At 40.0% G+C, this 57,671-nt stretch carries 53 protein-coding genes (2 of these 53 running past the window's edge); 10 read left to right on the forward strand and 43 right to left on the reverse strand.

What is annotated here, in order from left to right; translation table 11 throughout:
* Together E2L03_RS20880 and E2L03_RS17030 are read right to left on the reverse strand one after the other, a co-directional pair.
* Positions 1-1,488 carry the 5' portion of a collagen-like domain-containing protein gene (locus tag E2L03_RS20880; protein WP_134259786.1) on the reverse strand. 1,209 nt of this gene lie to the left of the window's left edge, so the window shows 1,488 of its 2,697 coding nt (coding positions 1-1,488); its start codon is at positions 1,486-1,488; its stop codon lies beyond the left edge, outside the window.
* Between the two features lie 177 nt (positions 1,489-1,665).
* Complete coding sequence (locus E2L03_RS17030) at positions 1,666-2,778, reverse strand: NADH:flavin oxidoreductase (protein ID WP_038483626.1); 1,113 nt, start codon at positions 2,776-2,778, stop codon at positions 1,666-1,668.
* A 253-nt stretch (positions 2,779-3,031) separates the two neighbouring features.
* Here E2L03_RS17030 and E2L03_RS17035 point away from each other — a divergent pair, with 253 nt between their 5' ends.
* Positions 3,032-4,030 carry a YcjF family protein gene (locus tag E2L03_RS17035; protein ID WP_134259788.1) on the forward strand — a complete coding sequence of 333 codons (999 nt, stop codon included), beginning with the start codon at positions 3,032-3,034 and terminating at the stop codon, positions 4,028-4,030.
* Positions 4,031-4,040: 10 nt separating this feature from the next.
* On the opposite strand, the gene E2L03_RS17040 is transcribed toward E2L03_RS17035, so the two are convergent.
* From E2L03_RS17040 to E2L03_RS17075, 8 genes are all read right to left on the reverse strand, one after another.
* Positions 4,041-5,021, reverse strand: coding sequence for a tRNA dihydrouridine synthase (locus E2L03_RS17040; protein WP_038483630.1), 981 nt, complete (start codon positions 5,019-5,021; stop codon positions 4,041-4,043).
* Positions 5,022-5,531: 510 nt separating this feature from the next.
* Complete coding sequence (locus E2L03_RS17045; RefSeq protein WP_038483632.1) at positions 5,532-7,085, reverse strand: BCCT family transporter; 1,554 nt, start codon at positions 7,083-7,085, stop codon at positions 5,532-5,534.
* Between the two features lie 615 nt (positions 7,086-7,700).
* The gene (locus tag E2L03_RS17050; protein WP_134259790.1) at positions 7,701-8,585 is read right to left on the reverse strand and encodes a GNAT family N-acetyltransferase; all 885 of its coding nucleotides are present in this window, start codon (positions 8,583-8,585) and stop codon (positions 7,701-7,703) included.
* Between the two features lie 35 nt (positions 8,586-8,620).
* Positions 8,621-10,306, reverse strand: a complete 1,686-nt coding sequence (locus E2L03_RS17055; protein WP_134259792.1) for an ABC transporter ATP-binding protein — start codon at positions 10,304-10,306, stop codon at positions 8,621-8,623.
* Positions 10,307-10,351: 45 nt separating this feature from the next.
* Positions 10,352-11,734 (reverse strand): PLP-dependent aminotransferase family protein, encoded by a 1,383-nt coding sequence (locus tag E2L03_RS17060; RefSeq protein WP_134259794.1) that lies wholly within the window; start codon positions 11,732-11,734, stop codon positions 10,352-10,354.
* Positions 11,731-12,891, reverse strand: a complete 1,161-nt coding sequence (locus E2L03_RS17065; protein WP_124742694.1) for a hypothetical protein — start codon at positions 12,889-12,891, stop codon at positions 11,731-11,733. The genes E2L03_RS17060 and E2L03_RS17065 overlap by 4 nt, the downstream gene beginning before the upstream one ends.
* Positions 12,888-14,090 (reverse strand): arginase family protein, encoded by a 1,203-nt coding sequence (locus E2L03_RS17070; RefSeq protein ID WP_134259796.1) that lies wholly within the window; start codon positions 14,088-14,090, stop codon positions 12,888-12,890. The genes E2L03_RS17065 and E2L03_RS17070 overlap by 4 nt, the downstream gene beginning before the upstream one ends.
* A complete protein-coding gene (locus tag E2L03_RS17075) occupies positions 14,068-15,264 on the reverse strand; it encodes a diaminopimelate decarboxylase family protein (protein ID WP_166740350.1) in 1,197 nt (398 codons plus the stop codon). Before E2L03_RS17075 ends, E2L03_RS17070 begins: the two co-directional genes overlap by 23 nt.
* An 873-nt stretch (positions 15,265-16,137) precedes the next feature.
* On the opposite strand from E2L03_RS17075, the gene E2L03_RS17080 reads away from it, so the two are divergent.
* From E2L03_RS17080 to E2L03_RS17085, 3 genes are all read left to right on the forward strand, one after another.
* Entirely contained in the window at positions 16,138-16,284 is a 147-nt protein-coding gene (locus tag E2L03_RS17080) for a lmo0937 family membrane protein (RefSeq protein WP_124742697.1), read from the forward strand.
* Positions 16,285-16,388: 104 nt separating this feature from the next.
* Positions 16,389-16,556: a hypothetical protein gene (locus E2L03_RS20570; protein ID WP_158318553.1), complete on the forward strand. Its 168-nt coding sequence runs from the start codon at positions 16,389-16,391 to the stop codon at positions 16,554-16,556.
* A complete protein-coding gene (locus tag E2L03_RS17085) occupies positions 16,553-16,750 on the forward strand; it encodes a hypothetical protein (protein WP_038483645.1) in 198 nt (65 codons plus the stop codon). Before E2L03_RS20570 ends, E2L03_RS17085 begins: the two co-directional genes overlap by 4 nt.
* A 165-nt stretch (positions 16,751-16,915) precedes the next feature.
* On the opposite strand, the gene E2L03_RS17090 is transcribed toward E2L03_RS17085, so the two are convergent.
* From E2L03_RS17090 to E2L03_RS20885, 13 genes are all read right to left on the reverse strand, one after another.
* A complete protein-coding gene (locus E2L03_RS17090; RefSeq protein WP_166740351.1) occupies positions 16,916-17,356 on the reverse strand; it encodes a type VII secretion EssA family protein in 441 nt (146 codons plus the stop codon).
* Between the two features lie 4 nt (positions 17,357-17,360).
* Complete coding sequence (gene esaA, locus E2L03_RS17095) at positions 17,361-20,504, reverse strand: type VII secretion protein EsaA (protein WP_166740352.1); 3,144 nt, start codon at positions 20,502-20,504, stop codon at positions 17,361-17,363.
* 28 nt (positions 20,505-20,532) lie between these two features.
* On the reverse strand, positions 20,533-24,957 hold the full coding sequence (gene essC, locus E2L03_RS17100) for a type VII secretion protein EssC (protein WP_134259804.1): 4,425 nt from the start codon (positions 24,955-24,957) through the stop codon (positions 20,533-20,535).
* Positions 24,958-24,980: 23 nt separating this feature from the next.
* Positions 24,981-26,285 carry a type VII secretion protein EssB gene (essB, locus tag E2L03_RS17105; RefSeq protein WP_134259806.1) on the reverse strand — a complete coding sequence of 435 codons (1,305 nt, stop codon included), beginning with the start codon at positions 26,283-26,285 and terminating at the stop codon, positions 24,981-24,983.
* A 26-nt stretch (positions 26,286-26,311) separates the two neighbouring features.
* Positions 26,312-26,551 (reverse strand): ESX secretion system protein YukD, encoded by a 240-nt coding sequence (yukD, locus tag E2L03_RS17110; protein ID WP_134259808.1) that lies wholly within the window; start codon positions 26,549-26,551, stop codon positions 26,312-26,314.
* A gap of 75 nt (positions 26,552-26,626) precedes the next feature.
* The gene (locus E2L03_RS17115; protein WP_035397432.1) at positions 26,627-26,920 is read right to left on the reverse strand and encodes a WXG100 family type VII secretion target; all 294 of its coding nucleotides are present in this window, start codon (positions 26,918-26,920) and stop codon (positions 26,627-26,629) included.
* A 360-nt stretch (positions 26,921-27,280) separates the two neighbouring features.
* Positions 27,281-27,610: a hypothetical protein gene (locus E2L03_RS17120; RefSeq protein ID WP_038483656.1), complete on the reverse strand. Its 330-nt coding sequence runs from the start codon at positions 27,608-27,610 to the stop codon at positions 27,281-27,283.
* A gap of 14 nt (positions 27,611-27,624) precedes the next feature.
* Positions 27,625-29,346 carry a DUF6792 domain-containing protein gene (locus E2L03_RS17125; RefSeq protein WP_134259809.1) on the reverse strand — a complete coding sequence of 574 codons (1,722 nt, stop codon included), beginning with the start codon at positions 29,344-29,346 and terminating at the stop codon, positions 27,625-27,627.
* 15 nt (positions 29,347-29,361) lie between these two features.
* A complete protein-coding gene (locus E2L03_RS17130; protein WP_134259810.1) occupies positions 29,362-30,099 on the reverse strand; it encodes a YvcA-related protein in 738 nt (245 codons plus the stop codon).
* A 125-nt stretch (positions 30,100-30,224) separates the two neighbouring features.
* On the reverse strand, positions 30,225-30,962 hold the full coding sequence (locus E2L03_RS17135) for a YvcA-related protein (RefSeq protein WP_134259812.1): 738 nt from the start codon (positions 30,960-30,962) through the stop codon (positions 30,225-30,227).
* Positions 30,963-31,047: 85 nt separating this feature from the next.
* The gene (locus tag E2L03_RS17140; RefSeq protein ID WP_134259814.1) at positions 31,048-31,785 is read right to left on the reverse strand and encodes a YvcA-related protein; all 738 of its coding nucleotides are present in this window, start codon (positions 31,783-31,785) and stop codon (positions 31,048-31,050) included.
* A gap of 223 nt (positions 31,786-32,008) precedes the next feature.
* Positions 32,009-33,025 (reverse strand): helveticin J family class III bacteriocin, encoded by a 1,017-nt coding sequence (locus E2L03_RS17145; RefSeq protein WP_055736729.1) that lies wholly within the window; start codon positions 33,023-33,025, stop codon positions 32,009-32,011.
* A gap of 181 nt (positions 33,026-33,206) precedes the next feature.
* Positions 33,207-33,341 (reverse strand): hypothetical protein, encoded by a 135-nt coding sequence (locus E2L03_RS20885; RefSeq protein WP_269083173.1) that lies wholly within the window; start codon positions 33,339-33,341, stop codon positions 33,207-33,209.
* Positions 33,342-33,550: 209 nt separating this feature from the next.
* Between E2L03_RS20885 and E2L03_RS17150 the strand changes: the two genes are divergently transcribed.
* On the forward strand, positions 33,551-34,267 hold the full coding sequence (locus E2L03_RS17150) for a hypothetical protein (RefSeq protein ID WP_055736728.1): 717 nt from the start codon (positions 33,551-33,553) through the stop codon (positions 34,265-34,267).
* Positions 34,268-34,430: 163 nt separating this feature from the next.
* Here E2L03_RS17150 and E2L03_RS17155 read toward each other — a convergent pair whose 3' ends face one another.
* The 6 genes from E2L03_RS17155 to E2L03_RS17180 form a co-directional block, all read right to left on the reverse strand.
* Positions 34,431-35,321, reverse strand: coding sequence for a carbohydrate ABC transporter permease (locus tag E2L03_RS17155; protein ID WP_051667656.1), 891 nt, complete (start codon positions 35,319-35,321; stop codon positions 34,431-34,433).
* 13 nt (positions 35,322-35,334) lie between these two features.
* Positions 35,335-36,219, reverse strand: coding sequence for a carbohydrate ABC transporter permease (locus tag E2L03_RS17160; protein ID WP_197196511.1), 885 nt, complete (start codon positions 36,217-36,219; stop codon positions 35,335-35,337).
* 87 nt (positions 36,220-36,306) lie between these two features.
* Entirely contained in the window at positions 36,307-37,884 is a 1,578-nt protein-coding gene (locus E2L03_RS17165) for a response regulator transcription factor (RefSeq protein ID WP_134259816.1), read from the reverse strand.
* Positions 37,856-39,694 carry a sensor histidine kinase gene (locus tag E2L03_RS17170; RefSeq protein WP_134259818.1) on the reverse strand — a complete coding sequence of 613 codons (1,839 nt, stop codon included), beginning with the start codon at positions 39,692-39,694 and terminating at the stop codon, positions 37,856-37,858. The genes E2L03_RS17165 and E2L03_RS17170 overlap by 29 nt, the downstream gene beginning before the upstream one ends.
* 90 nt (positions 39,695-39,784) lie before the next feature.
* Positions 39,785-41,086 carry an extracellular solute-binding protein gene (locus tag E2L03_RS17175; RefSeq protein ID WP_134259820.1) on the reverse strand — a complete coding sequence of 434 codons (1,302 nt, stop codon included), beginning with the start codon at positions 41,084-41,086 and terminating at the stop codon, positions 39,785-39,787.
* Between the two features lie 226 nt (positions 41,087-41,312).
* The gene (locus tag E2L03_RS17180) at positions 41,313-41,945 is read right to left on the reverse strand and encodes an NAD(P)-dependent oxidoreductase (RefSeq protein WP_134259822.1); all 633 of its coding nucleotides are present in this window, start codon (positions 41,943-41,945) and stop codon (positions 41,313-41,315) included.
* Positions 41,946-42,081: 136 nt separating this feature from the next.
* On the opposite strand from E2L03_RS17180, the gene E2L03_RS17185 reads away from it, so the two are divergent.
* Positions 42,082-42,504 (forward strand): Rrf2 family transcriptional regulator, encoded by a 423-nt coding sequence (locus E2L03_RS17185; RefSeq protein ID WP_038483675.1) that lies wholly within the window; start codon positions 42,082-42,084, stop codon positions 42,502-42,504.
* A 55-nt stretch (positions 42,505-42,559) separates the two neighbouring features.
* Here E2L03_RS17185 and E2L03_RS17190 read toward each other — a convergent pair whose 3' ends face one another.
* The gene (locus E2L03_RS17190) at positions 42,560-43,912 is read right to left on the reverse strand and encodes a GntP family permease (RefSeq protein WP_095150877.1); all 1,353 of its coding nucleotides are present in this window, start codon (positions 43,910-43,912) and stop codon (positions 42,560-42,562) included.
* 46 nt (positions 43,913-43,958) lie between these two features.
* Positions 43,959-45,095, reverse strand: a complete 1,137-nt coding sequence (locus E2L03_RS17195; RefSeq protein ID WP_134259824.1) for a glycerate kinase — start codon at positions 45,093-45,095, stop codon at positions 43,959-43,961.
* A 280-nt stretch (positions 45,096-45,375) separates the two neighbouring features.
* Here E2L03_RS17195 and E2L03_RS17200 point away from each other — a divergent pair, with 280 nt between their 5' ends.
* The 3 genes from E2L03_RS17200 to E2L03_RS17210 are packed head-to-tail and all read left to right on the forward strand — an operon-like array spanning position 45,376 to position 47,504.
* On the forward strand, positions 45,376-46,092 hold the full coding sequence (locus E2L03_RS17200) for an SDR family NAD(P)-dependent oxidoreductase (protein WP_134259826.1): 717 nt from the start codon (positions 45,376-45,378) through the stop codon (positions 46,090-46,092).
* A complete protein-coding gene (locus tag E2L03_RS17205) occupies positions 46,089-47,105 on the forward strand; it encodes an S-adenosylmethionine:tRNA ribosyltransferase-isomerase (RefSeq protein ID WP_134259828.1) in 1,017 nt (338 codons plus the stop codon). The genes E2L03_RS17200 and E2L03_RS17205 overlap by 4 nt, the downstream gene beginning before the upstream one ends.
* Positions 47,106-47,120: 15 nt before the next feature.
* Complete coding sequence (locus tag E2L03_RS17210) at positions 47,121-47,504, forward strand: VOC family protein (RefSeq protein WP_038483686.1); 384 nt, start codon at positions 47,121-47,123, stop codon at positions 47,502-47,504.
* Here E2L03_RS17210 and E2L03_RS17215 read toward each other — a convergent pair.
* From E2L03_RS17215 to E2L03_RS20575, 3 genes are all read right to left on the reverse strand, one after another.
* Positions 47,485-48,117 (reverse strand): response regulator, encoded by a 633-nt coding sequence (locus E2L03_RS17215; RefSeq protein WP_095150883.1) that lies wholly within the window; start codon positions 48,115-48,117, stop codon positions 47,485-47,487. The genes E2L03_RS17210 and E2L03_RS17215 overlap by 20 nt on opposite strands.
* Complete coding sequence (locus E2L03_RS17220) at positions 48,114-49,556, reverse strand: GAF domain-containing sensor histidine kinase (protein WP_166740353.1); 1,443 nt, start codon at positions 49,554-49,556, stop codon at positions 48,114-48,116. The genes E2L03_RS17215 and E2L03_RS17220 overlap by 4 nt, the downstream gene beginning before the upstream one ends.
* A 287-nt stretch (positions 49,557-49,843) precedes the next feature.
* Positions 49,844-50,017 carry a hypothetical protein gene (locus E2L03_RS20575; RefSeq protein WP_166740354.1) on the reverse strand — a complete coding sequence of 58 codons (174 nt, stop codon included), beginning with the start codon at positions 50,015-50,017 and terminating at the stop codon, positions 49,844-49,846.
* A 109-nt stretch (positions 50,018-50,126) separates the two neighbouring features.
* Here E2L03_RS20575 and E2L03_RS17225 point away from each other — a divergent pair, with 109 nt between their 5' ends.
* Positions 50,127-50,345: a helix-turn-helix domain-containing protein gene (locus tag E2L03_RS17225; protein ID WP_134259832.1), complete on the forward strand. Its 219-nt coding sequence runs from the start codon at positions 50,127-50,129 to the stop codon at positions 50,343-50,345.
* A 95-nt stretch (positions 50,346-50,440) separates the two neighbouring features.
* Here the strand turns inward: E2L03_RS17225 and rfbD are convergent, their stop codons facing one another.
* The 9 genes in view from rfbD to E2L03_RS17270 are tightly spaced (at most 27 nt apart) and all read right to left on the reverse strand, a layout consistent with a single transcriptional unit that may run on beyond the window.
* Entirely contained in the window at positions 50,441-51,286 is an 846-nt protein-coding gene (gene rfbD, locus E2L03_RS17230) for a dTDP-4-dehydrorhamnose reductase (RefSeq protein ID WP_134259834.1), read from the reverse strand.
* Complete coding sequence (rfbB, locus tag E2L03_RS17235; RefSeq protein WP_134259836.1) at positions 51,279-52,298, reverse strand: dTDP-glucose 4,6-dehydratase; 1,020 nt, start codon at positions 52,296-52,298, stop codon at positions 51,279-51,281. Before rfbB ends, rfbD begins: the two co-directional genes overlap by 8 nt.
* The gene (gene rfbC, locus E2L03_RS17240; RefSeq protein WP_134259838.1) at positions 52,298-52,861 is read right to left on the reverse strand and encodes a dTDP-4-dehydrorhamnose 3,5-epimerase; all 564 of its coding nucleotides are present in this window, start codon (positions 52,859-52,861) and stop codon (positions 52,298-52,300) included. The genes rfbB and rfbC overlap by 1 nt, the downstream gene beginning before the upstream one ends.
* Entirely contained in the window at positions 52,858-53,760 is a 903-nt protein-coding gene (gene rfbA / locus E2L03_RS17245) for a glucose-1-phosphate thymidylyltransferase RfbA (protein WP_134259840.1), read from the reverse strand. Before rfbA ends, rfbC begins: the two co-directional genes overlap by 4 nt.
* 27 nt (positions 53,761-53,787) lie before the next feature.
* Positions 53,788-54,699, reverse strand: coding sequence for a glycosyltransferase family 2 protein (locus tag E2L03_RS17250; protein WP_134259842.1), 912 nt, complete (start codon positions 54,697-54,699; stop codon positions 53,788-53,790).
* Positions 54,700-54,702: 3 nt separating this feature from the next.
* Positions 54,703-55,821: a glycosyltransferase gene (locus E2L03_RS17255; RefSeq protein ID WP_134259843.1), complete on the reverse strand. Its 1,119-nt coding sequence runs from the start codon at positions 55,819-55,821 to the stop codon at positions 54,703-54,705.
* Positions 55,784-57,163 (reverse strand): O-antigen polymerase, encoded by a 1,380-nt coding sequence (locus E2L03_RS17260; RefSeq protein ID WP_134259845.1) that lies wholly within the window; start codon positions 57,161-57,163, stop codon positions 55,784-55,786. The genes E2L03_RS17255 and E2L03_RS17260 overlap by 38 nt, the downstream gene beginning before the upstream one ends.
* Positions 57,164-57,178: 15 nt before the next feature.
* Entirely contained in the window at positions 57,179-57,610 is a 432-nt protein-coding gene (locus E2L03_RS17265) for an FAD synthase family protein (RefSeq protein ID WP_134259847.1), read from the reverse strand.
* Positions 57,611-57,671 carry the end of a LicD family protein gene (locus E2L03_RS17270; protein WP_134259849.1) on the reverse strand. It continues 791 nt past the right edge of the window, so only the last 61 of its 852 coding nucleotides appear in the window; its start codon lies off the right edge, out of view — the gene reads right to left on this strand; its stop codon occupies positions 57,611-57,613.

Below are 57,671 nucleotides of genomic sequence, written 5' to 3' on the forward strand. Positions count from 1 at the left end.
TCCAGTTACTCCGGTTACTCCTTGGATTCCTTGTAATCCTGTAGCTCCTGTCGCTCCGGTTGGGCCTGCTGGACCTGGTCCTTCTGGTCCAGTTGGGCCAGTAGCTCCTGTTGGAGGGCCCGGTGGACCTGTCACTCCGGTTATTCCCGTACTTCCAGTCGCCCCTGTTTCTCCTTGAACTCCCTGAATACCGGTGACTCCTGTTTCTCCTCTTTCCCCTTGGATACCGGTCGCTCCTATTTCTCCTTGAACTCCTTGGATACCGGTCGCTCCTGTTTCTCCTTGAACTCCCTGAATACCAGTCGCCCCTGTTTCTCCTGTTTCTCCTTGAACTCCTTGGATACCGGTGACTCCTGTTTCTCCTCTTTCTCCTTGGATACCAGTCGCTCCTGTTTCTCCTTGAACTCCTTGGATACCAGTCGCTCCTGTTTCTCCTTGAACTCCTTGGATACCGGTGGCTCCTGTTTCTCCTTGAACTCCTTGGATACCAGTCGCTCCTGTTTCTCCTCTTTCTCCTTGAATACCAGTCGCCCCTGTTTCTCCTCTTTCTCCTTGGATACCGGTGGCTCCTGTTTCTCCTTGAACTCCTTGGATACCGGTGACTCCTGTTTCTCCTCTTTCTCCTTGAATACCAGTCGCTCCTGTTTCTCCTTGAACTCCCTGAATACCAGTCGCCCCTGTTTCTCCTTGAACTCCCTGAATACCGGTAGCCCCTGTTTCTCCTTGAACTCCTTGGATACCGGTGGCTCCTGTTTCTCCTTGAACTCCTTGGATACCGGTGACTCCTGTTTCTCCTCTTTCTCCTTGGATACCGGTGGCCCCTGTTTCTCCGCTTTCTCCTTGAATACCGGTGGCCCCTGTTTCTCCTTGGGTACCGGTCGCTCCTATTTCTCCTTGAACTCCTCGGGTACCAGTCGCCCCTGTTTCTCCTCTTTCCCCTTGAATACCTGTCGCTCCTGTTTCTCCTTGAACTCCTTGGATACCAGTCGCTCCTGTTTCTCCTTGAACTCCTTGGATACCGGTGACTCCTGTTTCTCCTTGAACTCCCTGAATACCGGTGACTCCTGTTTCTCCTCTTTCCCCTTGGATACCTGTCGCTCCTATTTCTCCTTGAACTCCTTGGATACCGGTGGCCCCTGTTTCTCCTCTTTCTCCTTGGGTACCGGTCGCCCCCTTTTCAGCGAGCAGTGTATAGTCTGGAGAACGACCTGGAACACCTGTTGGAGAATTTGTATTTACTAAATAGGTGTTTCCATCGAGCGTGACAATCTGACCTACCATGTAACCTGGAGTATTATCAGGGTTAAACGCTTCTACTCCTTCAAATCCGACGCCAGTAGAACCAGTGGGTCCAGTAGGGCCTGGCAAACCTGTAGCCCCTGTCCACCCTCCTAATAATTGGTCATAACACCATTTATTTCCCCCGCCATTGGTACAAGTTCGTTTAAAAATTTGCACACCATTCACGAAAATATATTGATCGGACACGCATTATCCCCTCTTATCTATAAAACATAAATAACGAATATATCCACAACTAATGGACTGTTATCATCCTATGATAAAGGAGGCCAATTGCAACAACTTCATCCATTCCATCTTTCAATATAAAATAAAAAAGAACCCCTGTTCATTCTTATTACAGAACAGGGATTCAAACGATTATTAGTATAGGGTTTTTTCTGCTTCTTTTGTATATAAAATGGCGTCTTCTTGTTTTCCGTCTCGAATTTTTTCTGCCCATTCAGGATCCGCTAGTAATGCGCGCCCTACCGCAACAAAATCAAACTCTTTCGCCTGTAATTTTTCATCAACTAGGCGCAGATTTTCATCAATGGAGTGCTCGTCGTTCCCTTTTTTACTTAAAAATGCATAATCCACCCCTAGTGAACCAACAGAGATGACAGGTTTTCCTGTTACCTGCTTCGTCCATGCAGCAAGATTTAATGGTTCGACTCCTTCAAACTCCGCTTCCCAAATTCGGCGAGTTGAGCAATGGAAAATATCAACCCCGGCTTCCGCAAGCGGCATTAACAGCTGTTTTAACTCTTCAGGTGTTCGTGCTAGCTTCGCGTCATAGACACCGCCTTTCCATTGAGAAAAACGAAACACAATAGGAAAATCTCGACTTACCACTTCTCTGCATGCTTTCACAACTTCTACGGCAAATCGAGTTCGTCCTTCGAGATCACCACCATATTCGTCTGTGCGTTGATTGGTTCGTTCCCAAAGAAATTGATCAATTAAATAACCATGTGCGCCATGAAGTTCTATTCCATCAAAACCAATGCGTTCTGCATCAGCAGCCGCTTGAGCAAACGAATGAATGATCGATTTCAGTTCGTCTTTCGTTAATGCTATACCATTTTCACTACCATCAACAGCTAAACCAGATGGGCTTACTGGAGGAGCATCTTCATTTGGTGTATTTCCTTGCTTTCTGGCTGAGCCGATATGCCATAGCTGAGGAATAATTTTCCCACCTACGCTATGTACTTCATCAACCACATGCTTCCATCCAGCTAACGCATTCTCTCCGTAGAAACGAGGTATATCCTTATGCATAACAGCTGCCGGGTGATCAATTGCCGTGCCTTCCGTTACAATTAAACCGACACCATGTTCTGCCCTTCTTTTGTAATAAGCCGCTACTTCTTCCGTCGGTACACCATCAGGAGAAAACACCCTCGTCATCGGTGCCATGACAACTTTGCTCTGAAGTTCTCCTTTACCAAAAGGCGTCTTTTCAAATAATGTTGGTGCAAGTGATTGTGTCATTGATTTCTCTCCTTTAAATAGTTTACATTCATTGTAATTGTTTTGTGTCACGAAATAAAAAGAAAGGTCTTATAAAAAATTGGGAAAATAGCAGAACGAGAATTGCTCTCAGTTCAGATTTAGGAAGGTTAGCTATTTCGTTTGTACTAGCCCCCACCCAATAACAAACCTTTCTCTCCTTTGTGACGAATAAAGTCACCCGTAGTATAATAAGAACAGACACACAATTGAATTACGACGGAGGATGATGCCAATGGCTTCGAAATTTGATGCAGCATTTAATCAAACGTTTAACGAACAAATGGAAAGCATCAACCGATCACTAGAAGAAGATGTGTTGTTCGCCTTAATTGGTGATATTAATACTGGAAAATCAACAACAATTAACGCTCTATTTGGCGCAGACGTTGCGCCAACATCTGGCTTACCAGGGAAAACCGTTGAAATAAAAAAATATGCTTATAAAGAGCATATTCAATTCGTCGATACACCGGGCTTGAACGATGTGGTGCAAACACATTCGCAAGAGACTATTACATTCTATAAGGACGCTGATGTTGTCCTTTTCTTCTTAAATGCAGCGGGTACAGTACTCTCAAAAACAGAAGCTAAAGAACTCGAAAAGCTTGCAACCATTAATAAAGACATTCTAATTGTCCTCAACAAAGTCGACATTGCTGACGATGTGCCTAGCTTACTTCATTATATTCAAGAAAAAACGAGCTATCGCTTTAAAGTCATTCCGCTTTCTTCAAAAACAGGCTTTAATCTTGGCGAGCTAGAAGACCAAATTGGTGATATTCTTCAAAAAAAAAATAAAGAATTGCAGTTCGCCAAAGCGTTAAAAGATAAATCACGCATTGCGAATAAATGGATTAACCGCTCTTCCCTTGCAGCAGCTTCAGCAGGCGCCATTCCAGTACCAGGATCTGATATTGTGCCTATTACAGCTGTACAAGTCGGGTTAATGATTAAGTTAGCAAAGCTTTATGAAAAAACCATTACGAAAGACAGAGCAAAGGAACTTATTGTGACCAACCTTGTTAGCAACATTGGTCGAACAGCCTTTCGTCAGCTTTCAAAGTTCGTTCCTGGCTGGGGCTCAGCGATTAGTGCAGGAGTCGCTGGAACGCTGACGTGGTCACTTGGAAAAGGAATTAAGAAGATTTACGAGCAAGGGTTAGATTTGAACGTGGAAACCCTTGTCCATTATACAAAGAAGTTTAAAGCAGAGCGCGAGAACGCAAAATAACAGCCCCCCTTTAATGGGGAGCTGTTTCTGTTTGTTCTGCTTGAAACGCATCAAGCAATTGGCGAACTTCATCCGTTGATTTTGAATTCATTAATTGATTTCGCAATTCGCTAGCACCGCGAAAATCCCGAACATAGATTTTAAAGAAACGATGAAGCGGCTTAAACGCTCGGGATTCAATTTCGTGATACTTATCATGAAGGTCCAGCTGGAGACGTAAAAGTTCAAGAAGCTCTTCACTCGTATGCTCCCGCGGCTCTTTTTCAAACGCAAAAGGGTTTGTGAAAATGCCGCGGCCAATCATGACTCCATCAACACCATATTTTTCAACAAGCTCTAAGCCAACTTGACGGTTTGGAATATCGCCGTTAATCGTTAACAGGGTATGTGGTGCAATCTCATCACGCAGTTTTTTAATTTCAGGAATGAGCTCCCAATGGGCATCTACTTTACTCATTTCCTTTTTCGTCCGCAAGTGAATGGACAGGTTTGCGATATCTTGTTTTAATACATGCGTCAGCCATTCAAACCACTCTTCCACGTACGTATAGCCTAAGCGCGTTTTCACACTTACAGGTAAACCGCCAGCCTTTGCCGCTTGAATCAGCTCTGCTGCAATCTCTGGACGACGGATCAAGCCACTACCTTTTCCGTTTCCAGCAACATTCTGCACCGGGCATCCCATATTTAAATCAATTCCCTTAAAGCCCTCTTCTGCCATGCCGATACTCATTTTCCGAAACAATTCTGGCTTGTCTCCCCATATATGGGCAACCATCGGCTGTTCATCTTCAGTAAACGTTAAGCGACCGCGTACACTCTGCTTACCATCCGGATGACAATAGCTTTCAGAATTCGTAAACTCTGTAAAAAACACATCAGGACGCGCCGCATGGCTCACCACATGACGAAACACGACATCCGTCACATCTTCCATCGGTGCAAGTATAAAAAATGGCCGTGGCAATTCACGCCAAAAATTTGCTGTCATAGTGATGTTTCGTTCCTTTCTTCTGTTACTTTCTCTATTTATGCTTGCATTACTCGTTTTTAAGTGGTTCCTAAAACAAAAAGGCCCTGCATTCGATTTTACCGAAACTTGAGCCATAGTAGCAAGTATATTTTCATTGGAAATGCTATTCTACATCTGTAAACCGCTTTCAACATAAAGGTAACTGGTTGTTATGAATCGTGTCACCATAGAAGGCAAAGGTAAAGAGGCTGGGACATAACGAAAAGTAGTATTTGAAAAGACGAATAGTCTAAACTATGCTGAGTAGCACCGCTACAGGAGAATCCTTCGCTTTCCCGGGACACGGCCTCAGCCTCCTCCGTGGAAAACCGCCACTCCAGAGTCTTCAGACACGTGCTGATCCCCCAGGAATCTTCGGGTTCTCCTTCCGTTATTTTCATATAAAACAAACGACGAACGTTCCTATTTTCAGGAATGTTCGTCATTTTGGTCTGTCTATCTACTTTTGTCCCAACCTCTATCATTCGCTTATTTATTGTTTTTTTCTTCGCTAGAAATAATCCCTTGTTCTTTAGCCAGAAGGAGTGCTATTTTTGGCGCCCCCCACAAGAGTGGTAATAAAATAAGTGATACAGGCACTGCTGCTATTACGACAAATGATTGAAGCGCATTGACTCCACCATTTCCTACATTAATTAAAATCATGGCTATAATAGACATAATGGAAGCCCAGAAAAATCGAATGCTTTTTGCTGGATTCCCTTTACCTGTGACACTCATGGCAAGTGAATACGACATTGTATCCACTGTTGTTACAACGAACAAGATCGTTAGTAAAAGGAACAGGAACGGCATCATACTTCCGAGAGGCATTTGGCTCGCAATTGCTATAATGGCAGCCGGTAATCCATTTTCTTCTAGTGGTGTTGCAATCGAACCAGGTTTCTGAATCTCATAGAAAATACCTGAGCCACCTAATATCGTAAACCAAATATTCGTTAGGATTGGCGTAATAATTGCCACAACGAGAAATAATTCTCGAATCGTTCTTCCACGGGAAATTCGAGCAACCATGAGTGCTACAATTGGACCAAAACCAATAAACCAGCCAAAAAAGAAGAGCATCCATGCGCCAGACCATTCATTATCGCCTCTAAACGTGCTCATTTCTATAAAATGAGACAGGTAGGTGCCTGTTGCTGAAAGATAAGAATCAATTAAAAAAATTCCAGGACCGAACAAAACTAAAAAGACACCAATAAACAAAGCCGTATTCACATTTACTTTACTTAGCCATTGAATTCCTTTTTCAATTCCTGTCAATGTTGAAAGTAACACTATGCTCGTAAGGATTAAAATAATGGTGACTTGGGTTACATACGTATCTGGCCAACCAAATAATGCATTCACCCCATAGCTCACTTGCAGCCCTAAGAAACCAATTGGACCAATTGTACCAGCAGCGGCTCCAATAATACAGAACACGTCAACTGCTGTTCCCCACTTACTGTCTTGTATGCGATCCCCTAAAATAGGATAAAGAATTGTACGTGGTTTCAACGGCATACCTTTATGGTTATGCGCGTATACCATTACAATGGAACAAATCGCACCATACACTGCCCAAGCAGAAAACCCCCAAGAAATAAAGCTTTGTGCAAGTGCCACTTGAATGGCATCGTTCGTCGTTTCGATTACGCCACTATACGTAGGTGGTGCTTCCAGAAAATAATACAACGGTTCTGCCGCAGCCCAGAAGACCCCTCCAGCTCCAAGCCCTGTTGTGACAACGATAGCCAGGTATTTAAAAAAGCCCATTTCCGGTTTATCTAATTTTCCAATGCGAACGGACCCAAGCTTTGAAAACGCAAGAACCGCTCCAACTAAAAACGTCGCTAGTAATAATACTTGCCAATACCCACCAAAATACGTTATGGCGAGTTGAAATCCTTTATCGACTATAAAGGATGTTAATTCCATATTTGTAAAAGCCATCACGACAAAGAGAAGTAAGAATCCTCCACTCATGATAAAAACTGGCCAATTTACGGTCTGTAACACTTTCTGTTGACCTTTTGCCATCTTTTTCCCCTTTCACTGCTCAAAACCACAAGTCTATACTTTAGCAAAAAAGAAAGCACATATGTGATAAATCGATCCATACTTTTATGAATCAACGCGTAAAATGCTTAGTCTTATGCTAAAAGAGTTCTTTTATTACATTTTGATTACATTTAAGAAAGCGAAGCAAAAATGCGGGATATTAACGAAAAAGAGGCTGGGACATAACGAAAAGTAGTATTTGAAAAGACGAATAGTCTAAAATATGCTGAGTAGCACCACTACAGGAGAATCCTTCGCTTTCCGGGGACACGGCCTCAGCCTCCTCCTTGGAAAACCGCCACTCCAGAGTCTTCAGACACGTGCTGATGCCCCAGGAGTCTTCAGATTCTCCTTCCGCTCATTTTCATATAAAACAAACGACGAACGTTCCTATTTTCAGGAATGTTCGTCATTTTGGTCTGTCTATCTACTTTTGTCCCAGCCTCCGTCTTATTCATACGTTCTTCTTTTAACTAAATCCCTTCATTCTTCCGCTGACTTATCAATCATGACATTCCCTTGTTCATCTTTTATATGTACAAATGAAAAAAAGAGACCTTCCCATCACAACTTGTAGAAGGTCCACCATCATTGTTAATTAAGATTCTTTTCATAAGAGATAAGTTCATGTTCTGTATGAAATCCAAGCTTTTGATAAATATGAATCGCTTTTTCATTAGCTGAATTGACACATAATGTAATTTCATCGATCGTTTCAAAAGAAAACAACCATTCTAACCCTTTTGAGAGAAGAGCTGTCCCAATTCCTTTTTCACGTGAATGGGCGTCTACACCTAAGAATTCAATACTACCTTCTCCAAAATCTGGGCTGGCTTCAACATACACATAGCCTATGACTCGTCCTTCCTCATCGTTAGCAATAAAAACCTGGGACGCTTCTCCAAGTTGATCGATCATTTCTTTTCCAGACAAATAGGTTTTAGGAAATAAACGATCATGGAGGTGTATAAATGGGTTGTACTCGTTAGACTGGATGCTGGTGATCGTTTCGGTTTCTACTTTTTTGTCTTTAAACGTATGTTTTAAACAGGTCAGAATTGTTTGATCGCTTCCATGTGAAAAGTCGAATTCTTTAGCAAAAGTAAGAACGTCTGTATTCTTTTTTTCAGGAAATAATTCTACCGTTTTTATGGACTGTGGCAATTCCGAGAGCAGGGAAGTCCACAGTAACGCTGTAACCTTAGCTCCTTGTTTACTTTTTACAAATGGACCCCATACTTCTGCACTTCCTCCTTCCATATCCGCATCAAAACCACACACACCAACCGTTTTTTCGTCCTCTATTGCTAAGACAAAGGCATCCATTGCCGGTACATCTCCAAAATCTTCTTTTAATGTATGTAAAATTTCTTCCTCTTTCTTTCCACAAAACCCCACATGATGCTCTGGTAACGAGTTTAAGTCAGAAATGAAAGCCGCTACTTCCGTTAACTGTGGCTTTTTTAAAATATGGATCATGTAAAGCCCTCCTATTCTATTTACTATAAAAATTCTTATTGTAATACCTGAAAATCAACATAGCTTCGATACTTTTGGTGTGTATTGTAAAGGGTGTGATGGGTGCCTTCACCTGTCACCTGTCCATTGTCTAAAAAGATAATTCGATCGGCGTTAATAATTGTTGATAACCTATGAGCAATAATGACGACTATTTTGTTCTCCACATTACGGTGCAAATACTTTTGAAGAATGGCTTCGCTTTCACTATCTAAGTTTGAAGTAGGCTCATCTAAATAAATGATCTCTCTTTCTTTAGAAAGGGCTCTTAAAATATTGACTCGCTGTTTTTGTCCCCCTGATAAATTAGGAGCAAACTCATCTTTCAATGACTCATAGTCAAAATTCATAAAGTTTTGATGAAGTAACGTTAGAAACGCATCGCTTGACTTCGTTTCATTACCATAAAACACATTTGTTTCAACACTTGCATCAAACAATAAGCTATCTTGAGGAATATAGCCAATCTTACTTTTATAGAATGCAGAGTGAGAAACACGTTCGCCATTGTACAGAATAGATCCACTATCTGGCGAATAGAGACCTAAAAGAAGCTTCAATAATGTACTTTTCCCGCTGCCAGAAGGACCAACAACTGCCACTACTTCTCCATGCTTCAATTCTATATTCACCTTTTTTAAAACAGGAGTTTCTTTATAGGAGAACGTAAGATTTCTTATCTCAACAGCATCTTGTTTAGGACCTTGGGCTAATTCTTCTGTTACTTCCGATTTGAACGAAAAAATAGAATGGATAAAAACAGAGGCACCTGCGGCTGTCCTGTACGATACCCATATACTTGAAAAAGCTCTTAATGGACTAAATAATTGGAACAAAATTAAAAATGCTGCTAAAAATCCTCCGAACGTTAAGGTTCCTTGAGAAATTAAATAGCTCCCATATCCCATTACTGCTGTTAGCAGGATGATGGAAAGAATCATCACAAGAGGTTCTAAAAACGCATAGACCTTTGCTTCTTTCATGCCCAAGTTAAAAATAGAGTGTAAGGTTTTTTTCCCATTGTCTACTTCTTTTTCTTCGGTTTTGTATACTTTTACCACTTCAATGTTTTCAATAATTCTTAAAAAATAAGCAGACAATCTGGCAACGTTTAATCGAAAATCATAAGAAATGGTTTGCATCTTCTTGCTAAACGGAACAATAACGCACAAGAATAGCGCTAACGCAATAACGATGAAGAGTACCATATGAAAGGAAATGAGCGAAAGAGCAATTAATGAACCGATAATTAACACAACATTCGTCAATAATTTCGGAACTTGTTCAGTTAGGAACATATTAATTTCCTCTATATCACCTATTAATCTACTTACTAGTTCACCGGGCCGATTATCGTTAAAAAACCGAAGTGGTAACGTTAAAATCTTACTCCATAACTGCAGTCTCAGTCGATAAATCATGGTTTCACAAAGCAAACTTAAGATATACGTGGATAGCCCATTTAGTAAACCTTGAATTAAAAAGAGCCCAATCAGCGCATAAAGCAGTTGACTATTCACCTCATTGTTATAGGTAACATCATCAATGAAGTTTTTAATAATTAACGGTGTAATGACTGCTGATACAGCAAATGCGATGGATAACATTAACCCCACAGTAAGAATGCGTTTAGGGATTTTGATCTTTCTAACAATTTGCAACAAATCGTTATTCATTTTCATTCACAATCGTTCTTATATAGACATTCATCTCCAAACCACCTTCAATTAATCTAAATGATCGAAGCTTACAGGCGTTATAGCAGGAAATCTCGTTCTCAGCTCTCTCATGTTATTTAGTACTGAAAGCTCCCTCATAAAACGTAGGATAAATTCAAAGGATGGTCCTTTTCGAAATCCCATAGCAATTTTAAATAAGCCTTTACGTACTTTGTTGTCAGGGATAATGGTCTCATATCGATGATGTCTAAAACCAAAACTTGACCCTCTATAAAACAGTGCTCCTGCTTGTTTAGACTGATCATCTAACACACCCATTAAGTAGCCATAATCATCTAAATCATTGTTCTCAATCTGAAATACTACGAACGGAGACCCTTTTTCAGCAGTAGATATCTCTTTAAATAATCCACCAACGCGCGTATTCTTTTTTAACTTTAGGTTGTTTTCAAACACTCGATCAATATAATGGTTTGTCTTGATCTCATTGAAAATAAAAGGAGCATCAAGCACACTGGCAGATTCGAAGGATAAGGCGCTTCCGTTCAGAGTACGAACCTTTTTTATGTATTGTTTTAGCTTAATACTATCGATAATGTCCGCGTCATCCTTTCGACAATAAATATTTACATAGCCAAAATTGCAAAGTTCTAATCCAAATTGATGAAGCTTTAAACCAGATGAACATTCCATAACAACAGTAAATGGCTGATGTTTGCATTTAGCCAGAATAGCGTCTCTTGTAGTATTGTCTTGAGATAAAGTACTATCAATAATAATGAATGTAAACTTTTTCTTATCTTCAATTGTGTTTTCAAAACTTTGATCCGTATCAAAGTAATTCATTTTCCAGTCATATCTCGTTGGTTCAATGTAGATAATATCGAACCCATTAAAATCAATTTCTCCAGTGTCTGCATACGTAATCGATAAATGCTCTCTAGCGATTACTTCTAACAACCCTTTGCTTTCAAAGTAGTCTGCAAAACAAACCATCGATAATGGATTGTTTTGACTTGGGGAATAGAATGACAATAAGCTATTGAAAAGCGTACTCAATGTAGCCATCCCGCTTGAAAAAGCTAAGGCCGTATTATTCCAACATACTTGTTCATTACTCGTTTGGATCTTATCTTCTAAGGAAGTTGTCTCTATATTTCGTTCGTACGAAAAGTCATGGACCGTTCCTCCATAAGTAGTTGGGGTTTGAAGTGGCGATCTCATAAACGTAGACGTATGTTGGATATTCTTACAAATCCATTTCATTCTAATTGTTTGAGACAGTTCCTCTAGCTTCTGTTCAATTAAGAATGCATTGTCATTTGCTTTGATTTGGTTCTCAATAGCATCCGCTTCTATCGATAGATCTAGTTGTAGATCTTCAGACATACAGTTTAAAAGATCCAGTTCACTAAGTAGATGGTTTTTCATGCGTGCACCTGACCTTCACCAACAGATAATTCTGTAAATTCATCGTTTATATACAAGTATTCTTTTGGGCTCGGAAGACCGTGAAGGGATTTACTCATGGAAACGGTGTAGGCTCCAAACGGAAACAACACGATATAATCGTTTAAAGACAGTTTATTAGAAGCCGTGTTCTCGAAATAGATATCTTTTTCATAGCATGTGTTACCAGCAATGGTTTGTTGTTCCACCTCTCCATTCGAACTAGTGTAAACAATCTTTACATTCCCTTTTGTCCATTCTATTAAATTCCAAGCAGAAGAATCCATGTTGACTACCCCATTGTTCACAGATAAAACACTCGTCTTTAAATAACCAGCCATGACATAAACAAGCATACCAGGTTCGAATATGACTTCTTTCAGTTTCGGTAAATACTGTTCCGTATAGGATTGTATGAGTTCGAATGTTTTATCTAGGTCTTCTTCATTTGAGAATAACCGCGTGAGACCACCGCCAAGGTTTAATGTCTGGACATCTGGAAAAAGAGAAAGAATATCAACTAAATAGTTAAGGGTGTCCTTAACCGTATTAAAATTGTTTAACTCGCCAATGTGGATATGGATGCTAGTCACTTTATAGTGGAACTCTTTTAAAATCTCCTTAAGCGCCTGTTGATTGTCTGATTGACTTACGTTAATGCCAAATCGACTTTTTGATAGATAAGTTGTGGCACCGTTTGATTCAATCGGGATATTTAATCGTAAGCCAATATCCTTGGGTTGCCTGCTTTCATTGTACTGACATGAATAGGCATATAGTTGCTCCACGTTATCAAAATCAAACTGCACATGGTTTTCGATCATTTCATGGATATGCTCGATTTTTATTCCTGGAGATGTTGCACTAATGCGCGAATAACCAGCTACTGTAGCAACTTGATATTCTTCGTACGAAGAGACATCAACCCCGTCAACAACCTTCGACATATATGCATTTAAACCCACATTTCGATTCGCTTTCATTGAAACGTAGAGTTTCATTTTTTTCACACTACCTAAACGACGTCTTAGGTGATTCACAACATGTGTTAATGATTCTGCATCATACACAACTGCCGGGCTCTTAATCTCGTTAGACCTATGAAGCATGTTTTGAGGGAGTTCAGGAAATAGACTCATGATAAATCCACCTTCGTCATCATACTGATTAACGTTAGCAACAGCTCATTTACAAGTAAGGCTTCATGAACTTTATGCTCGGATGGAAGAAATTCAACCACGTCGCCACCTATAATGTCATGTTCTCTTATACTAGTTAAGATAGCCATCAATTCTTTAGGGTGCATACCGAGTGGGACTGGGGTACCTGTAGAAGACATAAAACTAGGATCTAATACATCGACATCAAGTGTTATGTAGTAGGGCAATCCCTCTCTTAAATAGCGACTGATATCCAGTTCATCAGAAGGAACGACATCAATCTTCTCGGCTTGTACATGCTCTTGATCCACTCTTTGCCTTTGACCAATTTGAAGGATATGTTCAAGATTCCTTTCATTTAAAAAACCATCCATGAAGTTTCCATGGTGGATATCTTTGAATGATACTTGTTCGGTTCCCCCACCATCGTAATGGGCATCAATATGGATCAAACCAATTTTTTTATGCGAGAGAATCCCTTGTAATGACGAATACGTAATCGAGTGATCTCCACCGACGATCACTGGCTTAATCTTCGCTAATGTTAGTTTCCTCACAATTTCCTCTAACTGTCTTTGCTGCCTACCGTTTCGATCAAATACGTGTCCAGAAATATCTCCACAATCAAACACTTTACTCGCTAAATGGATCCCTTCTGTATGTTGATCTTTCACTTCTACTTGAGGGAAACCATAGGGAACAATCGATCGACTATGGCGTCTTAAATATTCTGGGCCCAATCGACTGCCTGGTAAATTAGTTACATTGTGGTCAAACGGCATACCAATAATAGCGACAGCATCAGGTATATGAGCACCAACATTAATGACCTCTTCCATTCTCATTCCATTAAAATTAAAGAATCGATTTGTTGACTGGGCAACACTATTTGCCAATTGAACATCTACATTAGCTAGCACAATGAGATCATTCTTTTCAAGCTCTTCTATGGATTCTAGTAATTCCGCTTCTTCAAGTGCTTGTTGATTGGAGTTCCTATAAATCGATATAGCCTGCTCTACGTTTACAGGGAGATTGAACGAAGAAAGAAGAGAAAACATATCTAGTGGTATGTGGTATTCTCTCCCCTTCTCCATGTTGGTGAGGATGATGTCTTGAGCACTAGTACGTATCACAGACACATTTGGATTTACTTTATATCGAGTGGAACGGTTCACCTCGTATTTCCTCCTCTAAAGAATGGATTTCTCCATCAATTAACACATATTGGTTTGGTAGATTAAGCCTATTAAATCTTCTAGCATTCGTTAGAGCGTAAGCCCCAAATGCTGGAAAGAGTACCTTGTCGCCTTTTTTTACCTTGGGTACTTCATATTCTTTAAAATCCGATAAAGAATCTCCTTCAAATAACGTATTTCCAACAAAAACAACGCGCTCCACTTCATCAGAACGATTTAGAAAGATCGGATTGCTGCGTATCCAAGGGGATAAATTCCAAAATGATGTATTGCACTGCAACATCGTAACATTTCTTTTCTTATGTACTTTCTTCGAGACAATTTCTGAAATCAAATAACCATTACCAGCTAACAAAGCACCACCAGGTTCAAAAATAAACTCTAACTTTCTGCCATGAACGTTTTCCCAGTTACGTATAAGCAGATTCATTTCTTTAAACAGTTTTCGCGTTTCTTCACGATTATGAAATAAATAAAAAAGACCACCGCCAAGATTAATCGTTTTAATTGTATCTATTTGACTTGCAATCTCTAATAAATACTTTAGTTTAAACTGAAAAGAAGCACCGGTAGATTGCCCTGTATGAATATGAAGATTGCTAATTGCTAAATCGTATGTTTCTTTCAACCGTATTAGTTCATCTTTGCTTTCATAAAAATCAATCCCAAATCTGCTATCCAAGCCAAAGGTAGCAATTGTATCCATTTCTTCTGGAATAGGGATTGCAATCCTCAAGCCTACTTCTTTCGAATAACCCATTTCAACAAAATCATTTAGTTGATCAATAGAATCTAGATCCATAACGATATCGTTCTCGACAAACGTTCTCATGCTATCGCGGCTATAATATGGACTTGTCGTCGTTATCTTTCTAAAGCCACTATCTTGAACAAGACGATATTCTCCAACACTCGCAACATCGCATCCGAGACCTAGATGAGCAAAATGATTCAACATTTCCTTGTTATGTATTGCTTTTACCGCTAGATGAAGAAAGGCATTGTCAATTAACTCAATATCCTCTTTCAATACTCTCACTGTATGTTTTATTCCGTCTAAATCATAAATCATCGTCGGTTCCTTCAGTTGATCGACAAGCTCGAATAGCCTTCCATCAGGCTGTTTATATAAATGATCCAACAGTGTAATCACCCTCCATAAAGCATACTGTTACACATCCCATTCGTTCTTTTTCAAGAGAGAAACCTTAATAGCCATCTATTAAGGTTTCTTTAATTGCTTTGTTATCTTGGACGTGATCCACCTAATAATTCTAAGTCTAGATTAACGATAGGCGTTTCTTTTGATTCAATTTTAGCCATTCATTACACCACCTTTATTATTAGTTGATTAAGTATGATTAAACGGATGTTAGTGAACTCTTGGACGCGATCCACCTAGTAATTCTAAATCCAAATTAACAACAGGTGTTTCTTTTGATTCGATTTTAGCCATTCTTCTCACTACCTTTCCAAATAAAATCCATAAGTATAAAAAAGATGACGGTTATCGCCTAGGACGTGATCCACCTAGCAGTTCTAAATCCAAATTAACAACAGGTGTTTCTTTTGATTCAATTTTAGCCAATATGTTCACCTCCTTTCTAATTAAAAAGGATCATTCTATCTTTTGTTTTGATTGCTATAATGGTGAGCACTGAACCTATCACTCACTTTTCCAACTACTCAGAATATTTTTCTAGAATTATGACGGTTAGTAATCATTCTTCCTATTAATACAACTGACAAAGATATAAAATGAAGATTATCAAAAAAATATAAGATTAGCTTAATTCAATAAATTATAATTGTCAATCAATTCTATAATCGATTTATCTACTACTGACTCAATTCATAGACTAATTTATGGTTGTTAGTAAGAAACTACTTAACAATAGTCTTGTTATATATGTTACAGTACCCGTTTCTTTTACAATTAAAAGGAAGTTAATAAGGAAGTTCTTCTCAGTTTCACCTTTTAAATAGAGGGAAAAGAGTAAGACGTTAAAAAAAGGAGGAAGCTACAATGTTGTGGACAATTTTAGTCGTTTTAGTTGTATTATGGTTACTTGGATTTATCGGAGAAATCGGTGGAAACCTTGTACATATTTTATTAGTTATTGCACTCGTCGTTCTTATTTTTCAACTTATCTCTGGCCGCCGGAAACTCTAAAGAAACAGCAAGGCTAAGCGCCTTGCTGTTTTTTTACACTCGTTTATAACCCTTTTATCAGGGTATATACAGAAAACAAATAAAATCGAAATGAGGAACAACTAATGAAAGGAACCTATACATTATGCATCGCAATCGCTGTCGTTGTTTGGCTACTTGTCATTCTTGCTACTGGTTATCAAACCGTTAACATTATTAGCGCAACCGTTCTTTCAGGATTGACTTATACAATCTTTCACTTCATGGCGTCGGAAATGAAGGCACCCTCGTGAATACCCGGTTAAAGGACGGTCTCTTGTTCAGTTTTGTTTATGCAACAATGATGCTCATTATGAGCCTTGTTTTACGTGAAGGCAATCCAGATTGGCTTTCCACCCTCGGCTTTGCTATAGGAGGTTTTTTATATGGCTTTTTCATACGGCCTTATATGATCAAATGGGAAGAAAAAAAGAAGCTAAAAGAGTAATGGACGTCTCCCAAGAATACATCGCCCTATGCGCTTCTTTTATTCACTTTCCGCTTCATACCTTCCACTATAATCACGCAACCTACTGCAATGAGTATGATCACCTTCGCATGTGTGCCTTAATCCTCAGGGTTCGCCTTAATTTCTATTTCCACAGAAATATAGCTACTCGTTCCATTGCGCTGTTTTTGGGATAATATAAATCAATAAAATCGAAACAAGCACCGTCGCTACAGCTGCCAATATCCATGGTAGCACATTTCCATTTTCTTCTACCGGGACCACATGACGCGCCAACACTTTCTCCTCTGTGAACAACCCGGCGCTAGCAGCTACATTTTCCTGGTGGTCTGCTTCAGCACTACTTGCAAACAAGGTATCTTGAAGTTCCGTGTATGTTTCTTCTAGTGGCTGAGTAAATGTGAGTATTTTTTGTTCTTCAGGCACTCTAATTTCCCGCTGTTCCGCTTCTGGTTTGTATTGACGGAGCTCTAACAACACTTCTCGCTCTTTATAAACACCAGGTTCCACTCGTTCTTCTTGGGCAAAGCTTGGCATTGCCGAAGACAAGAGTAGCACTGAACATACTCCTATCCCCGTAACCATGGCTTTACATTTCATAAACGTCATCCTCTTCTTTTTTGCGGTTTACGACCGCATGACGAACGATTGGAACAGCAATCGTTAGCGCTGCAATAAGCGCCAATGGAAGCATGCCTGTAAGAAATGCATTTTGCGAGCTTGCTTGAATGGAAATATAGAGTTCCGCAATTAGATTATTCGTACTGAAATTTGGCATGGCCATATCAAGGAGCGGGCTTGTAAAGAATAGGACGCACGCAACACTAAGTAGCCATCCAACCCACGGACCAGCCATAAAGGCAACACGGATTAGGCCAGCTGTTGCCAAGATCAAGAGAACCGTAATAATGGTCCATTGTATCGATTGACTTCCACTCATCGTGTAAATTGATAAGCCATAAATGCTTATGACTAAACCAACAATGATTGATAACATGCTAAACAACGACAGATTAACCAAGATTGGCACCGAACTATAGTGGTGTGTTAAAAACCCAATCAGCAAACTTGATAGTAATACAATGACAAGCACAACGATTGGTGGTGTTAGGCTTTCAGCTGGTCCCGTTCCTTGCTCTCCACTTACACCAACAGGACTGGAAAGATGGTTATAGACATAGTCATTGTGATGTCCATCAGTCAAAGCATTGGCTAAAATCGTGTGAATGTCTTCGTAAACCAGTTCCGTTGTTTGAACGTTGTCTGACCATCTTGAGTTCAAATCATCTGATTTGGCTTGAACTTCAGTCACATTGCTATGAAGATCTTCTGTTTGAGCAATAATATCATCTTGGCGGTTGCTAAGAGATTCAACGGATGCTCCTAATTGTTGAACTTCATCTAATGACATTTGTTGATTGGAAACGACCATTTGCCCATTTAAGCCATCCACCGGTGCTGGTTCTATAGTAATCGCTTCATAGCTTTCAGATAGATTCCCGCCAATAGCGTTACTCGCTTCCGCCATTGCCGCCACTTCTTCGAGAATGGCTTGTTGTTCTTGAGCAATTGATTGCTCTAACTCGTTCAGCACATTATTTGCATCCGCAACAAATTGAGTAAACTCTACTTCTGCTTCCTCCACGGATTGTTGGGCTTCCTCTAGCTGCGCTTGGTTGCCCATAAACGAACTGACGGATTGTCGTGCCCTATCAATGGTAGCCTGAACCTCACGGACACGATTGTCTTCATCGACAAGTTGCTTCACTCGGTCTTGATTTAAATTACCTAGCTGACTATATGCCCAATCTAATTTGGCTAATTCTCCATAATAGGTAAGTAGTTCTTGTACATTTGTTGACAGGATTGGACTGTCAATTAAGGAAGGCGATGCACCTATTCGGTTGAAAACGGCTTGTTCTTGCTTGCGAACTTCCTCAATAACTGGGTCAATCACTTGCGCTTCAAGCTGTTCAACATATTGTTCCAAACGTGATGCATAGTCTTCAAGGTTTTCTACATAATCAAGAAATGCCTCGGTCACTTCTCTATGATCCTCTATTCTCCACTGTGCTACTTTTAATGTTGGTTCCATGTTGTTAAGTAGTTCCATTGCCTTTGTCCATACCCGTTGCAGTTCATCCTGAGAAAAAGTAACAAATTCTGCACGGTACGGTGTAAAGGAAAGAGCTGTATTTACATCTTCTTGGTCCTCCTCTTCTTCTAATGGAGGTTCTTGTTCAGACTCTTCGCCTCTTTCCTCATCTTCATTCCCGCCTTCGTTATTCTCTTCCTCATTTGGAGGCTCTGTTGGCTGTGAAGGAGGATCTTCATCACCGCTTCCATTATCATCACGATCTCCTGGCGCTGGTTGCTCATTTTCATCGCTGTCTCCATTATCCGGATCAGGTTCTGACGGTGATTCTGGTTCTGTTGGATCAGGTTCTGGAATGTCTATTTCTCCAGGATTTAATCTACCGACTAATTTTTCGATTTCAGCAATCGTTTCTTCTATGTCGTTTAGAAGATCTTCATCAATCGGCTCTAGCACTTCTTCCGGCTGTTCAGGTCGAGAAGGGCTTTCCTGTGGATCCTCGTCCCGTGATAAATGGTAGCGTACATATAACGTTTGGCGGAACTGCGCTTCTGCCCGTTCTTCTTGCGTTGCATTTGCATATTGTCCGATTAGTTCAGCCTGTGCATTTGGTATGCGATCAACTGCTTCGTCTTGAGCAGCATATACTTGGTTAATGTCGCGATTAAACCGATTCATGTCGTCAGTAAATTTATACGAACCGATTGCCCAGTTACCGAGCAAAGAAACGACTCTGTCACCATCATTGGCGAATTGGGGCGCAAAAACACTCTGATTTTCTTGTACATTTCCGCTTCCTACTTTTAAAGCTTGTTGAAACTCATTCACTGCTTGGTTGACAAGGTCGCCATTTTGAGTGTTCGCTTGTAACATCATCTCTGTTTGCTCATTCTGATAGTTCATGTAAAGATCCATTGCATCAGTAAGTTCGTTAAATCCCTCTTGGGCTTCTTCTAGATTCGCACGAGAGCTTTCAGATAAATTGGCTGTATCCGAAGTAGCTGAAAAATACTGATCAAGACGGCTTCGCTGCACCTCAATTTCCTCAGCTAATTCTTGTGAACTTGGCGAGTAAAATGAGTACATTTCATTTAAGAAGTCAACTTCTTTTTGCAACACGTCAGTAAAGTTTCCTCTAACTCGGTCCACTTCCTCCGATACATAGCGCCAATATTGTGTGCTAATTTGCTGATTCATTTTTAATTGGGCACTCTCTAATTCTTTTTGCACCCGTTCTTGGTTCTCTGCATTTAAATTGTTATAGATTTCATAATTTACACTCGCCTGATTTGGGAGTGAATCTTGAAACGACATAATGTTCTCGGAAAAAGAAGAATCAATATAGACAATCGCGTCATATTCTTGGTTCGCTAATCCAGCTTGAGCAGAAGCTCTACCAGCCACTACCCATTCATATTCCGAGTTACCTTGCAATGTAGATACAATATCATTACCTAAAATAAGTGGTTCATTTTCCTCATATTGGTATCCGTTGTCCTCATTAACTACTACCATTTTGCCGGAAGCTTTTAATTCTTCTCTCATAGGTTCTTGCCCTATGTAGTGAAAAAAGGCAAAAGGGATAGCAATGATGATTGCGACAAGCAATAACAGCTTGACGATATGTTTTTTCTGCACGTAAGCCACCTCGCATAATTTCCGTTGGTTATGGAGCTTCTGGTATTTTAATTTTTGTCTCAATTCCATTGACGACATAGTAACCAAAACCTGGTGAGATCTCCTCTTCATTTCGCGTGAAAGAAAGATTGACAAGGGTTTGGTCTGACTTTTTCATGACGATTATATAGTGACGCACCAATTTCAATTCTGCAGTCAGAGGATCGAAGCCTTTTGTGAATTCTGCAGAGTTGCCACATACAATCATTCGAAAACCTAGATGGCTCGAATTTTTGATTAGCTTCGCTAGTTTATCTTGTATGGTCGCATCAACCGTTTGTTGGAAACGGATGAGGCTGTCGATTACTAACAACACTGGTGGAAAAGCGGTAACCGTTCCTCCATTGTTTAACGCATCCATGTAAGCTTGTTCTCGAACAGCCATTTTTTCTTCAGTCGCTGACACCCAGTCTTTTATCTGTTCTTTTTGATCTATATAGGAAATAAGCTTCTGCCCTACATAAGCAGACAACTTGCGGTCTGCGCCATCAACTAATCCAATCTCCTCTACTTCTTGTTGCAAATAGTAGTTTAATAGAACTTTGACAACGTTCGTCTTCCCTTTCCTTGGCTGCCCAACAACTACTAAATGCGGCTCCGATTTTGATTGTAAGAATACTGGCTTAACGGTATCTTCATCAAGAGCAAAAGGAATACTGTCGCCTGGATCGCCAACACGTGTTTTGAAAGCTTCCAACGAAAGCTGTGTAGGTAACATTGCAATTTTTTCCGGCAGCCTAGCGTCGTGGTAACGCCGTCCTAATTGGGCGATCGTCTGTCTTGTTGCTTCCATCATTTCCATGTCATTTTCACCAGCTTCTGGCAAATACAGTTGTGTAAAGGAATGGCTGTCTTTCGCTATGATGGCTCGTCCAGGTATTGGTTCGATTTCGTACTTACTGCGACCAAGCAATGTAATGACATCGTTTCGGTCATTCATAAAATGGACAATTTTCGTCCTCATGGCATTCATGAGTGGCTGACGCAAGGCATTCGCTCTTGTAGCTGTTAAGCTTACATACATTCCTAACGATTGCCCATCGCGAGCAAATTGAATAAATGTGGATTCCAATTGCTCATATTCCTCTTTGATCAAATCAAAGTTGTCAATAAAGATAAATAGAACAGGCAAAGGCTCTGTTGCTGTTTGGTTATACATCGTCAAACTATTGACTTCTTGAACGAGGAATCGTTCGCGGCGATCGTCCATCTCTGCTTTTAGCAAGGCAATCGCTTTCTCAATTTTACGTTTTTCATCAATTTTAAAGTAATCGGCTGTATGAGGTAGCTGCCTAAACGGTAACAACGCTCCATTTCCAAAATCAAAAATGTAAAAGTGAAGCGCTTCTGGATTAAACGACTTGGCAAAAGAAAGCATTAATGCCATTAGCGTTGTCGATTTCCCATATCCACCAGATCCAAAGACAGCAATATTACCGTCTTTTAGCCATTGATACTGAACATCGAATTGCCTTTGTGTTTCTGGCTCATCAGCAAGCGCCAGAGGAAACATACCTGCCTCTGTATCTTTTTGTACAGGGGGAAGCCATTCTTCAAGCGGTTCAAGCCATGGGCTTGACGCTTTTTGTATGCTTAAACGCTCCGTTGTTACTTCGATCTCTTTCACAACCGCTTCCATTTCCGTGATGCTCTTTACTTTTTTACTAGCAACTGTTTGGACGTTGGATATAGGTACTAGCCCTGCATCCGTAACTAAGGCAACATCTTCTTCACCTTCATGAGTTTCTCGCAAATACGGCGCACCACTCCATGCAGATTGAAACAATTCATATAGCTCGTTATTACCAACTTGTAAATAAGCCCGCCCTGTTACAGTTAAGTTAGCCGCATCGGGGTTTTTCAAAATTTCTTTCGAATCTTGAGCGTCTTGTACTTTTAACGCGACGCGAAAACGAGCGTTGCTCCAAATTTGGTTGTCAATGATGCCACCTGGCTTTTGTGTCGCAAGAATAAGGTGGACACCTAGGCTCCGTCCGATTCGTGCTGCACTTACGAGTTCTTGAATAAATTCAGGTTCCTCGTTTTTTAATTCCGCAAATTCATCGGATATGATGAATAGGTGAGGCATTGGTTCCATAACTTGTTTATTTTTATACAATTCCATATAGTCATCAATGTGGTTTACTACATTTTGGTCGAATAATCTCTGCCGTTTTCGTAATTCACTTTTGATTGATGCCAACGCTCGCATACTAAAATTCTTGCTATCATTGATATTCGTAATCGTTCCGAGCAAATGAGGAATCGTTTTAAATGGCTGTGCCATTCCCCCACCTTTATAGTCAATAAGAAGAAAAGCTACTTCATGGGGATGGTAGTGAACGGCTAACGATAAAATATACGTTTGCAGAAACTCACTTTTCCCTGAACCGGTTGTTCCTGCTAGCAAACCATGGGGCCCATGAGCCTTCTCATGGATGTTTAGCTCAAGAAGTTCATCCTTCGCTTTAAATCCAACAGGCACTGCAAGTGATTCGGCGCTGTTTGTCGTTTCCCACCGGCGTTCTATTGCTAATTCTTCTGTGTGATCGACGCCAAACATTTCAAGAAAAGAAGCCATATCCGGTATCGATCGACTCATACCTCTTTGGTGATTCAATGATGCTAGCAAGCGGGCATACCACTCATTGGTCATTGCATCGTGCGAATCAAAGGTAAAGCGTTTATGTTCCGCTTTCCGTTCTCGAATGACAATTTCGCCTTCCTTTTGATTGACGGCCTTAATGATTGTGTGAACATATTCAGTTAAATTTTCTTGTGCATCCGTGAGAAAAATAACCGACATCCCTAGAAGCTTGTCCGGTCCCTCTAAATATTCCATGATTGCATGGTCACTAATCAAGCTGCGATTGGCGACTAAAAAAACGAAATGAGGCATGAAACGCTTTGGTTTGCCTTGGCTTTGCTCCAACCCCCGTTCTCGTACCATTTCATAAATGGATGTCAACAGTTGGTCCCGTGTCCGTTCATTGTAGATGAATCCCTTTGCATACATATGCGGCAATTGAAAATGAGGGAGCCATTTCATCCATTCCCAACTTGCATACTGATCTTCGTTGAAAACAGCAACGAAACGAAGATCATGGTAGCTTTGAAAAAAAGTAAGTTGCCCGACCATTTGAGCGACTTCCCGTTGGATTGTCTTCAGTTGGCCGACATAGCCAATAGAACCGCTCGCTAAGCTGAGGCTAAGGGGCGCATCATGAATATAGGAATAATGCTCTTTTAACGTTTCGCCTTCTTCTAGCAGCTCGTCACGATCTCGATTCGCTAAATCGCCACCTGGATCACCAATTTGAAAACTACTTGGGATGGACGATTTTCCAACACGGACATACAAATAATCATCGTCACCGACCGTTTTCTCCCAGATACGACGATTTAAGTTAGCTGCCATGTATTTACTTTCCTCAAAAGATGGAAAATGATAGTCGAGTACATGCCGTTGCTTATCAGCTATTTCTTGAAGTTCGACCCGTTTCTCTTTCAAGTAGCGAGTATAAACACGTTGACGCTTTTCTTCTTTTTGTTTACGGATTTTCCGTTCTCGAAAATAATTGACCGTCGAAGTAATGAGCGTTACGGTGAACATTGTGACCGAAATAATGATAAAAATCCCCCGGGGAATGAGCAAAGCAACGATTCCCATTACAATGAGCATCGCTAGTGGTGGCAATACGATGAGCCAGAGGGCTCGATGGTTATCGTCCAACTCCTGACCCGGAATGGAGAAATTCACTTTTTCTTTTGGTTCTTCATAAATAATTCGCGGCGTTCGACGATACTCAGGGTACTTCTTTTTACTTTCGGAAGTAGGAACGGCTATGGGAGAGAGTCTCGTTTGTATAGGCTCCGTTGATTCAATCGTCAATAAATCGCTTTCCTTAATAACAAACATTGTATAGCCAAGTAATACGATATCTCCATTTTTTACTGGTTGCTTCTTTGTTAGAATTTCTCCATTCATAAACACACGGGCATGCTCTTCTGGATACACATACCAACAGTCGTCTTGCTTCATTAATGCACATGACGAAGTAGGACTTTCCTTCGGCAACACGATGTCAGCTGAACCCTCGTGCCCGATCGAAAGGAACGATTCTTTCCCTATGTAATACACCCATTCGCTTATCGGTTCGCTTTCATACACGAATGTAAAAAGAACGTTATCTTCTTTATATTGAAAGGTCTCACCGGCAGCTAGAATATGCTCACCTATACCTTCACTATCAAGTACACATTGCTTCTGGTCATGAGCGATTTTAGCGATAATCTTAGCTCGGAGAGGCGGAACGAGTAAGTCGACGTCCTCGCTTGAGCCTAACAAACGCTCTGTTTGGCTTAATTCAAGCTGCTGCACATACTTATCATAAAATACCCATAATCGATCCATTGTTCCACCTCCTACGTGCGCCCCTATTCATCTTCGTTCTCTTCTTCTTCGTTTTGTTCAGCGTCATCGTCACGCTCATTTTCTTCGTCCTCGTTTGGTTCAGAATTCGCCTCATTGTCTTCTTCAGCCTCGGTGTCATCTGCAGTTGCGTCCGCTTCTTCCGCTTCCCGTTCTTCTTGCTCTCGTAGATAACGGTCAATATCCGCTTGAATATCGTTCAGTAATTCTTCACGATCATCTCCGGACAAGCTAGTATCTTGACGAACGGCATCTCGCCACTTTAAATTGGCATACATCTCTAGTTCTCCGTCCTGCAATTGACGTGCGATTTCGTTTGCTTCCTCATAATCACCACGACCAATCGTAATCCAATAGTCAAAATAAAGCGGTTCTGCTTGAAGGGTCAATGTATTTTGTACATTTGCTGTTTGATCCATATTCAAGTCTTCATTGGCGACATAGGATTGAGCCAACTGGTACTGTACGACGCGAGGCATTTGGCTCGGATTATATGGTTCCAAGGCAGTAATGACTTCACTAGGGTTACTATTGATATAGGCTTCATTGCTGGCAATAAAAGCATCGTAACGTGGATGAAGGAAAAAAAGCACATAGATGGTATAAATAATAGTCGGTACAAGCAACCCTGCCACAGCAAAAAACAAACTTTTTTGCAAGCGCCACTTTTTCTTCGGCACCATATGTACTTGTCTAGCGCGCTGTTCTTCTTCATGGATCCACGTCTCGACACAACTCAAAAGCGCATCAATTGTTTCAGTCTCTAGCAATTTTTTTGCTCGTGCCGATAGTTTCATCGTGTCTGTAAAACTCATGTACTCACTAAAGCGATACTCACCATCAAGCAATACAAGCAATGTTGTCTTTAGCTCCGCAAACAGCTTATCTTCATTTTTTTCATAAGGCGGAAGGCTTTCTTTAATGCCATAATGAATAAAGTGTATATCAAGCCCTTCTGTTACTAATACATTCTCCGGACAAACAATTAAATGTAGTCTGGAACTAGAATGCTCCACAACTGCACGAATAAGTGAGTAGCCAATAACTTGTTTTGCATAGTCACCTTTGTTTCGAAATTTACTAAAAGGCAACATTGTCTCTTGTGGATGAACAGTAATAACAAGCTCATCTTCATCTTCAGCAATTGTACGTTTGAGGAGCGGATCTTGTTGCTTTAACAACTCCGATTCTAACGAATGAGATTGCTTAATTTCCGCAGTTTGAAATGTTAGTGTGTATGTATTTGTTTCAGGGTCCCTAATAAAGGTTGCACCTGTCTGCTCTTCCAAATAAAATCGCTTTTTGTCCATTCCATGTCCGATCCCTTCAACCAGTGCTATAAAATCTCTATGCGGTCTCCATTTGTTACACCACGTTCAGCGAGTACTTGGCTACCGTAGACATGAGTTTCTTTGTTTTGAACACGGATCCAACTCCCATCACGCTGAGGAACTTTAAGCTCCTCGATGCTCCAAATAAGATCAACGACTTTTTTTGCCGTATATTGATCAGATAGCCGCAAGTCAAACCGTTTTCCTGAATACCGTTTCATGTCAACCGTTACAGTGATATACATCAAATGCCACCCTTTCATAAGGAAGGACGCAATTGTAAAAAAATTGCGCCCACAGTTGTTTCTATTCCTGACCAATTAACCGCGAATGTTGCCTGCAATTTGTTGATCTGTTTCTTCAAGGGTCCGTCCACTGTTGCGTAGCTGCTCAGATACTTCGCCAAGCAAATCGCCCATACGGACAAAGGATGGCTTTAATTCGTCATACTGTTGAACAAACGCTTCAGAAGCTTGACCATCCCACATACCTTGTAGCTGATCTCTGAAACCATCTAACCTGCTTATGAGGTCATGCACCTCTCCACTTGAGCGATTATAGTCATCAGCTTTTTGGTAAAGTTCTTCAGGTGTAACGCGAATCAATCCAGACATATTAACTCCTCCTTTACGTTTTATAGTCTCATGGTAGCCAGTGAAGATTTTACTAGTCAACCATCATCTTACATATTTTCGTAAAATGGTAATATAGTACTGATATTATTAATTTTCTCACACTTCTAATAGTTCTTTCGAACCAGAATAATTGTTCTAATCAAACATCTCTATTTCATATACTTTAACCGTGTTGACAAGCAACTTATGAAGCATCTTTTATAAAAATAATTATTTTATTTTTATTTAGACAAACCAATGAGCCTATACTTACTGCTAAACGATTTCCCTTTATTTCGTCTTCTTGATAGGAATCAAGAAGTAATGGCCCTTCAACTAGAAGCCGATCAACAGCTAGTGCTAATCCTTTGGCACTTCTGTATAGGTAATCGTAAACGGCTGCGTTTTCCCATGATCGATGACGTCTTCAAACTTCCAATGAAAGCGAATCAATTCGTCAACCGCCGTTTGGATTCGTCCCTGTCCTTTTACCGCCTCAGATTCCAACTCTTCAATAGTCGCCAGAATAATTTCCCCTTTGCTCGAGTCAAGAATGCCTTGGACATCCTGCTTCAACTCGCCAAGCTTGTCCATCTTCGTTTGCAACAGTTCCACCACAAGGTTTCGTTTCTCGTCGTGTGTTCGTGCTTGTTCAAGCGTATAGGTCCCACTATAACCAAATGTATTCATCGATGACACTTCCCTCAACCTGATAAATAAGTAAAAATGCCCGCCACATTGTAGTCGACATCAAACATTTCTTCCACTGCTTGACGCATCGCCTCCGCTTTCTCACCGATGGACTCCCGATTTTGCTTGACTAACGAAGCAACCCCTTCAAGTGGCGCGCCTTCCAGCGGCAAAAAGGATTCACGAAAATGCAAATTGGTGATAAGCCCACCGTAAGAGCTAGGCAACAAATGCTGATAACTGCGGTAATTGCTCTCCATCACACTCATCTTTGAAGCTAATTGTTTCTTCTTATGTTGATAAAAGTCTATATACTCATGCTCCATCATAGCCAAGTAGCGTTCAAGCAGCGTATCTTGTTGATCGAGAACCTTCTGCACTGCTTCATACGCGTCTAACGTCTTGCTCAAATTAAGCTTAATTTCGTCCCCACCAGCTGAACCTTCCAAATACAAGTCGCCACCATGATAAGACTTGCCCTCGGCGATTTCATTCATAAGCGCCTCAAGCTTATGGTGCGCTTCCGCCGATTTGGCCACTCCCTCAAACAACGTATTGATCGAGGCAATTTGATTCTCCATCATTAACTTATATGAAACCCCAGTAAAAATAGCATCTTCTACTAATCGAGAAATTGACGTACCTTCACCTTCATGAATCCGCATATAAATCCCTTCTGTTCCTGTCAGAAAAATTTGCAATTCCCATCTCAACTGGCTCGCATCTTCCTCAGACAAATACCCGGCGGTCTCCAACTCATCGACGAGAACAGAGACTGTTGATTTCATCGTATCAAAATCAAGCGGATCAGCGTTAGGATGATCCTTGTAATAAGTCAATGCATCGCTAAACGCCTCGTCCATGACACCAGCAACCCCTTCATCCCCATAAACATGGCCGTATGGGGCTAAAAAATCAAGCAACGCCTGCAGCTCTTCTTGAGGAATCGCTTCCACTGCCCCCACAAACCCTTTGTTCTCATGGTCTGTACGATACGTTGTAACATTGCCCACAGCAAACATCCACGGAAAGGAATCAAGCGCATACAAAAAATCACTCTTGGAGCGAGTTTGATGGATACTAGACTCTTTGTCTTTGTAATACTCCTTAGCGAACGCTTCTAGTTCTGCAGGGGGGATGGATTGGACACTCTCATCATCTAAATCTTGTATATTAAATTCTCTACCTATTGCTAATCTGAAACCATTATCATAATGGATCTGTTGAATCGCGTTAGACTGGGCGCCATTAAATGTGTTTACTTCTGTAAAATAGGCGTCCTTGAGTTGAATTGCCGCTACCGTATTGTGTCCTTTTGAATGAGCGAGAGCGTAGACAGGAACTTCTCTCTCAATATCGTGCTGTTCAGTTATAGTATCAAGAAAATTTTTTGTGTCTCTCGCATATTGGGCGCCTCCCGTACCGACACCAATACTAAACAAATTGTCGACCCAATCTTCAGTGGAAACACTCCCCCTTGAGATAAACACCACTTCTTTCACCTCATCAGGATCTTCTTTATTAGCTAAGACAAGCGCCGTCCCTTTGGCATCCGATGACTCGAAATTGCCGTCCATTCGGCCAATATTCATCTTCGTTTCAATGGGCCTCCCCATTTCTTCAAGGTATATTCGTTCAATCGCTTCAATGATCTCCTCATCGGTCATCTTCGGGAATTTATACTCAAGGTCTGTAAGTCGCATTTGCACCATTTCATCATCAAAAACACTGCTCATACCCAATCACCTTTCCTATTGGTCTAACAAACGAATAGAATACATCAGCTTTTCCGCCACTTCCGCTTCCTCTTCAAGTGAGATATCGCATTCTTCTTTCCCTTGACACATAGCCATAAATTCATAGCTAATGGCCTGATTCTGTTCCTTTGAAAAAAGATAACCAAAATACTTTAAAACAGGTCCGTATTCGTCCTTGTCTTCAACCTTACCGTAATAAATTTCCAGATCGTTGGCTTCTACACGTACATATTCATCTTCAAAGCCCATTTCGTCTTTGAAGACATTTAGATAGTTTTGTTTTAATTCTTGAGGATATTTACTTTGATATATGACTTGTACGTTGTATTGTTTTTTTTCAAGGTTATTATTGATAGCATATATTAAAGTTTCAATTTTATTGTTTTCAATTACATGAAGCATAGAGGGTATAATCGCATTTTCCGGAATTAGCATCTCAAAGCCATCAAGCTTCCCTCTCATTTGGTGAAAACCTGGTTCGACGTCGGTCTCCACTAAAAAGCTTTTTGTAAATTCATGTTCCACTGCTAAACGATCATCCTCATTGTCCACTCCTTCGCCCTCCACTTCCTGCTCAGCGTCATCGTCTGCTGATGTTTGTTCAGCGTCAGAATCTTCCTGCTTCTCTTCTCCGTTCACTTCTTCTTCAGGCTCTTGTTGGTTATTGGCAGTATTGCATCCTACAATTAGCAGCACTGCGCACAGTGTACTTATACGAAGCCACGTTTTCACTGTCATCTCCCCTTTCTAACGGATCAGGGTATCATTTTATGTATTATTAATTATTTGTTTATTTGTCTATTTCCTATTTTAAGATATCCAAACTTCTTTTTTATTGCAAGAATTTCTTACCTTTCCTACTGTTCTAACAAACGAATAGAATACATTAGTTTTTCCGCCACTTCTGCTTCCTCTTCTAGGCTGAGGGAACATTCTTCTCCTCCCTGACACATCGCAGTATGCGTGTATGAAATCGCTTGGTTCCTATCCTCGGCAAAAAGGTAACCAAAGTATCGCATATACGGACCATACTTGTCCTCATTCTCAAAGCTCCCGTAATACATTTCTAAAACATTGGCTTCTGCATATTGATATTCCCCATCAAAACCTACTTCAGTTTTAAAGACATTTAAATAATTTTGTTTTACTTCTTCTGGGTATTTTTTATAATACATCAGTTTAACATCATGCAATTTTCTTTCACTAAAATTATTAAACGTATAAATAAGTGTTTCAATTGCATCGTTTTCAATATCATGAAGCAGATCGGAAATAATCCCATTCTCCGGAATCACCATTTCAAAACCATCAAGCTTTCCTCTCATTTGGTGAAAACCTGGTTCCACGTCAGTATCCACCAAAAACTCTTTTGTAAATTCATCTTCAACCGCTAGAAAATCTTCGTTATTCTCAACGCCTTCGCTCTTCCCTTCCTGTTCAGCTTCATCGTCCTCCAGCATTTGTTCAGTACTAGAATCTTCCTGTGTCTCTTCTCCGTTCACTTCTTCTTCAGGCTTTTGTTGGTTATTGGCAGTATTGCATCCTACAATTATCAGCACTGCGCAAAGTGTACTTAAACGAAGCCACGCTTTCACCGTCATCTCCCCTTTCTAACGATTAAAGTATTGTTTATGTATGAATGCTATTTTTTGTCTATTCATATATTTTAAAACTCATTTCCTATGAATCAAGTAAACGAATAGAATACATTAGCTTTTCCGCCATTTCCGTTTCCTCTTCAAAACTAAAAGTACATTCTTCTTCTCCTTGACACATCGCAATATACGTGTATGAAATCGCCTGGTTCCTATCATTAGCAAAAAGATAACCAAAATATTTCAAATAAGGGCCGTACTCATCCTCATCTTCATAGCTCCCGTAATACACTTCCAAATCATTAACTTCCGTATACTCATATTCCCCTTCAAAATTATTAGCACGTTTAAACACATTCAAATAACTTTGTTCTAATCCTTCAGGATAGTGGCTTTGATACATAACTTGAACATCGTATAGTTTTTTTTCACGATCATTATTAAACGTGTAAATGACTGTTTCAGCATCATTGTTTTCAGTTGCATGAAGCAGATCAGAAATAATCCCATTTTCCGGAATCACCATCTCAAAACCATCAAGCTTCCCTCTCATTTGGTGAAAACCTGGTTCCACGTCAGTATCCACCAAAAACTCTTTTGTAAATTCATCTTCAACCGCTAGAAAATCTTCGTTATTCTCCACTCCTTCGCTCTTCCCTTCCTGTTCAGCGTCATCATCTGCTGATGTTTGTTTAGCATCAGAATCTTCCTGCTTCTCTTCTCCGTTCACTTCTTCTTCAAGCTCTTGTTGGTTATTGGCAGTATTGCATCCTACAATTAGCAACATTGCCCACAGTGCACTTATACGAAGCCACGTTTTCACCGTCATCTCCCCTTTCTAACGGATCAGGGTATTTATTAGATGTTTATTTCCTATTTTAAGATGTCCAAACTTCTTTTTGTTGCAAGAGGTTCTTATCCTATTTGTTAATGTTACATTCTTACCCCCCATCGCACATAGCAATAAATACAGCTTCAAAAAATTAGCCCTTTGGCTGTTTAAGCAACCAAAAGGCTTTTGTCCTAAAAATTATAGCTTTACTTTTTTATTCAAGAAATTTATATAGACGAAAAGGCTTCTGGTTACCTGCTTCATCTAAACCCGGTTTAAGTCCGATAAAGATCGTCTCTTTATTCGCATTGTTTGGATCACGTTCAACTTTTATTCCTTCTGCTTCTAAGGTACCTACATAGCTTCCTTTTATCTTAATGGTTTTTAGGTGTTTAACGTTCCCTCCATTTGTGTAAGAATACTTAAAAATAGTCGGCGTCTCCCCTGCAGCGCCACCAAATAAATAAAGAAATTTATTATCAGTACCTACACCCGTAATGTCAAAACCTTGAAACGAATTATTTGGACGAGGAACTCCCGTAAAATGTGTCAATTGTAAGTGGCTAATATCCTGAATGTTCAATGTGTTTTTAGGTGAATTTCTCAGTGCTTTAGTCACTTCACTCGTTTTATAAATGGCATAGTAGGTATCTTTCGCTGCTGGCCCAATCTGTACCCGAAAAGCCATACGGTTGCTGTCATCTGCAATTGCTACCGCCGTCCGGTAAGCTTTTCCTTTTACATTAGGTGCTACCTTTTCTAGACCTTTTATTGTCTTAACATTTATTACTTCTGCACCTGTTGCTTTAGAAGGATTCACTTTATATTCAATTAATGAGACATCTGTAGACCACTTCTGACTTATCTCACTATTAGCCGTATTTCCAATCCAAATAAATGTTTTTCCGTTTTCTTTTACAACTTCTAATGACTCACCGTGACCAAAATTTTGCAACTCCACATAATCTTTAACGTTGCACGTTGCGCCACTCACTTCACAGCGTGATAAGATCGTTGTGGCATCAACTCTTTGCGTCACAAATACTTCATTCTTATTTCCATAATCAAATGTTTGAATTGCTCTCTTACTCTTTAAGCCCTCATATTGAAATGCTCGATCAATTGTTCTTGATTCAGAAATAGGGTTCGCCTGAACTACTATTTCGCCTAAGAAGAAAAACAATAATGCCAATGTGACTATACTAAATCCTCTTATTAAACTTGTACTCATTTAACTAGTCTCCTTATTCAGTTTTCCTGTATAAAGATAGCATATTGGCTTTGTCGAAAAATGTAGATTTAAAACATCGAATTAGATTTTTATCGCATAATTCACTCGACTTCATTTAAAATCTTTTCTTCTAAACAAAAATGCTCTGTCAGATAATCAACATCTGACAGAGCTTCCTTTATTATTTGACGCGCTTTAATTTATTTCCAGCCTTACGATAAAGACCACCATCTTCATCATAAAAATATTTAAATCCGATAATGGATAACGGTCTCCACGCTTTTGTCCATTTCTTCTCAGAGTGGATGTAACCCATATGCTTTCCTCCTAAGTTCAACGTGCTTGATCCTATTATCTTCTCTCTTCACCACCATATCTAGCGAAGAAAAATAGAATATGTTGGATAAAAACGAAAAAATAACAAAGAGTATCTAGCATCTATGATTCAAATCAGTAATTGATAATGATTATCATTCGTAGTATACTTATTGCTAATAGGAAACTCACTGAAAAGGAGACGATCATATGCAGATCTATTGGACGAAGATTAATCAAATTATTGAAGAATCAGCAGAAGTAAAAACCTATATGCTTGACTGTCCTGAAGGGTTTACATGGGAAGAAGGCTCACACACACACTTTGCGCTAGAGGGATTTAATGCCGATGAGAAGCCAAACCGTAGCTTAATTCGACATATGTCTATATCCACTTTGCCCCATGAGGGATCCATTGGTATTACCACTCGCATTAAAGAACAATGCTCGGAATTTAAATCGATTTTACGAAATCTCGAAGTGGGGCATGAGGTGGCTCTTTTCAAAACCCACTCCAATGTACCGCTAAAGCGGGAAAACAAAAACATTTACTTATTATCAGCAGGAGTTGGTCTAGCTACATTCCGTCCACTTGTACTTGATTATCTCCAGCGTAACGACAACGTCAACCAGATTCATTCCTTAAACGTTGATTCATCAAGGGCTTTCTTATTCACAAACATCTTTGAAAGTAACCCAAATCAGAAGCTTACAACTCAATTTGTCGATAACCGAGCCGCTTATTACGAAGAGGTGAAACATCTCGCTCAAGATAAAAACGGGCTCTTCTATATTGTCGGTAGCGATGACTTCCTTGTAGAAAACATCTCATTGTTACATAAGCAAGGTGTCCATTCAGAGCAAATCATGCTTGATAAACACGAGCAGCAACGACCGAATTTCCTTTCAGAAGAAGTAACACATTAAAAAAACGCGGAAGAGTGATGTTCATTCTTCCGCGTTTTAATCGTGATTTACACTCTTGAAGGGTACAACACGTTTCATGATTCTGCACTATAGACAAACCATTTACGTCCACGTCTATGATAAGGGTCCCTTTAATCAGAATGTACCCTCGTTGAAACACCGTTTATCCTTTTACCGCTCCTTGAGTCATGCCCTCAACAATTTGCTTTTCCATAAATAAATAGAAAAGAATAGTCGGCACGAGTACAATGGTTAATGCTGCCATTTGAGCTGTATAGTTTGTAGAGTGTTGCCCTGCAAAATTAGCAAGACCAAGTGGTAATGTCCGCAAGAGGTCGTCATTGATAAGAACGAGAGCAAAGCTAAACTCATTCCAGTTATTAATAAAGTTAATAATAATGACGGTCGCAAGAACAGGGCGTGTCATTGGCAAAATAATCGACCAGAAAATCTTAAAAACGCCAGCGCCATCCATAACGGCTGACTCTTCAATTTCATGAGGAAACGACTTCATAAAGCTTGTTAATAAGAAGATCGTAATTGATAAATTGAAAGCAATATACGGGAAAATGAGCGCCAATCGAGTATCCAGTAATCCAATGTTTTGCATCAAAATAAACATCGGAACAAGCGTTGCATGAATCGGTACAAGCAAGCCTAGGATAAAAAATGAATAAAGCACCTTTTGGCCTCTAAATTGAAATCTTGCTAAGAAATAGGAAGCAAGTGCACCAAATAGGACCGTTAAGATAACGGCGACACCGCCAACAAACACACTATTAAAAAAGTACGTATTAATATTCGCTGTAAACCAAGCATCGACATAATTCGTCCATACCCACTCTGTCGGTAAACCAAATGGATTTAAAGCGAATTCCTGACCTGATTTAAATGAATTAAGGATCATCCAAACAATGGGGTAGGCATTAATAACCGCAAATGTAATTAAAATCAGATAAATAAGCAACCGCGATGCCCGTTTCTTAAACCAAGCTGTTTTTTCATTTATTTCTTTTCTCGGGACTGGTGATAATGGTTGTTGATCTACTTGCATTCTGTAAACCTCCTTATGCCCGTTTCGTGCCAGTACGTTTTTTTAGAAGCATATTCGCACATACGATAATGGCGATACTAAAGACGAAAATTAAAACTGAAATCGCACTGCCATAGCCATAGCGCAGCCCTTGGAATGTTTCTGTATACATATAGGTAGCCATTACTTCCGTGGCATTCGCTGGCCCACCACCTGTCATTACATAGATCAAGTCGAAGGTCTTCAAGCTCCCGCTAATGCAAAGAATCACGGCGATGATAATGACACCCCAAATGGATGGTAACGTGACATAACGGTTTTTTTGCCATTCAGTGGCGCCATCTAGTTCTGCCGCTTCCAAGATGTCTTTTGGTACCGTTTGTAAAGCTGATAGGAAAATAATGAAATAAAGCCCTACAAACTGCCAAATAATAACGGCTGCAATTGCATACATCGCATAATCGGGGTTCCCAAGCCAGTTTTGCGCAAGGGTACTTAAGCCGAGATTGTTTAGGAGATGGTTCAATAACCCTTGCTCCACGTTGTAAATCATACGCCATGTTAGTGAAATGACCACCGTCGAGATGACCACAGGAAGGAAAGCAATTGTTCGGAAAAACTTGGCTCCTTTGATTTTTCGATTCAACAGCAAAGCGAGCACGAGGGCAATCGGGATTTGTCCGAAGACAGAGGCTGCCACAACAATTAAATTGTTCCGAACGGATAGCCAAAACACAGAATCATTAAGAATGGCTCGAAAGTTAGCAAGGCCCACATATTCCATTGGCGAGAACCCGTTCCATGACATAAAGGAATAGTAAAACGAGATAAAGATGGGAATGATGCTGAAGATACAGTAAACGAGCAACGCTGGAATTACGCCAAGTGCAATCTTCCACCGGCTTTTTAATAAATGCACCTGGATCACGTCCTTTCATCGCCTCACGTTGGAAGCGTTTTCTAAACTCATTGTAACGAGACCCTTCTTTTATAAAAATCCGAAAAGTTACGATTCTATCTGTTTTTCTCTACTTTCTTGCGCTGCATTCATACGCCTATACTGAGTTGGCGTGAAACCAACCTGCTTTTTAAAAACTTGCACAAAATATTTGTATTCTTTATAACCAACATATTCGGCAATTTCAAACACTTTATTGGACGTGTTCAGCAACAGCTCTACTGATTTTTGAATACGGAGACCATTAACATACTCTGAAAAACTCTGCCCCGTCTCCTTTTTAAACAGCATACTGAAATAATTAGGTGTAATAAAATGGCGCTCCGCCACTTCTGCTGCTCGCAAATCGTGCTGATAATGCTTATGAATATACCGTTTCATTTTTTCAATCATCCAGTTGTTCTGTCCATCTTCTTTTAATTCCCCAAGTAAATGGATTAGATCGCAAAGGAAAAGCTGCTCAATGACATTAGAAGTGTTCCATTTACGTAACTCCAGTTCCTCTTGTAACCGTAGCGCCACTCGATCAAAGGATTTGGCAGGAAATCGTTCTTGAAGTTTTTGTTTTAGTGCTACTTCAAGAGAGCGACACCTCTCTACCATTTGGCTAAAGGTCTTCTCTTTTTCCAATACCTCTGCCACTACCTGATGTATAAACGCTTCAAGTTTGCTTTCATCCCCTTTGAGGAGCGATTCCAATAAACGGTGATTGAGACCCTTCCAATCGACAGTTTCTTTAAAACACTGTTGGCTTTCTATAAAGAGACCACTCCCTTTACCACGCACATTATCAAGGAGGATAAGCCCTTCCTGGTAATGATCGTAGCATTCGGATAAAGACTGACCGACTGACGAGCTTACCGTTTGAATGGGATAGGGACTCTGTTCCATAATGTCTCCCCATATCTCACGAAGCTTGCTGTCATCGAGCATATCGGAATGCTCATTATACACAAGGGTTAACAGCTCATTCTCGTGACCAAAAAGAGAAACATGTTTTATACCATAGGCTCTACATGTTTTTTCTACAACATGTCGTACATCCTCCTGTACACCCTCAAAAGTTTCGCTCGGTAAAGTGTTCTGTAGATAAGCGTAACCAGATACCTCGCTAATCAGTAGCCGGTAACGACCAGTCCATGGTGCGTGTTTTTCTTTTATCCGTTCAGATAGAGGGGAGTGAAAAAGCCTATGACGAAGCTGTTCCGCCATCCAATCTTGAAGGAGACTATTTTTCCGCTCTTTGTGTGCCACAATCTTGTTCCTTACTCGTTTGACAAGCGCCATTAGTTCGTCTACATCCACCGGTTTAAGTAAATAGTCTTCTATTCCTAGCCGAAGTGCTTGCCGTGCATAATCGAAATGATCAAAACCACTAATAATGATCATTTTTGTATCTGGCTTTTCATGAACAATGTGCTCTGCCAATGCAAGCCCATCCATTTCAGGCATGAAAATATCCGTCAGAATCAAGTCGAATGATTGGTCTGCTAGTTTTTCTAGGGCTTGCTTGCCGTTAAACGCCATGTCTACCTCCTGCACGCCAAGGCTTTCCCAAGGAATCGTTTGAACAAGTCCTTGGCATATCACTGGTTCATCATCTACAATTAGCATCCGTATGCTCATAACTGACGCCCTCCTCGTGAACGAATCGTTTTTTCTCCGCTTCACTTTCTATGAATGGCATACGTATACGAATATGTGCCCCTTCATCCGTTTCCATTGCCATTAGTCCACAGGTAAATCCAAAGGTTTTTATGAGACGTTGGTGTGTATTTCGTAAAGCAAAGCCTCTCTCCCTACGATCCGGGTCTTGTACGACATGATTAAACGTATCAACGTCCATATGAAACCCAACACCATTATCTAGCACGTCAATGACAACATACGCTCCTTCACGATACGCTCGAATGGTGATGGTATTCGTTTGTTTTAGTTCAGTAAAGCCATGACGAAGGCTATTCTCCACTAGCGGTTGCAAAATAAGCTTTAACGTCAGGCTTTGTTCAATGCCTGCCTCCATAAGGACAGAGAATGTCAACTGATTGCCCAAGCGCCGTTTTTGCAGGTCTAGATAGCTTTGGACATATGCTAGTTCGTCTTTGAGAGGGATACATAACTTCCCTTGACTGAGGCTAATCCGAAATAACTTCGACAGATGCTCAATACTTTTTCCAGTCTCAAATGCGTTCTCCAGCCTTGCTGTCCAACGAATCATGTCCAATGTATTATATAAAAAGTGTGGGTTCATTTGACTTTGTAATGCTTTTAATTCTGACTCTTTATTCTGAATTTCAAGTTTATATTTCGTCTCAATTAATCGCTGAATTTGACTAACAGCGTTATTAAAGCGAGAACCTAATTGTCCAATCTCATCTCGTGAACGCACTTTCACGCGTGCAGCAAAATCCCCTTCCTCAAGACGCTTTGTCTCTTTTGTTAATTCTGTAATGGGTTTGATGATGGTCAACATAAATCCAACAATGGCTACAAGGCCAATCCCACCAGCCACAAGCATGATAATATGCATCGTTTGCCGCATACCTTGAAATTCATTTAGAATAAACTCTTCTTTTACAGTTGAAATAAGGGATAAATCGGTACCTGTTACGTAGCGTACAACCGCATAATACACATCTCCATCTTCCTCATATTGAAAAAGTGTAGCTCCATCTTGCACGTTCTGAACAACGTCTTGATTAGTAAACCGATTCCCAACCAGATCGGCATTGCGATGAGAGAGCACGAGACCTTCTTCTTGCATCAAAATCATGTCATCATTTGGATGTAAATAGCCACTTGTGATGTGGGAAAATAACTCCCGTTCGTCTAAACGAATGCGCACATTCCCAATCGGTTCAGTAATATCGTACAAATTATTGATGATCCGAAAAAGTGAAACGATCGTATACTCTCCTGTCTCCCAGCCGCTTCGTGTGAGTACGTAAGGGTCTGTCCACACTACCCTTCCAAGCTCTCCTCTAGCCGCTTCTTCCCACTTTGTTTCATCCCCGCTTATCCTCTCTCCAAGATGAAGTTGGGAACCGTTCATTCCTTCAATCTGCGCCGAGTGAAAGTACGGTTTATTGTTTAAATGAAACGTAAAGAAGCCTCTAATATGATCTCGGAGCCGCTGCATCTCTTCTGGATGACTGCCAGCCCCCTCAACAGGGAGAGTAAAGTATTGCCGAAATTCTTGGCTGTAAATAATGTAGCTTGATAATTCCTCTACTTCTTCCATGACACCGAGTAAGCTTGATTCAATATGACGCAAGTTTTGTTCATTCCGTTCAATGACTTGCTTTTCTAAAATGGAGTTGGACTGATAGTAAACCAATAAACTAATGGTTAATGCAGGAATAAGAATCAGTGACAATAAAATCAAAATTGACTTCCAGCGTAAACTCCAATGACGAAACGACACCCCATTTTTCATCGTAAGCGACAATCCCTTTATATGAGTAGTTGGAAAAGAGCAGTACGATTCTACTGAAGAATGGTCTGCTCTTTGTCTTTTACTATAGCATCATTGTGCGTTTACCGTATTTTGGATATTCTGTGCAGCTTCTTCTGGCGTTGATCGTCCGATCGTAATGGCTTGTAGCTCATTTTGTAGGACGTTGTTTATGGCCTGAGGAAGAACAGCGTCATATACTGGTGCTGGCGGAGCATCTTGAGAAAGTGCAAGCATATCTAAAAAGAGTGGATCCAGATCCGCATCTTCAGGCATATCGACGTCTGCAGCGACAACCCGACCTACGCCAATTAGCTCTTGATAAAATTCTTCATCAAACATCCATTTTAAAAATGTCTCAGCTGCTTCTCGTTTTTCATCCGATAAGTCTGCATTCAGCGACCATGAATTTCCATAAACAGTAGAGATGGTTCCTGAATCTCCTAAAGGAAACGGAGCAATCCCAACATTCATGTCATCCGGTTTATTGGTCAAGATGCTAATCGCACCCCAGTTCCCGTCAATGACCATGGCAGAGCGCTCTTGTAAAAAGTATTCAATCATTTGGTTATCATCAATGGTGTTCAAATCTTCATTAAATGCTTCCATTTCAACCAGCTCTTCTATCACCCCAAGAGCATCAACGAAATCTGAATCTGTGAAGGACCGCTCTCCTTCAAGCACTTGTGGAATAAAATCATTGCCTGTAAACCGATCAGCAATCGTTGAAATGTAAACCGATTGCAGCACCCATGAAGCGGAATTGCCTAAAGCAATAGGAGTCGTATCGTCTCCACGTAAATCCGTAATCAGTTCCTTGAACGCATCATACGTCTGCGGAAATTCATCATAGCCCAATTCTTCAAGCATATCGACATTATAAAAGACAAAGCTTGTTGGATTCTGAACAGAAGGAATGGCATACACCTCTCCATCAAACGTAAAATCGGCAAGGGCGTCTTCATTTAACAAGCCATTGTCAGTCCAATTTTCCACAATAGCGTTAAGAGAGCCTACTGCATTCCCATCGACAAGAGGTTGAAGTTCCGCTCCTGGCCACACTTGAAAAATATCCGGGAGCTGCCCTCCTGCCGCTTGTGTATTTAACCGCGTCCGATAATCAGCATGCGGTGTGGTTTCAATCTTTAAGTGAATGTCATCGTGTTCTTCATTAAATTGTTCCACTCGATCCATCGTTAATTTAAAGTCATCTCGATCTGGATTTGCTGAAGCCCAGAAACTCAGCTCTACCGCATCACCATTCCCTGACCCATCTGCATCTTCTGTACTTCCACCGCAACCTGCAAGCAGGGTCAACATCCCAATCGTTGCACCTGTATAGACGATTTTCCCGCCTTTTAATTGATTGAACAAGCTCATTCCCCCTTTTATGAAATCGCTTTCACTATGTATTATGACAGAATCCTTTCGTTAAAAAAGTCCATAAAATTAATATAACATCTATAAATTTATTGACTTCCTTACGTACAAAAACCTCTGGTATGAGTTTGGGTACACTCACAGCAGAGGCTTCAAACAGTTATTGGAATCGATCTTTCAAAAAAGGTTTATAAGGCTCACAATCCGTTATCTTAGGTGATCAAACCGAGCTGTTCCCTACAACGGTGAATCGTTCATTCCGGTGCTGCGGCTGTTCAACTTCATCCAGTACAGCTATAGCAAAGTCAGCATAGCTAATATAGCTTTCACCAGCTTGATTCAAAATGAGCTGGTCTTTTCCTTTTGTATACGTACCTGTACGTTTGCCTTCCGCATCAAAGAATGCCGCTGGACTCATGTAGGTCCATGTTAAGCTTGTCGTTTCCAGCAACTTTTCCAGCATAAGGTCTGCACCTTTCGCGATAGGTTTATATGCCTCTGGAAAATCAGGGGTATCAAGTAAGCGTAAGCCCTTTTCCTTATCCACATAAAGACTTCCTGCCCCACCAATAATGATAAGCGGCGTATCGGTTTCGCTAAAAGCTTTTATAAAAGCGTCTCCAGCACGCACAAACGATTCAGTATCGAATGCACCGTACGCACTCACAACGGCATCGAATCCCTTCACATCGTCACCCGACAAATGGAACACATCTATTTCTTTAACCTCTATCGACTCACTGACCTTACTCGAATCGCGCACGAAGCCAATCACTTCATGCCCTCGATTCAACGCTTCTTTAACGACGAGTTGCCCTGCTTTCCCATTTGCTCCGATTACACCAATTTTCATCTGTTTTTCCTCCTTGAGTGGTAAACCTGTAATTAAATTAGTTACTTGTAATCATAATAGTTACATCCAATTCGTTTGTCAACCTTTTTTTCTATGCTATACTGAATCAAAAGCGAAGGAAAAAGAAGGTGACACCATGACCATCAGCAGTCGATTCACTGTTGGCGTTCATATTCTTGCATTACTCGAATTCAACCAAGAAACGGCAATCACATCAGAATTCATTGCCGCTAGCGTTAACACGAACCCAGCTCTCATCCGTAAACTGATGGGGATGCTAAAGAAAGCTCATTTAATTGATGTAAAACCTGGCGTAGCTGGGGCAAAACTAGCAAAAAACTTGAGTGAGATTACGTTGTTAGATGTCTATCATGCTGTTCATGCGGTAAAGGAAAATGAACTATTCTCTGTTCATAAAGCACCTACCATTGATTGCGAAGTAGGGAACAACATTCAACTAACGTTAACACCCGTTCTCCACTCTGCGCAAAAAGCACTCGAAGACCAATTGGCTTCTGTCACCATGGAAGCAATTGTTCATGATATGAAATCTTCTTGATTGACGATGCCAAAGAAAAGACAGCAGACCACCCGTGTCTGCTGTCTTTCATTTGTTATACGAGAATGGCCCATAGAATCATCGTTACTATAATGGTCACGATGCCTTGTAGTAAGGTTGCCATTGTTTGCGCTTTATACGCATCATTGACTTTCATCCCGGTAAATTGTGCAACCACCCAGAAATAACTATCATTCACATGAGAGACGGTCATCGCACCCGCACCTACGGCCATTACGACAAGTGCTAATGGAATGGCCCCTTCGATTCCCATAATCGGTAGCATCGGTGCAATTAACGATGACGTGATAACAAGGGATGTGGTTGAAGAGCCTTGGGCTGTTTTTAACGCAGCCGCTAGTAAGAATGGTACAAGCAAGAACATGGCTCCTGTGAATATACCGCTAATGTCCCAGCTTTGAATGATGTCTTCTACACCTGAATTGCGGATAACAGTACCAAAAGAACCACCGACACCTGTTATTAACAGAATAGGTGCAGCATCCTTCAGCGCTTGACCCATCCAGCCTGTTAGGGTTTCTTCATTAAACGCCGGCAAGAGTGGTAACGCTGCCACAACACCGATTAATAAAGCAATAACCGGTTTTCCTAAAAACATAAGGAAGTTCGCAAAGCCACCTTCCACGCCCAATACCGCAATAATAGAACCAAGACCAATTAAAACAATTGGCAGTAAGATCGGGAGGAATGCTGAAAACGTCGAAGGCATTTTCCCGAAGGACGCAACGACTTTATCATAATCAAACTCTTCTCCTGCTGCTGTCACATCTTCTGGCACTTCAATTTTTGTTGCAACTTTAATAGACCAGAGATAACCGACTAATGTAGCAGGAACCGCTACGATTAATCCGATAAAGATCACAGTGCCTAAATAGGCGTCTGCTCCAATGTTCCCAGCCGCGGCAATCGGACCAGGTGTAGGAGGAACAAGGGTATGTGTAGCATATAAACCTGTTGCCAGGGCAACAGACATTGACGCCATTGACACCTTCGCTCGTTTTGATAGCGCTTTCCTTAAACTGTTTAAAATAATAAAGCCTGAATCACAAAATACAGGAATTGATACAATGAACCCAATAATGCTCATCGCTAGCTGAGGATGCTTCGGTCCAACGATTCGAAGAACGACTTCTGCCATTCGATAAGCGGCACCAGCCTTTTCTAAAATAACCCCAATAATTGTCCCAAAGACAATGACGAGACCGATACTCATCATCAAGTTCCCAAAGCCAGTGTTCATGCTTTCAACAATTAGATCAAAGGACATACCTGACGCAAAACCAACAAATAAGGTACCGAGTAATAAGGATAAAAACGGATGTACTTTAAATTTAGATGTAGCGATGATAATAAGTAAAACACCCATTGCAATAATAAGGAATAGCATGGTAATCCCCCTTTTTGAGCAGGCATTCACGCCTGCTCATGTGTCGTTAATCTCGAAACGCAAAAAATGTTCGCACGACTTGTTCAGTAGTCAGTGCTAGATATTCACTGCAACCCTCCATTGCTTGCTCTAAATTCATAGGTCCTTTCACAATACTGAATACACTTGTGATCCCGTATTGATACAGCTCTTCAATTCCTTCGCCAACAGACCCTGCAATGGCAACAACCGGAATACCTTGCTTTTTCGCCGCTTCCGCTACACCCATCGGCGTCTTACCAGAAGCGGTTTGATCATCAATTTGCCCTTCTCCTGTTAACACGAGATCAGCGCCTACCAGCTTCTTTTCTAAATGCGTATGCTCGATGACAAGATCGATGCCTCTTCTCATGGAAGAAGGAAAAAATGCCTGAAACGCTCCGCCTATACCACCAGCTGCACCTGCACCAGCTTGATCATGGAGACGAACTCCTGTCTGTTTCTCAATTAAATCCGCCCATGTGGTTAACCCACGATCCAGTTCCTCCACCATTTCTTGAGTTGCCCCTTTTTGAGGGCCAAACACAGCCGATGCCCCAGTCGGACCAACGAACGGATTTTGAACATCAGATGCAATTAAAAAGGTAGACTCGCGAATACGCTTGTCAAACAAAGCATCATCAATGGCCGTAATCTGACCAACCGCTTCTCCACCGTATCCAACAGATTCCCCTTGCTTATCGAGAAGCTTCATTCCTAGTGCTTGTAGCATGCCAGTGCCGCCATCATTCGTGGCACTTCCACCAATCGCTAAAACAAACGAACGATACCCTGCATCTAGCGCCGCTTTAATGAGCTCTCCAGTGCCCAGAGTCGTCGTCACCATCGGATTACGCTCATGAGCCGGAATTAACACAAGCCCTGACGCACTTGCCATTTCGATTACACACGTCTTCCCATCACCAAGAACGCCATATTCTGCGGTAACCTCCTTGCGAGTCGGTCCTTTCACTACAACCTTTACTTTTTTTCCTCCTGTTGCTGTAACGAGGCTATCCATCGTCCCTTCCCCACCATCTGCAACAGGAACGGAGACGACCTCAGCATTTGGAAGCGCTTTCGATATGGCCTGCTTCATAACGTTCGCTACGTCAACAGCCGATAAACTGCCTTTAAACGAATCTGGCGCAATCACGATTTTCATGTTGTAACCACCTTACGTCATTCTTATAAAGATGATTATAATCTGAATATACACTTTTTACATCGTGCGGAATGTACAAAATTATTCTCTTAAAATCCTTTATTTTCATACGAACCTTACAAACCGAGTTCGTACACTCAAAAATAACACTTCCCTCTCTACGACTTTTGTCTGAGCACCGATCAGTCAAATCGATGAGCATGCTCTCCCTCTTATCAACGATTCAAATCGTTTCTTTCTTACGTACACTAAAAGCAACAACACAAAGGAGTGAAGATAAATGAAAGACGTTATAGTGATTACAGGAGCATCAAGAGGGCTTGGAAAAGCACTAACCCTTCACTATGCGAAACAAGGGTATCGATTAGGAATCTGTGCTCGAAACGAAGAAGAGCTGATGAAGGTAAAAGAAGAAGCGATTGCTTTAGGAGCGGAAGTCGTGGCGGTTCGTGCTGATGTCGCGAACGCAAAGGATGTGGATCGATTTGTGTCTGTCGTTGAAGCCACGTTCGGAACAATTGATATTTTACTGAACAATGCGTCGATCTTTGGTCCAGGACCACAGCTACTAGCTGATTACGATGAACACATGTTTCAAGACGTGCTTCACACGAATGTACTCAACCCGTTTCTAATGACAAAACGCACCCTTGCGACCATGTTAACAAATGACCGTGGGCTGATCGTTTCCATTACATCTGCTGCTGGTAAGACCGGGTTTGCTGAATGGGGTGCGTACGGGGTATCTAAGTTTGCAGTGGAAGGATTGATGCAAACATGGGCAGATGAACTATCAGAAACCGAGACAGAGGTTTGTTTAGTTGATCCTGGTGAAATGAATACTGCCATGCACGACATTGCCGTTCCCAATTGCGATTATTCTTTACTAGAACCAGAAGAGCTGTTGCCGCTATTCGATTACATCATCCAACATCGTGGCACAGTCAACGGAAAGCGGTTTGACATAGATTCATTCTTAGAGGAGGCAGCACAATGACCAATCTTGTTTCGCTCCATGAGGCATTCTCGTTGCCAGCGCATCTTCATGCTCATACACCTGCTGAGCTACGTGGAAACGATCGTTCCGACGTGAAGCTCCTTCATACCGAGCGGAAGAGCGGACGCATTCAAGATCACACGTTAACCGACCTCACTGAGCTCTTACAGCCGAATGATTTGCTTCTCTTCAATCGCAGCCGAACCATTCCAGCTCAGCTCGTAAGTGAAACCGACAACGTAACCGTTCGATTAGCTCGACAACTAACCGAAACCAGTTGGGAAGCACTCATTCTTGGTAAAGACAAGACTGTGGTTCAACTTCAAGACGGAGTGACGCTTCATGTTCAAGGAGATGGCAGTGAAGCCCCGTTAAAGCGTGTGACCTTTCAAGGCCTGCAAGAACCGGTTCTGTCGTTTCTCCATAAATACGGGGAGCCGATTCGGTATGAATACATCAACACCCCTTGGTCATTGGAGTCATACCAAACCGTATTTGCGTCTGTGCCTGGCTCCATTGAAATGCCTTCAGCTGGGCGAGCCTTTTCGTGGAAGCTGATTCACCAATTAAAACAAAACCAAATTCAAGTGGGCTTCCTTACGCTGCATGCAGGCATTAGTTACTACGAAGACAACCAATGGCCAGACCCTTTGCATCATCCTGAAGCTTATATGATTCCAGCAGAAACGATTACAGCGATACATGAAGCCAAAGCACGCGGGGGACGGATTATCGCAGTCGGTACTACGGTGGTGCGCGCAGTCGAATCGTATGCAAAAAACAAGCCTTCTCATCAAGGGGCTTGGACGGATACCACCAATTTGTTCATTCAACGAGAAACGCCCTTACAGCTCGTAGATGGGTTGCTTTCCGGCTTACACGAACCACACTCTAGTCATCTCGAATTATTACGCGCGTTTTTGCCCGATGACGCACTACTGTCAAGCTACCAGCACGCCTTACAAAACAACTACCTCTGGCATGAATTTGGCGATGTCCACCTCATGCTGTAAAAAGGAGGCAACACCATGTTCACAACACATCACATTGGCATCAACGTACACGACCTAGAAGCAACGCTTTCCTTTTACAAACGCTTGCTTGACGCTACGCTAGTCGAACGCATGGCGTTAAACGGCGAAGAGCTTGCGTTTATCCGAATTGGCAACACCTTGATCGAACTCGTCGATTCAGGGCAAGACAAAGAGGAGGATTCATCCGCCTCCTCCATCCATCTTGCTTTTCAAACAAACAACCTCACAGACGCCATCGTTCGCTTTCAAGGGCAACAGATAAAGCTAGAAGAAGGCCCCTATCATCTAGAAAACGGCTGGAAAGCGGTATACTTTCGGGGCATCAACAATGAATTAATTGAACTGATTGAATGCCCCTCTACAAAAGACTATGCTTAACCGCAAACAAAGCCGCCTGTGTCCGGTCGCTGACGTGCAGCTTGGAAAACACATGAGATAGATGAGTTTTCACCGTTTTTTCTGTAATCCCTAGCCGATCGGCAATTTCTTTATTGCTATAGCCTGAAGCAATCTCCACGAGCACTTCCCGCTCTCGCTTTGTTAGGAGTTCGATGGCCTGTTCTTCCTCAGACATTGGCGTCGCAATCCGGTTGAGCACGAATTTGGTTACTTTATCATGCAGCTTATTTTCACCGTTTAAAACCGCACGCATCGTTTCCACTAATTGTTCTGGATCGATGTCTTTTAACTGATAACCATCTGCACCAGCCTGTAAAGCCGGAATCACATGATCCTTATCAGAAAACGAGCTCAACACTAAGATTTTCACATGAGGATAGAGAGCTTTTATCTGGTTCGTCGCTTCCATGCCATTTAATTTCGGCATAAACAAATCCATTAAAATCAAATCAGGCTGAACGGTTTTCAGCTTCTGGAGTGCCTCTTCCCCATTATTTGCCTCACCGACAATCTCCATATCTTCGATGGTATTCAAATAAAACACTAACCCTTTTCGGACAACCGTATGATCGTCCACAATCATCACTTTCATACGTTGTCCCCTTGTACTAGCGGTATGCTTATATTCACGGTCGTGCCTTGATGCCGCGCAGACACAATCGTTACCGTACCGCCCATTTCCTGTACACGTTCCTTTATATTCACGAAACCCATTCCTTTTCTCACAGTGTCGGGATCAAACCCGATCCCTTGATCGACGATCTGTACCGTTACCGCTTCACTTCCAAATAACAGACGGACCGTTACATCCTTTGTCTTCGCATGCTTCTGGCAGTTGTTTAACCCCTCTTGTATCAAACGCCACACGCACACTTCCAATGGTTCAGCGATTTTCTTTAATCCTTCTACTTCTACTACAACAGCTAAGCCAATCAAACGCGCATACGCTTCAACCTTTGCCGCAAGCCCAGACTCCAATCCTTCTGGACGAAGCTGTTTAATTAACTCTTTTAATTCCACAAGAGCTTGATTGCCGAGCTCATGAACATGGGCAACCGTCGCTTTCATGTCCCCATCCTCTAGCTGCCGCTCTAGCCCTTTCGCATGCAAGATCAGAGAAAATAACAATTGATTCACACTGTCATGTAAGTCCCGAGCAAGGCGATTCCGTTCCTCCCGCCGCCATAGTTGTTGCTGCTGCCGATTCAACTCAAACTGCTTCAATTGCAGGGAAATATGTGTTAGCACCTCATATAGAACCGACTCGACACCAGCCGATAACCCTTCATCATACACACACAGCTCAAGCAGATGCTGGTCAAACGGCAAGCGTACCGTCTTGCTCGCATCCCCTTCTTCCCCAGTGAACGTCGACCACTCATTGTAGAAAAACCGAACGCCCTTCCATCCAAAAAACGTCTGTAAAGTCTCCCCTACCGTTGCCAAATAGTCGTCCTCATTCGCCACATCCCGTTGAAAGGCGAGATACTTTCCAAGCTGAGAAAGCAAAGCCGTCTGCTTCTGTTCCTCAATATACGCATTCAACCGCTTAATCGTTGCTCCAATTTGATACGCCACCGTTTCAAACAATTCCAATTCATTCCGAGAAAACGTATCAATGGACGGCGACGCAATATTGATTAACCCAAAAGACTCACTTCCCGCTTTAATGGGGATCGTCGCATGCCGAGACAGGCCCCCTGTATCGCCCCAGTCGTTCTCTACAGCAAGCTTTAATCGCTTACAATTCATAATATTAATCGGTTCATGAAGCTCCCCGTTGTTGTATTTATTCACACAATAACAGCTACCCTCTTTAAGAGGCGCGCACGTTTGATGCCTCAACCCTTGTGGCAACCCTACTTGCGCCACCAATCGTTGCTTCCCTTGCGGCGATACAAGAAAGATCCAGCCCGTTTTAAGCCCAGTCGTTTCAAGAAGAGAGACTAACACCGCCTGTAAAATGTCTTCAATTCGTTCCCCTTCATTTAACGTTTTCGCAATTTCTTTTAACGTCTCGATACTGTTCATTTGTAACTCCTGTAATGGTGTGTCTTTCATTTAGTTTAGCATGAGAGGGGTCGAGGTGGGAGATAAAGGTGGTTGGGGGCAAAGTGGTTAAACAAGCAATACACATTATACGTACTCATTGTACATATTGCCTTAGTGAGATGATATACTAAAAACACTATCAATAGAACGATAGATAGGCGCTTATTATGTGAGGTAGGGGTGTGTCGAGTATTTTTGCAAAAAGCTTAATAGATACAAGTAGGTATCGGAGTCTTTTTGTGATTTAAAACATTAGACATGAATACTTACGAGGTCGTAATGTTTTGCTGAATGTCTTCATCCATAGCATCAATCTTCTTAACAGTCGCTAACACTTGCTGAAGCAATTCGTACATATTCTGGCTTTCAAGCACATGGGCATGATGCAACAACTCCATCTTTATTTCAGCTAAAACGAGACGAGAATAGATTGCAGACATAAGAAGACCTCCAGTAAAAAGTTTCATCACAACAAGAACTTTAAGTGCGGTTTGTTAATTCGATTATAAACGAACTTTAAGTACTTTTCAATAGGATTGGAGTTTGCAAATGGCTAAATTTAACACAAGATTTAAATCACTAAAAACCGAAAAGGCAGTTAACTATCAAGATTTAGCCGATTTACTCGGTATTAGTGTGCGTGCCGTCCAGCATTACGCAACCGGATCACGCTACCCTGATTTCGAAGGTCTTATTAAGCTTGCTGACTTTTTTAATGTATCGTTGGATTATTTAGTGGGGAGAAGTGATGAGAGGGAGAGAAGGTAGTAAAAATTTTATACTCAATATATGCGAATTCTTAATTTGAAACAAAAAACAATGAGTATCATTCTGCTTTTGCATAGGAATGATACTCACATACATTAAATTTCTTTTAAAAATTCTTCGAGTGCCACCCTCCAGTGCCTTACTTCAGAAAATCCATTTAACCTTAATCCCATATGATCAAAGACAGAGTAAGCAGGTCTTTTAGCAGGTCTCGGAAATTCATCTGTTGTTACTGGATTTACTTTAATATCTGTACCACTAAATTCGAAAATTGCTTCAGCAAATTCAAACCAGCTACATTTACCACTATTGGACACATGATAGGTACCATATTTTTCTGTACTTACTATTTCCAATATTTTGTTGGCTAAATCTACTGTGTAAGTTGGAGAACCAACTTGATCTGCCACTACATTTAAACTATCTTTTTCTTGACCTAACTTTAACATTGTCTTCACGAAGTTATTTCCATTTTTTCCATAAACCCAAGAAGTTCTTACAATAAAAGACTTGTTCGTTAGATCTCTTATATAGTTTTCTCCAGCAAGCTTTGAACGCCCGTATACTCCAATTGGTGATACATCTTGAAATTCATGAATTGGCTCTACAGCTGTTCCATTAAAAACGTAATCTGTACTAACATAAACCACTTTTGAATTATGTGCGTTAGCCTCAACAGCGATATTCCTGGTACCAATAGCATTGACAAGATAAGCTTTGTCAATATCTTCTTCTGCATGATCAACAGCAGTATACGCAGCAGAGTGTAAAACAATATCTGGTTTTACTTCTTCAAATATTGATTTCACATCTACTGGATTAGTAATATCTAAATCTTCTCTTGTTAATCCATGTACTTGATAGTTCGCTTGTAAGAAGGTGTTAACTAGATCTTGTCCAAGTTGTCCACCTGCTCCAGTAATTAAAACAGTTTTAGACATTTAGTTTCCCCTGATACTGTTGTTTGTAATAATCCATATAATCGCCGGATTTAATTCGTTCCCACCAGCCACGATTATCAAGGTACCATTGAATGGTTTCTTTAATCCCAGATTCAAATGTGTATTTTGGCGTCCATCCTAATTCGGTTGTTAATTTTTCAGGATCAATTGCGTATCTACGATCATGACCTAGACGATCCTCCACGTAGGTAATAAGCTCTTTAGAGGCACCTAAAGCATCAATAATTGTTTCTACTATTTCAATATTTGTTTTTTCGTTGTGTCCACCAACATTGTAAACTTCTCCACTAACACCATTGTGTAATACTAAATCAATGGCGGAGCAATGATCTTCAACATGTAACCAATCACGTACATTTTTTCCGTCTCCATAAACAGGTAATGGTTTACCTTCAAGTGCATTTGATATCATTAACGGAATTAGTTTTTCTGGAAATTGTAAGGGACCATAGTTATTTGAACATCTAGTAATGTTTATATTCATGCCATATGTTTCATGATAGGCTCTGACTAATAGATCAGCCCCAGCTTTACTAGAGGAGTAAGGACTATTTGGTTGTAAAGGAGTTTCTTCAGTGAAGTATCCTTCATCTCCTAGAGTTCCATATACTTCATCTGTAGATACTTGCACATACTTCTTAATATTCTCTTGTCTTGCCACATCTAAAAGAACTTGAGTTCCTACAATATTTGCTTTTACAAAAGAACCTGGGTCTGTAATACTTCTATCAACATGAGATTCAGCTGCGAAGTTTATAATCACATCAATAGCATTATCTTTCATTAACTTAGACATTAAGTCACTGTCACAAATATCACCTTTGACGAATGTATAATTACTTGCTTCTTCAATACTTTTAAGGTTTTCTAGATTACCTGCATAAGTCAAAAGATCGACGTTCAAGAAACTGTAATTCGGATATTTGTTGACCATGAATTCAACAAAGTTACTCCCAATAAAACCAGCCCCACCAGTTATTAAGATATTCATTAATTCTTTCTCCCATATTCAAAATTGTTTTCTGCATCATCTAACACTGGATGATTTTTATCCTTTTCAGAAAGGATAGCTTCCGCCACCGACCAATCGATATTAAGCTTAGGGTCGTCCCATGCAATTCCTCTATCGTGAACTGGTGAATATAGCTCGTCTACTTTATACTGAACTTCAGTATTCTCTACCAGTGTGCAAAAACCATGAGCAAAACCTTTTGGTACTAATAACTGTCTTTTATTATCAGAAGTTAAAATGAAGCCTTGCCATTCTCCGTAAGTTGGTGACCCTTTTCTAATATCTACGATAACGTCATAGATAGCACCCTTAGTCACCCTAATAAGCTTCGTCTGTGCTTTAGGATTTAACTGATAATGTAACCCTCTTAAAGTTCCAGGTGTTTGAGATAGTGAATGATTGTCTTGAATAAAATTAATATTAATACCTTTTTCATTAAATGCTTGCTCATTATAACTTTCCATAAAGAACCCACGATGGTCTCCATACACTTTTGGCTCTAAAACGTAAGCTTCATCAAATTTAGTTTTACTGATTTTCAATTTAAAGCACCTTCCACAGATTTTTCTATTTTCACCTTTTCAGCTAAACGAATTAAATATTGACCGTAGGCATTCTTTTTAAGTGGCTCAGCTAAATTTAGAAGTTCTTCTTTAGAAATATAGCCTTTTCGGTATGCAATTTCTTCGAGACATGCTACTTTAAGACTTTGTCTTTGTTCTATTGTTTCAATAAAAGTAGAAGCTTCAAGTAAAGACTCGTGAGTTCCAGTATCTAACCATGCGAATCCTCTCCCCAGTAATTCAACATGCAAATCACCACGTTTTAAATAGGCCTCATTAATAGAAGTAATCTCTAACTCACCACGTTCAGAAGGTTCAATTGATTGTGCAATGTCAACAACATCATTGTCATAAAAATAGAGACCAGTGACAGCATAAGTAGACTTGGGCTCTAAAGGTTTCTCTTCAATTGAAATTGCTTTACCACTTTCATCAAATTCAACAACACCAAAACGTTCAGGATCTTTCACATTATAACCAAAGACAGTTGCTCCATTAGACCTGTCAGCTGCTCTTTCAAGCATTGATGTAAACCCATGTCCATAGTAGATGTTATCTCCAAGAATAAGGGCTACCGTATCATAACCAATAAACTCTTTACCAATAATGAAAGCTTGAGCTAAACCGTCTGGCGAAGGTTGGACTTCATAACTGAGTTTAATTCCTAAACTACCCCCATCACCAAGTAGTTGTTCAAACCTTGGCGTATCTTCTGGAGTAGATATGATTAAAATCTCTTTAATTCCAGCTAACATTAATACCGAAAGTGGGTAATAGATCATTGGTTTATCATAAATTGGAAGTAACTGTTTTGAAACTGAACGCGTTAATGGATACAGCCTTGTTCCACTACCACCTGCAAGAATAATACCTTTCATAAATGGCCACCTTCTTAAAAATATTGTCTAAGACCAATATCCTTTGTGCATACTTAATTTTCTTTTTGTATTTATAGATAATTTATGCTCTTTCTTTCCCATTTTGTAGCCAATAAACTTTGAACCATTTCTCAAGACTAAATCAACAATTAAGTGGTATTTCTTTTTCTTCATAAGATATTTTGCTTGTGATAAGACAAAATTTAAGCCTTCTCCCTCCGTATTATCAAAATCATTAATTATCCAATTTTCTCGATAATGAAAGACCCCAATATCGAAGTATCTTTTAAATTCTTCTTTTATAGAATAATTATGAGAATGGTATACTACTGCATTAGCTACATATGCACATTTATAATCATTCATTAGCATTTTAGCGCAAACATAGGTGTCCTCACCCAAAATAACATTGTCAGGAAACCCCCCAATACTAACCAATACATCTTTTCTATATGCAGCGAATGAGTTTGAACAAAATACTGTTTTTATACCTAATTCTTTCCTATCTTTATATCTCTTCACCATACTAACATCAGGGTAATTATGCATTCTTGCAAAACTACCGTGAATATCTGCATCTAGATGAGGAATTTGCCTTCCATAAGCCATTCCAATGGTCTTATCTTTAAAAGCTAATAAAATATTTTCTATAGAGTCATCATTATATAAAATTGCGTCTTGAGTTAAAAATATTATTATTTCTCCAACTGCATAATTTGCAGCCTTATTTCTTGTTCCACCATGATTAAATTCACTGCGTTTGATTTCTATTACTTTAATACCTTGTAATTCAGCCCATTCAACTGTACCATCTTCAGACTCTGAATCTATTAATATGATTTCAAAGTTACTATTATCGACTAATTTAAGTAACCTTTCGCTACTTTTCATCAAATCTTTCTTACCATTTAAAGTTGGGATGATAATTGAGTATTTCAAACTCTAACTCCCTTCCCTAATTAAAATTTTATTATAACTTTCAAATAATAATTTAGTAGATCTTTCCCAGTTGAAATTATTTTTAATGTATACCTGTGCATTTTGAATTTGAGGTTTACCTAAGCTTTTAATAATTTTCCCTTTAATATCTTCTATATTTGATGGGTTTACAAATTCAGCAAATTCACCTAAATACTCCTCTGAAAAGCTATTTTCAGTTGTAACTATATTGCATCCAAAGTAAAGAGCCTCTATATCAACAAGAGGCGTAACTTCAAACCAACTAGCAGAAAGATGAACCTTACTAGCCATATATACTTCCTTCATTTTCTCATATTCAACAGCACCTAAATAAGACATATTTTCGTTACATTTAATTTGCTTCTTAAATTCATTAACATATGATTTACTATTACCATTTTCTTTACCTACGAACAATACTTTAATATCCGATCCTGCTAATGCCTTAATAATATTTAATTGATTTTTTCTTGGTTCAATTCTTCCAACTACCAATACATCATATTTTTTCTTTTTAAAATTCACTTGTTTGCTAGGCAAATTGACGCCATTTTTTACTATTAAATAATCTGTAGTGGAAATTGTCAAATCGAAATCCCTATTGATTTCTATGGCTTCTTTTTCTGCTAACGTAATAACTAAATCAGACTCTCTAATAATTTCTTTTTGTTTCTCTTTCACATTGCTAAATAGCATTTTTAAAGATGCTGTAAAAAGCTCGGGATGGTTAATAGATCTTATTAAATTTTTCACTTTTTCTCTTTTCCAAAAATCTCTTGCAAATACATTTATTAATCGTAATACCCCAGAACGCTGAGTTTTTTCAAAATGATTAATTTGTTCATAGCTATGATGAATAGAAATTAATACTATTTTCTTTTCCAGTCTTTTAGCTTTTTTATAAAATTCCCAAGTTTCTATAGGCCTATCAATATTAACCAAATTGACTATATCGTAATTACTTAGGTCAATTGATAAGTCAGTTGATATAGTTGCATTCACACCAAGTTTATTAAGTTCTTTAACATAGTTTTTGATCTGTTGAGTATCTCCCCCTGTTTTATTAAAGGCGTCGATTCTCATTAGGAAAATAACTTCCAATATTTCCGTCTCCTTGCTCTGTAGTTGATGATTTAACAAATGTAACTATCTTATCTATAAATTTCGGTAATAGATACACTATTACCAAAGTTCCAATTGAGTACGCAAAACCACTCATCAATGCTCCTCTATAGATATAAAATATAAACCCAAGAATAATGCAATACGCAAGATAATTTTTCACATTTAATTTTTGGTCTAATTTATTTAACAAATAAGCCATTAAAGCAGGAACTACAACAATACCGAGAATTCCAAAATCGACAAACATCTCACTAGGTAAAGCGTTTGCCAAATTATTAAAATTCATATAACCAGACTGTATTAAATAATCACCTATTAATTCTCCAGTGTGAGGTGGTTTGCTCTCCCAAATGTTCCTAGGAACGAAAAAAAAGACACTTCCTAATAATTGAAAACCCCACTGTAAACCATATAATGAAACATACTGAAAAGTAGCTATTATATTTGAGTAGGCATCAAAATGCAGCTGTAGTAGTTGAGAGAAAGCTAATTCACTAATGTTAAACGAAGTTATTTCACTGAAACCATCTCGAAATATGTTAACAAATGGAAAGACAATAAATACACCTACTAAAAATATAATGAAAAATCTCAAAGTCGTAATTAATTCCCTATAAAACAATGCTATAATTGTTAGCCCTACGAATGCTAAATAATACCTAGCTACGTTAAAAGGATTTACGTAGTAGATTAATAATAGTACTGAAATTAAAAATGGTATTAAATATATACCCCTATTATTTTTAAATTTCGCAAATACAAGTAGAAAATTGGTGAAAATAATACCCCTTAAACCAATTGCTGCTATTAAGGACAAAGAGCTGTTTTCAATTATATCTTCCCAACCTATGTGACCAAGAAAAAAATCAAACCCCAATAATAAATACGTAAATAATCCTATTACTGTAGCTGAAACAAAGAAGAAAAAAGTTGTAGGTTTGGTGCTTTCAATACTCTTATTGAGCTCAAATTTATTCATCGTTACCTGCCTTGGTGTTTTCCGTACTAACAAAAAAATTGAACTCCATAGAATAAGTATGAAATTAACAATTATTACTTCATCAAAAATAACAGGTAGATTGTTAGGGAAATATCCCGTATTAATTTGGATTATCGGAGAAAATATAAAGAACAGATACTTAAATAGCCATATTATTAGATCAACAGTAACATATTTTCCTTTAATACTTTTTATAATGCCTATAGTTATTAAAGAAAAATGTACTATAAAAGTTAGAGCTACAAATACATTATCTAAGAAAAAAATCATAATTAGCAAATTAATTAAAAAGAAATTTATTACAAAGAATTTTTTCATACATCTACCTCTACATCATGTTGTAAGGCTAATTTTTTTGAGGACATTTGACAACTGCGTGGAAGAAGTCCCTTTAGTGTATTCAAAATAATATATTTCAACACCTAGTTTACTAAATTCTAACTCATAGTTGTCCCATTTTTTAGTACCTTTCCAATCATCACCTTTAAATAACCTATTAAATCTTAACCTCTCCCATGCTTCCAACTTATCTGTATTAGATTCACAAACTGCCTCATCAACAAATTTTAATGATTGTATTATCTCAATTCGCTCTTCAAAAGGTATAATTACTTTCTTATTTTTAACAAGTTCAACTTGTTCATCAGACGTAACACCTACAATTAAATAATCGCAATTTTCTTTAGCTTTTTTTATCACATTTAAATGCCCTATATGGAATAGGTCAAAAACACCAGTTGTATAACCAACAATTTTGTTTTTCAATTAAATTATCTCCTTTCTATCTTTGTTATTAAATTCAATCTTAATAACCCCATGGTGTGGT

Origin of the sequence: Shouchella oshimensis, from assembly GCF_004375095.1 — a bacterium.
In the GTDB taxonomy this organism is placed as follows: Bacteria; Bacillota; Bacilli; order Bacillales; family Bacillaceae_D; genus Shouchella; species Shouchella oshimensis.

Coding starts and splice junctions, on each gene's coding strand:
- E2L03_RS17035 (WP_134259788.1), top strand. CDS start 3,032: ATGGCTTCGAAATTTGATGCAGCATTTAATCAAACGTTTAACGAACAA.
- yukD (WP_134259808.1), bottom strand. CDS start 26,551: ATGTATATCACTGTAACGGTTGACATGAAACGGTATTCAGGAAAACGG.
- E2L03_RS17125 (WP_134259809.1), bottom strand. CDS start 29,346: ATGAGCAGTGTTTTTGATGATGAAATGGTGCAAATGCGACTTACAGAC.
- E2L03_RS17220 (WP_166740353.1), bottom strand. CDS start 49,556: ATGAACAGTATCGAGACGTTAAAAGAAATTGCGAAAACGTTAAATGAA.
- E2L03_RS17115 (WP_035397432.1), bottom strand. CDS start 26,920: ATGTCTGGATTGATTCGCGTTACACCTGAAGAACTTTACCAAAAAGCT.
- E2L03_RS17205 (WP_134259828.1), top strand. CDS start 46,089: ATGACCAATCTTGTTTCGCTCCATGAGGCATTCTCGTTGCCAGCGCAT.
- E2L03_RS17225 (WP_134259832.1), top strand. CDS start 50,127: ATGGCTAAATTTAACACAAGATTTAAATCACTAAAAACCGAAAAGGCA.
- E2L03_RS17215 (WP_095150883.1), bottom strand. CDS start 48,117: ATGAAAGTGATGATTGTGGACGATCATACGGTTGTCCGAAAAGGGTTA.
- E2L03_RS17050 (WP_134259790.1), bottom strand. CDS start 8,585: ATGATCCATATTTTAAAAAAGCCACAGTTAACGGAAGTAGCGGCTTTC.
- essC (WP_134259804.1), bottom strand. CDS start 24,957: ATGGATCGATTATGGGTATTTTATGATAAGTATGTGCAGCAGCTTGAA.
- rfbD (WP_134259834.1), bottom strand. CDS start 51,286: ATGTCTAAAACTGTTTTAATTACTGGAGCAGGTGGACAACTTGGACAA.
- E2L03_RS17145 (WP_055736729.1), bottom strand. CDS start 33,025: ATGAGTACAAGTTTAATAAGAGGATTTAGTATAGTCACATTGGCATTA.
- rfbB (WP_134259836.1), bottom strand. CDS start 52,298: ATGAATATCTTAATAACTGGTGGGGCTGGTTTTATTGGGAGTAACTTT.
- E2L03_RS17200 (WP_134259826.1), top strand. CDS start 45,376: ATGAAAGACGTTATAGTGATTACAGGAGCATCAAGAGGGCTTGGAAAA.
- E2L03_RS17190 (WP_095150877.1), bottom strand. CDS start 43,912: ATGCTATTCCTTATTATTGCAATGGGTGTTTTACTTATTATCATCGCT.
- E2L03_RS20885 (WP_269083173.1), bottom strand. CDS start 33,341: ATGGGTTACATCCACTCTGAGAAGAAATGGACAAAAGCGTGGAGACCG.
- rfbA (WP_134259840.1), bottom strand. CDS start 53,760: ATGAAAGGTATTATTCTTGCAGGTGGTAGTGGAACAAGGCTGTATCCA.
- E2L03_RS17165 (WP_134259816.1), bottom strand. CDS start 37,884: ATGAGCATACGGATGCTAATTGTAGATGATGAACCAGTGATATGCCAA.
- E2L03_RS17170 (WP_134259818.1), bottom strand. CDS start 39,694: ATGAAAAATGGGGTGTCGTTTCGTCATTGGAGTTTACGCTGGAAGTCA.
- E2L03_RS17090 (WP_166740351.1), bottom strand. CDS start 17,356: ATGGTTACGGGGATAGGAGTATGTTCAGTGCTACTCTTGTCTTCGGCA.
- E2L03_RS17185 (WP_038483675.1), top strand. CDS start 42,082: ATGACCATCAGCAGTCGATTCACTGTTGGCGTTCATATTCTTGCATTA.
- E2L03_RS17045 (WP_038483632.1), bottom strand. CDS start 7,085: ATGGCAAAAGGTCAACAGAAAGTGTTACAGACCGTAAATTGGCCAGTT.
- E2L03_RS17120 (WP_038483656.1), bottom strand. CDS start 27,610: ATGAATACATTTGGTTATAGTGGGACCTATACGCTTGAACAAGCACGA.
- E2L03_RS17210 (WP_038483686.1), top strand. CDS start 47,121: ATGTTCACAACACATCACATTGGCATCAACGTACACGACCTAGAAGCA.
- E2L03_RS17260 (WP_134259845.1), bottom strand. CDS start 57,163: ATGAAAAAATTCTTTGTAATAAATTTCTTTTTAATTAATTTGCTAATT.
- E2L03_RS17030 (WP_038483626.1), bottom strand. CDS start 2,778: ATGACACAATCACTTGCACCAACATTATTTGAAAAGACGCCTTTTGGT.
- E2L03_RS17055 (WP_134259792.1), bottom strand. CDS start 10,306: ATGAAAATGAATAACGATTTGTTGCAAATTGTTAGAAAGATCAAAATC.
- E2L03_RS17080 (WP_124742697.1), top strand. CDS start 16,138: ATGTTGTGGACAATTTTAGTCGTTTTAGTTGTATTATGGTTACTTGGA.
- E2L03_RS20570 (WP_158318553.1), top strand. CDS start 16,389: ATGAAAGGAACCTATACATTATGCATCGCAATCGCTGTCGTTGTTTGG.
- E2L03_RS17060 (WP_134259794.1), bottom strand. CDS start 11,734: ATGAAAAACCATCTACTTAGTGAACTGGATCTTTTAAACTGTATGTCT.
- E2L03_RS17065 (WP_124742694.1), bottom strand. CDS start 12,891: ATGAGTCTATTTCCTGAACTCCCTCAAAACATGCTTCATAGGTCTAAC.
- E2L03_RS20575 (WP_166740354.1), bottom strand. CDS start 50,017: ATGTCTGCAATCTATTCTCGTCTCGTTTTAGCTGAAATAAAGATGGAG.
- E2L03_RS17155 (WP_051667656.1), bottom strand. CDS start 35,321: ATGCAAGTAGATCAACAACCATTATCACCAGTCCCGAGAAAAGAAATA.
- E2L03_RS17195 (WP_134259824.1), bottom strand. CDS start 45,095: ATGAAAATCGTGATTGCGCCAGATTCGTTTAAAGGCAGTTTATCGGCT.
- E2L03_RS17040 (WP_038483630.1), bottom strand. CDS start 5,021: ATGACAGCAAATTTTTGGCGTGAATTGCCACGGCCATTTTTTATACTT.
- E2L03_RS17180 (WP_134259822.1), bottom strand. CDS start 41,945: ATGAAAATTGGTGTAATCGGAGCAAATGGGAAAGCAGGGCAACTCGTC.
- essB (WP_134259806.1), bottom strand. CDS start 26,285: ATGGACAAAAAGCGATTTTATTTGGAAGAGCAGACAGGTGCAACCTTT.
- E2L03_RS17150 (WP_055736728.1), top strand. CDS start 33,551: ATGCAGATCTATTGGACGAAGATTAATCAAATTATTGAAGAATCAGCA.